The organism is Bacillus coreaensis (assembly GCF_050586445.1).
Classification (GTDB): Bacteria; Bacillota; Bacilli; order Bacillales; family Cytobacillaceae; genus Robertmurraya_A; species Robertmurraya_A coreaensis.
The window spans coordinates 57,672-115,342 of record NZ_JBOCCY010000012.1; the positions used below are offsets into that span (position 1 = coordinate 57,672).

Here is a 57,671-nt window from a genome sequence, read left to right on the forward strand (position 1 = left end):
AAAACTGGGCGAATACCTTTGCATCCCCATCTTTTTCACCAGTAGACCTATTTACAACAATGAAACTTATACTGGCAGGATTTTCTTTTAACTTTACATCAACATAAGCTCCATTTTCATCTACCTGTGTATTGGAAAAAGGAGTAGCACCTGTTGGCCAGGCACCTGCTTCAGCTGAAGGAATCGCGACATCATTCCATAACCAAAGGCCCCAATCATCATAATTCTGGTCCGCTCTTTTGTAATGAATTCTAATTGTCTGATCAGGGATCGTACTAGAATCTACTTGCTTCTTGGACAAACTATCAGCTGCAACATGATTGGAAACAGAAAAACCACCAGTAAAGACTACCATAGCTATAATCATCATTAGAGTACAAGCAATATTTATGGACCTCTTCAACTGAATCTCTCCCTTTTTTAAGATTTCTAGATTAATATAGACACTGGGACGGACCTCTAGTTGTTAATGTTCCATTACAAATGGAACTTTAATAAGAGTTGACTCCGATTCTTTAATTACCTCATTTGGTGTTATTCCATTCACTTTTATTGTCATACCGGAGTTTAATCCGTGAATGACAAACATTGCTTTTTCCCAATCTGGTTTGAACTGATCATGTTCAACATTAATAACGATATCAAGATTTTTATCATCCATTTTTGTTTCAATCTTACATTCGAAATATTGACCATAATTATAAGCAAATGTTTTCCCATCGTCTTCATAATAAGTAAACGTAGAAACCTCATCTTTTGTTGGATATAAATGAATGGTCATTTCACTTTCTTTCATTTTAGTTGATCGTTTTACAGTTCCATGAGTAAGAATTGCTCCTTTTTTAACAAAGATAGGCAATGTTTCAAGGTCAGCTTGGATAAGATGGTGCTTTCCACCTTCAAGAATTTCTTCTGTCCAATAATTCCCCCAGTTTCCTTTAGGTAAATAAACAACCCGATGAGTGGTATCTGGTGTTAATATCGGTGCTACAATCACATTTGAACCAATCATAAACTGGTCAGATAGGTTAAAAGTATGTTTATCATCGGGATATTCAAGTACTAATGGACGCATTACAGGTACTCCAGTAACACTTGCTTCTCTAAATAAAGTATATAAATAGGGAAGCCATACATAGCGCTCTTGGATGTATTTTTTAATAACCTTTTCATAGTCTTCACCAAATGACCACGGCTCCTGGCGAATGGAATCTAGGACACTATGATTTCTAAAATAGGGAGTAAATGTACCAACTTGGGTCCACCTTAAAAGTAATTGCCCTGTTGTGTCATGTGCAAACCCTCCAACATCTGGCCCACAGAATGGAATTCCAGAAATACCAAGATTCATACACATGGGAATAGACATTTGTAAGTGTTCCCAAAAGCTTCTATTATCCCCCGTCCAGACAGTGCCATATCGTTGAACACCAGCAAATCCCGCACGAGTCAGTAAAAATGGACGGTTCCCGTTTAACTGTTCTTTCATCCCTTCGTAGGTTGCTTCACCCATTAACAGTCCGTACAAGTTATGCATTTCCCGATGTGTTTTTGGATCACCATCATTATCATGAATAACCTTTAAGTCCATGGTTTTTGTCTCATTGAAGACAGCTGGTTCATTCATATCATTCCAAACACCTTCTATACCTATATGGGTATAGAATTCATACTTTTCACCCCACCATTTACGTACATCACTGTTCGTAAAATCAGGAAACGCACTCTTGCCTGGCCAAACATCGCCAAAGTATATATTTCCTTCAATGTATTTGCAAAATCTATCTCCTCTAACCCCTTCTTGGTAAACCAAATATTCAGGGTCTTCTTTCACACCAGGGTCTACGATTGGGACAACATGAATACCAGCATCCTTTAGGTCTTGAACTAAGGCCGCTGGATTCGGAAACCTCTCTTCATCGAATGTAAATACGCGATACCCATCCATATAATGGATGTCTAAATAAATCGCATCCAGTGGAATATCTTTCTCTAGAAAATTACTTGCTAGTTCTCTTACTTCCTTCTCAGATTCATAGCTATAGCGAGATTGATGGTATCCTAATGCCCATTTTGGAGGAATTGGCATTCTCCCTGTTATTTCTGAATACTGTTCTAATACTGCCTTTGGAGTTGGACCTGCAAAGACATAATAGTCTAGTTGACCACCTTCAGCAGAAAACGAATAGATATCATTAGATGTTTTCATATCAAATACTGTTTTAAAGGTATTATCAAGAAGATCCCATGGGCATCTCCATTACGAATCGTCATAAAATAAGGTATGGATTGATAAAGCGCATCAATCTCGGGATTATGTGGAGCAAACACGTCGGAATTCCACATAGTCATTTTCTCACCACGCTTATCTAAAAAACTTGTTTTTTCACCAAACCCATAAAAGTGGTCATCTTTATGCATCTCTTTAAAACAGATCACCTCTTTTTTCTCATTAAAACCCATACCTGTTTCGTTTTCACGCACAAGCAAGCGTCCTTGATTATCAAAAATAGAAATCCTTATTGGTGTTGTGTTAATAACGAGTGAGAGCTTGTTACTTGAAACATGTATCTCACCATTATCTTCGCTAACAACCACCTCAACATCCTCCTGCTTTTTAATAACAGCAAAACTCGTATTCAAAGAAGGTGTCTTTTTTGGATTCATAATAACTCGAACAATATCATCTCGATAAAAACATATCGAAACATATCCATTTTCACATTTTATATTCAGTACCTTTTCTTGGAAGTTATAATTAACAAGAGAACCTATACTTTGGTAGGAAGTTCCTCTTATATTAACCTTCTTTCCGGGGTGTATAGCAAAACTAGTATCTTGCATACAAATTCCTCCTTATAGTTTTTGGATTCCCCTTTGTTACATTTTCAAGATAACTTGTCAGCAAAGGGCATATACTTTCTATCACCCTTTAACAGAACCGAGCGTAATACCTTTGACAAAATATTTTTGGAAGAATGGGTAGATCACTAAAAGTGGAAGCATTGAAATAAATATTTTCGCTGCATTTAATGTTTGATTGGATGTCGATGTAAGGAGTTTCGCTGATTCCGCATCCATACTTGAAAGATCCGTTACGACCGTAAGGGAACGAATGTAAGTTTGTAATGGATATTGGTCATTTTTTGTCATTAACACCATTGCCTGAAAAAATTCATTCCAATGATACACGATTGTAAAGACTAAAATAGTAGCCAATACAGGTTTAGACAACGGTAAAAAGATGTTTAACAGTATTCTCCATGGTCCTGCTCCGTCCATAATTGCTGATTCTTCCAATTCCTTTGGTAAATTTCTAAAAAAGTTCATAACCAAAATCACATTAAAAACAGGTAATCCTCCTCCAAGAACAAGACCCCAAATATTATTGGTCAATCCCAGTGCCTTCATAGTCATATACCATGGAACTAAACCGCCGTTAAAGAGCATGGCAAATATCAAAATCCACATAATAATATTTCTTGGTTTGAATTCCCTTGACGTTTTTGAAAGTGGATAAGCCATTAAAACCACCACTACAAAGGTAGTTATCGTTCCTAAAATGACACGGGTAACTGATATACCAAAGGATTTGAAAAATTGAATATCATCCAGGATCAGCCTATAAGCTGCTATTGTAAAATCTTTGGGCCAAAGGAACACTTGCCCCGCAGCCACTGCAGATTTATCACTAAAAGAAACAACTAACATATACCAAACTGGATAGATACATAGAAGGGTTATTAAAATAAGTAAAAACACATTAAATCCATTGAAAAACTTGGATATGACAGATCGTTCTTCTACCATATTCCATCCCTCCTTACTTTAGAAAATTCTATAATTTGCAAACCGGTAAGCTAACCCATAAGAAATAGCAATTAATATTAAGCTGACAATAGATTTAAGAAGTCCTACTGCTGTAGCTAATCCATATTGCATATCTATTAGACCTGCCCGATAAACCCACGTGTCAATGATATCCCCAGTAGAATAGACAAGCGGATTGTATAGGTTGAATATTTGATCAAACCCCGCATTCAAGATATTACCTAGGCTTAATGTACCTAGTAATATGGCTACTGGAAGTATGCTAGGCAACGTAATACTTATTAAGCGTCTAAACTGGGAAGCACCATCTATTGCCGCTGCTTCGTATAATTCAGGACTAATAGAAGTTAGTGCTGCAAAATAGATAATTGCACCAAAACCAAACTCCTTCCAAACGTCACTACCAATTACAATTGCCGGAAAGATATCTGGATTGGAGAAGAATAAAATCGGTTCAATTCCCAAGACAGTAAGCAACTGATTGACTGGGCCTGAAAGCGAGAAAAGGTCTAGTAAAATACCTGCCACAATAACCCAAGAAAGAAAATGCGGTAAATATACAATTGTCTGAACCGATCGAGAAAACAACCTATTTTTCACTTCATTTAACATAAGAGCAAATATTAAAGGAACAATTAATTGTAAAATCATTTTTGCAATTGCGATGACTATTGTATTCTTGAAAACTTGAATACTGTCTGGAAGCTCAAACATATATTTAAAGTTTTCTAGACCTACCCATGCAGACTTAAGAATCCCTACTCCTGGATTAAAATCCTTAAATGCCATTAATGTTCCGTACATGGGAAACAAATTAAAAAAGAACATCCAAAGCAGTCCAGGAAGAAGCATTAAATAGTAATGGGTATAATTCGAACGAAAAACTTTTGATAGAGTTATAGCCGGTTTACGTTCTAAAACAGATCTGGTGAGCGGGGCCTGATTGTGTACCACTCTGTTTTTCATTTCATTTTCCTCCTTGAAAGAATCTCAAGACGAGTGCTTCACCCGTCTTGAGTTCATTTTTTTATTGCTCGTTTACTTCTGTAGTAATTTGATCTCCACCCTGTTCTTTCCATTGTTCAACAAATGTATCAAAATCACTTAACGGTGCATTGCCAAAAATGATTTTTAAGAACGTTTCATCTTCTAGTTTTTTAAGATTTGTCCAACGGGTTTGCATTGTTTGTGTTTTGGCAGTTGCTAGGCTACGAACATAATTAATGTCAGCATCAACAAATGTAGAACCACCATTCAGATGAGAGTAAACATGAGTAAAGAATTCGTCATCTTTATTCCAATATTGTATATCGTAATTGTCGTAAGGCTCTTTTTTCGTGTTCTTAGCATGTGATACGAGTTCATACGTAAACCCATAGTTTACTTTATCCACTTCTTCCAGGCTAATTTCACCCGCAAGAAACTTTCGAGTTGTATCTACAGCGTATTTCAGCTGGTCCCCATGCCCCATGATTGTAAACAACGGAATTTCCTGTGAAGTCATTTCCTTACCTACTGCTTCTTTATAACTAGCGTCTTTCTCATTTACATGGATATTTAAGAGTTCTACAATTGCTTCTGGATGTTCATATTCTTTACTAACTACGATATACTGACTTCCTGTCGTTTCATTGGAATTAAGTACACCTGCTTCATCTACTGGTGCAGCATATGGACGCCAATTTGCATTCGGATCATTCTTTATTGAATCTTCTATATTATAAGGAGTCCACCAAGCTCCAAAGTAAATACCAGTTTTACCACTTGCAATTACCTCTTGTGAACTTTTCCTTAAACCAAGTTCCTTGTCCAAAATTCCTTCCTTATACCATTCATTCAACAAGGCTAATGTAGCCTTTGTTTCTGGAAGGGTTGAACCATAAACGGCTTTCCCATCTTCATCTTTGACCCAAATTCCTGGGTAAGCATTGTTAGCAAAGAATACCGGTGCTAAATTAAAGGAGTGATCCCCTGATGTTAAAAAAGTAGGATATAGTGCACCACCTTGTGCAGTTCCTACAATACCAATTGTGTCCTGTCCACCCATATTGTTATCAATAAACGCTTGTGCGATGTTTTCTACGTCCTGTAAATTTTTAGGTGGCTGAAGTCCCAATTTATCAAGCCAGTCCTTACGAATCCATGTCATCGGCGCGGATGGAAGCGTGGTCTCTGGAAATGCATACAATTTTCCATCAACCGTTACATTATCTAATAAACCAGGATTTGATTGATAAATATCCTTAAGTCTTTCTGAACCATATTCTTCATAAACTTCCGATAAATCAGCCAATTGATCCGCTTTAATCATTTGCTTTAACTGCGACTCATTGACTAACATAGCATCTGGAAGATCGTTGCTTGCAATGGTCAAACTTACTTTTTGTTCATAATCTCCCGCCGATGCTTCCCATTCATGCTTAATATCAATGTTATAACGATCTTTTAACCAACGGGTATAGGCATTGTTTTCGGCTGTATCATTTCCTTCGAACTTATAGTTAGCATCAATTCCTTTACCAATAGACACTTCAACTGGTTCCGTATACTTCCCATTGGAATCAACTTTCAGTACATTATCCGCGTTGTTACTACTTTCCGTTTTACCGGTACATGCACTTAAACTAGCGGTAATCAATAAACCTGCCAATCCAGCCTTTACTACCTTTTTCATAATCTTCCCCCTCTTATGAAGAATCTAATTTCTAATTTCAATATATCACTGTAGAAGGATTTACCGAGATAGAAAGCGGTTACAAGATAGGTTAACTATTTATTAAAATAAAAAAAAACGTATGAAAAATGTCTACCCCTTTTTCGTACGTTTTCTAACCATCTTTATATGTTACCCTTTTGTCTATACTCACTTGGTAAAACACCTACATGCTCTCGAAATAGTCGGCTAAAATATTTTTCATCAGTATACCCAACCTGTTCAGCAATCCAATGAATTGTTTTTGTTGTGTTTCTTAAGTAATCTTTTGCTTGTTCCATCCGTATGTCTCTCAAATAATCTGTATATGTTTTACCAACAATCTCTTTAAAACACTGGCTGAAATAGCTACTACTCATATTGACTCTCTTGGCCATATTTCCTGCTGTAATATGTTTATTCAACATTTGCTGTGCTAAGCTCATTGCTTGTAGGATACTATTTTGAATTTCTAAAGAATAGGGAGACTTCATTTTTATCATTTTTATTTTTTTTCTTGTTTCCCTTAACCAAGTCTCAAATTGAACCCAATTGGTTAAAAAATCTTCGATAGAAATTGGCTCAGAAAGGATTGGCTGGTATAGGCGGTTCCATTCATCTGTAATAGAGAAGAACATCCGTGTTAAACGGATCGGCGGCAGCCTAAATGATTTAAGTTCATTTTGCATATGTTCAAACAATTGATCGTTATGAATCCATTCCCCAGATATCCACTTTTCTTTGATTTCTCTCATATCATATCCAGTTTCTTTTTTTCCTTTATTAAGAATATCTTCACTGTGTACAATTTTGTAAGGCTGTAATGGATCATAATCATAAAATAAATCACCCTTTTGATAGCCCCTTAGAAGTTGCAAAATCGATTTTCGATCCATATGTTTAAGTCCCTGGAAACGAATAAGTACAAATTCCGAATTTGATGAAAAAACGTTGGTTACCCAATCCTGAAGTGACTTTCTCTCTTGTTCTTCTATAGATGGCCAGTACCAGATACCAAGATCCGCTTCTAAGGCTCCAACTGATAAGTAGGTATCCAATTTCACCTCATCACTTTGTGGGTTTAAAGCGAATAATACCAAGATTTCTTCAACTTCGACTAATTCATCTTGAGGAAATGGATTTCCTTTTAATAAATCTTTCTGTTCCATTAAGGAAGCAATTCTACCTAAAACATCTTCAAATTGTTCTTTATCTAATTGCGTTTTGGCAATATAGTCAATCGCTCCGAGTCGAAGTGCCTCCTGAACATATTCAAAATCTTGATGTAGAGTTAGAACCACTATTTGAATGTGAGGATATTTTTTTCTAACTTCTCTCATTAATTCAATTCCAGACATGACTGGCATGGATAAATCCGTTAATAACAAATCGACCTTGTTTTTCTCAATAATCTGGAGTGCATTCTCACCATTATTGGCTTCTCCTACAACCTTCATCCCAAAATCTTCCCAGGGCATAAAGGAAATTAAACCCTTACGAACAATTTTTTCATCGTCTACTATTAATACTCGAATCATTCTGATCTTTCACCTCCAGAGACGGGGATTCGTAAAGAAACGATTGTCCCTTTTCCCATTTCACTTTTAATTTCTAAATTAGCTTCTTCACCATAATTCGCTTCAAGAATACGTTTTACATAGCTCATGCCGATGCCCATTCCAACCTTTTGACTATTTTTTGACTCATCAAGAAGTAAGCTGTTTATTTCTTCTTTTGACATACCAGAACCATTATCTTGGATGGTAATCTCTAAATAATCGTACAATTTAACATTTACATGTATATAGCCGTCATCACTTACACCATGATAAAGAGCATTTTCTACCAATGGCTGAAGGAGGAAACGTGGAATCGATAATCCCATCGTGGTTTCATCTACTTCTATATCCACATCAAATTGAAAATCATAACGAATCTGTTGCAACTGTAAATATTCTTTTACTGCCTCTATTTCTTTCTTAACCGTTGTGGACTCACCCATTTTCCCAAGATTATAGCTAAGTAACTTATTTAAGGAGAGGACCACCTTATCTATTTTTTCATGACCACTAAAGACAGCCAACCAATGCACCGTATCCAGTGTATTCATTAAAAAATGTGGATTTATTTGATAGAGGAGTTTTTCTACTTCTAAGTCCGCTCGTCGCTTTTCTTTCTGTTCAATCTCAGCGTACAAATCCCAAATCTTCGTCTTCATACTTCTCACCTGATAAAGTAAATCATCAAATTCAGGTATCTTAGTTAATTCTGTTTGCTCGGTAGTAGATTGAGTTAAGGATTTTACCTCCTTGTTGAATTTCTTCAAGGGATTATAGACCATCTTCCACATTAACATAGCAAATAATAACGCAACGACTATGAAGAAAGTTAATATTAAAGCAGCTTGAAAGAGCCATTTGTCTCGTTCCTTGTTCAGCTCCTTAACCGGGGTAATGGAAACAATACTCCATCCTTGGTTACTTGTTTCTTTATTCCAAAAATAGTTTTTATAATATCCAGAGCTGGCTTCCGATTTGCTGTAATCTACAAACATACTATTCTCGGGGAAAGTCTTTTCATTTTCACTAAAGGTGATTTTTCCATTATTATCAAGTAAAAGTAAACGACGGGAGTCATCTTTCTTATTCTCAGGAGCAAATATAGTTTCCAAAGCATTGCGTCCCGTCTCTATATATAGATAAACATTTTGATTAGGCAAATTCACTTTACGCATCGTACTAAATACATATTGATTAATTAATCCGTTGTAACTTTTGTGGGGTCCATAGTATGTAATTTCCGAGTACTTAGCCATGATTGGAAGATCGTCTGGCAAAAATTCCCCGCGGAGTCTAAAACTTTCAAAATCATATTCTTGCTTCTCGGGATAGTAGTACATAATTAAACCTACATTGGGATTTGAAAAAGAAATTAAATTTATTTCACTTTTAATTTCACTTCGAATCTGAATACGATTATAGGGCTCACGTTCATTTTCCAATTCCTCAAAGAGATTATTTGCTCTTGCACCATATGCAAGCTGTTGAGAGACATGATTTAAATTATTTAATGTGTTTTCTAAAGTTATTAAATCTTGCTTCAAATTGCTTTGTAATGAACTTTCTACTTTATTACGAAGTATAGAATCTATTGTATAGAAGGAAAGAAATCCTAAACATATAAATGGAATTAAACTGCTACATAGAAAAATAAAGATAATCCTATTTTTAAAAGTTACTTGATTAAACTTTATCAAAGAATCCTTCACCTCTTTAAAGCGTTTTCATTCCTCGACAACATTCTACCATGAAACCCCTTTAATAACTAGATTCACTCATTCTTCATAAACGAATCTAGGCAAAACTAAAAGGCCTGAGCCCGGTACAATACCGAGTTCAGACCTTACAAGCTGCCTAAATTAATTATCTAGTATGAATCTCTTCCGTTCCGGCATTCAAAGCAGTCTTGTAATACAAACATTTATGCTCAATGAGTTTCATTGTTTTTTTCAATTCTTCCATCTGTGCTTCTACACAAGCCTTTCTTTCCAAAAACATATCATATCTTTGTTGCAACGTGGAGTCCCCATCAGAACACCATTCAATGAAGTTCTTAATCTCCTTAATAGGCATTCCGGTGGATTTTAGACATTCAATTATTTTTAAAGCTTCGATATCGGATTCTTTAAACAAACGTATTCCGCTGGCTGTCCTTTCTACAAAAGGCATAAGCCCCTCTTTGTCGTAGTAGCGCAAGGTATATACTGTAACATTCAATTCTTTTGCAACTTCGCTAATAGAAAATGTCTTCAACATTTATCTCCCTTTCTGAATGATATAGACCTCGAGTTAACTCTAGTGTTACGAGGGAGTTTATCACCGTATTTGTTGAATGTCAAAGTTTTAGAGGAAAGTAAAAATAAACTAGATTGATAGATAGTTTGATACATGTATGGCCAGAGAGAGCCTTTTTTAAAAAAATATCATTTAATTACTTGACCTAGAGTTAACTCTAGGGATTAACATGATTTTGCAAGAGATAAAAGGTGGGATAGAAAAAATTGAACCTTAATGATTCATTTTACCTAAACAACATATTCTCTTGAAAAGTATAAATTTTAGGAGGTTTTATTAATGGTAATTGCTAAAGCAAGAGCTGTCGACGGTCCAGACAAACCGTTTCGAGCAGCTGAAATTAAACGACGCGATCTTGATTTACATGATGTTCTAATAGAAATTAAATATGCAGGAATATGCCATTCTGATATCCATACTGCACATGGAGAATGGGGTCCAGTGAACTATCCACTCGTACCTGGACACGAGATTGCGGGAATTGTCACGGAAGTAGGAGCTGAGGTCACAAAGTACAAGGTCGGTGACCGAGTAGGGGTCGGATGTATGGTTGATTCCTGTGGTGAATGTGAGAACTGCCGTAAAGGAGAAGAACAATACTGTCTCAAAGGAAATGTCCCTACCTATGCTGGTGTTGATAAATACGGTGAGTCAACTCAGGGTGGCTACTCTACTCACATAGTGGTAACGGAGGATTTTGTAGTCAGAATTCCTGATGGTATTGAGCTTGATGCTGCAGCACCATTACTTTGCGCAGGTATTACGACATATTCACCACTAAATCATTGGGGTGCTGGTCCGGATAAGAAAGTAGCGGTTGTTGGTCTGGGCGGTCTTGGTCATATGGCTGTTAAGATTGCACACGCCATGGGTGCAGAAGTTACCGTTCTGTCACAAACTTTGAGTAAAAAGGAAGATGGTTTGCAATTCGGTGCCGACAGCTACTATGCCACAAGTGATCCTGAGACATTTAATAAACTTGCCGGAACTTTTGACCTGATCATTAACACGGTAAGTGCAAAAATTGACATTAGTGCTTACCTCTCACTGTTAACGCTGGATGGTACTTTAGTAAATGTTGGCGCACCTGCAGAGCCATTGGCAGTAAATGTGTTCTCTCTGATCGGTCATCGCCGTTCATTTGCAGGTTCAATGATTGGAGGCATCCGTGAGACTCAGGAAATGTTAGACTTCTGTGCAGAACATAATATTGTTCCTAGCATTGAAGTGATTTCAGCGGACAAAATTGATGAAGCCTACGAACGCGTATTAGCCTCAGATGTGAAGTATCGATTCGTGATTGACACCAGCACTATATAAGAACATGATTAATTTTTAATAGTAATTGTGAGGGTGTCCAAAAAAAGTCTAGCTTTTGGGCATCCTCTTCTCGTCCTACTTTAGAATCTTGCGGAAACGACCCTTAGAGGTGAAAAAATGATTAAAAAAAAGTTTATTATTACAAAGAACACTGGATTTGCACGACCTGCAACCCTGTTAGTAAGTTTAGCTTATAAATTTAAATCCGATATTTCCCTTGAGTATCAGGGTGATACTGTTAAGCTAAAACACTCAACCAAATCAATAATGGAAATTTTATCTCTAGGAATTAAACCAGGTACTAAATTATATATAAAGGCTATCGGAAGTGACGAGGTACGGGCCATACAATCAATTAAGGAGTATTTTAATAAAAAAGGATTGATCAATGATTGACGTGTACCTTTTCCATAACAATGACAGGTTTCGATCATAACAGGCTGACTTTCTAAATACATTTTCCATTTCTTGCATAAAAATAGGCTATGCCTTTTACTCAAGCATAGCCCACTATTACTCCTATTCATTTTAAGCATAGTTTTCTCTCATTCTTCTTATATCTACTCGAGGTGAATGGCCAAACATTCGGGAATATTCTCGACTGAATTGCGATTGGCTTTCATAGCCCACCTTAAATGCAACATCTGCTACATCTGTTGGATCTGCCAATAACATGCGCCTAGCTTCTTGTAATCTCAATTGTTTTTGGAACTGAATAGGACTCATAGCTGTTACTTCTTTAAAATGTCGATGTAGAGATGACACACTTATATTTGCGATTTCGGCAAGCTCTTCGATTCGAAAGGGTTCATCAAAATTCTTGATAATATGGTTGATCACTTCTCGTATTCTAGAGGCATTGCTACCCTCTAATGCTATTTGTTCTAATGCTTCTCCATGTGGACCTTGTAAGATCCAATAGATAATTTCTTTTCTAAATAATCGACTAAGGATAGGAATGTGCTTTGGATTTTCTAATAAATTAGCTAGTCTTAGTACGGCATCCAACAAACATGGTTCTACTTCGCTAACAAACATCGCCCGCTTCGAGTTCTTTCCCTGATTAAATGGAAGATTGGTTTCATTTATAACTTCTAAAATATCAGTTGATGTCAATTCAAGTTTGAGCGCTAAATAGGGCGATTCTGTTGAGGCTTTGATCACTTGCCCTGTTACTGGCAAATCAACAGAGGCCACAATATAATGCCCAGGACCATACAAGAATCGTTCCTCTCCTAATAACACTTCCTTCTCACCTTGGAGGATCATGCAAAAAGACGGCTCATTCACTCTAGATAAAGGTTCCGTAATAATGGATTCACGAATGAGAAATACAGAGGGAATTAATGTAGAATGGACACCATCCTGTTTGGAAAAGTTCTCTATGAGATTAGCAAGTTCTAGTTGCTGTTTGTAGGTTTTCTCAGACATCATTTATTCTCCTTTTTCTCCATCTTCAGTCATTATATCTGATATTCGTTCGTAGGGTAAGAGTGGTTGATAGGATTAGGCAAAAACTTGATAGGAATGGGTTAAGGGTTATTTATTATTTATGGCATAATTATTTCCAAAGAGGTCACGATAAACGTGGCCATTAAACAAAAGAGAGGGAACAATCAATGGAGTATGTGAAACTTGGTAATACTGGCTTAGATGTATCTCGACTTTGTCTTGGATGTATGGGTTTTGGAGACGCAAATAAATGGGTTCACCAATGGGTACTTAACGAGCAGGACTCTCGCCCCGTGATAAAGAAAGCGCTTGAATTAGGGATTAACTTTTTTGATACTGCCAATGTATACTCACTTGGCACAAGTGAGGAATATCTTGGACGGGCTCTGAAAGATTACGCTAATCGTGACGAAGTAGTAATAGCAACCAAAGTACACGGGCAAATGCACAAAGGTCCAAATGGTTCGGGACTTTCTCGAAAAGCCATAATGAGTGAAATTGATCAAAGCCTTAAGCGATTGGAAACAGATTACGTAGATCTTTATATCATCCATCGCTGGGACTATACTACTCCTATTGAAGAAACAATGGAAGCCATGCATGATGTAGTGAAGTCAGGAAAAGCAAGATACATTGGTGCTTCTGCCATGTTTGCTTGGCAATTCCAAAAAGCTTTACACGTGGCTGAAAAAAATGGTTGGACGAAATTTGTCTCTATGCAGAACCATCTCAACCTCATCTACCGTGAAGAGGAAAGAGAAATGCTACCTCTTTGTAGGGAAGAGAAAATTGGTGTTACTCCATATAGCCCACTTGCTTCTGGTAGATTAACTCGCGACTGGTCCGAAACCACACTTCGTTCTGAAACCGATCAAGTCCAAAAGTCTAAATACGATGCGACTGCCGATGGCGACCGATTAGTGGTGGAGCGAGTAGCATCTATTGCAGAAAAACACGGTGTTCCACGTACACATATTGCACTTGCTTGGTTATTACAAAAAGAGACAGTAAAAGCTCCAATCATCGGGGCAACAAAAATATCACATCTTGAGGATGCTGTAGGTGCTTTATCAGTAAAGCTTTCACCTGAAGAGATTGCATTCCTTGAAGAGCCGTATGTACCGCATCGTATAGTGGGTCATAATTAATTTCAAATATACTTGGAACAAAAGCCGATTTCCCATTTTTATATCATGGGATATTCGGCCTTTTCATTTAGTTAGCTAAAGAAGATTCATTTTCCTTAACTACAATACGTTCCTTCGCAAAAGCAAATGAAATGGTTGACCGATCCCTTCCAAATTCATTTTCAAAAGGAACGATGAACACTCCTGATGAGGAACGTATGATAATAATAAAATAACCCAACTATAATGAATACATCCCAACCCTTCACCCTTGGTTTATCGAAAAATTACCTTATTCTTGAATTGTACTTAATCCCCAATGTTTATCTCGGCTACTGAATATAAAACGGCACTTCCAGCCATTTTCACTCGTGTACCCTCATGTTTACAATAAAGTGTTCCACCTCTTTTTGATAATTGTCTAGCCACCATTTCCTTTTTTCCCAGTCTATTGGCCCAAAACGGGATTAATCCACAATGTAAGGAACCTGTTACGGGATCTTCATTTATTTTTAGCTTAGGGAAAAATCCTCGAGAGACAAAATCATATGTGCTACCTTTGGCCGTAACACAAACACCCAATCCTTCTGGTAGTGTCTCTAATTTGGCAAAGTCAGGGCTTACGTTTCTCACTTCTTCCTCGGACTCCAGTATGAATACAAGATCTCTATTTAAGTAGGTTTCTTTTGGCACAATTCCCAAAGCGCTGATCATTTGATCCGTAACAGAAATTTCTTCTAAAGGAACGGAAGGGAAATCTAATTCATATAAATCATCTTGTTTATTTACAGTTAAATCTCCACTAATTGTTTGAAACTTGACACGATCCAATTGCTTCTCATAATAATTTAGAATGATAAATGCCGTTGCTAACGTGGCGTGCCCACAAAGATTAATCTCTCCTCCAGGTGTAAACCATCTTAGCCGATAGGGACCTGCTTCTTCTTTTACTGCAAAAGCTGTTTCTGATAAATTATTTTCAATAGCTATTTTCTGCATGAGTTCATCTGAAATCCAATCATTTATGATACAGACTCCTGCTGGATTTCCTTCAAAAACCTTTTCTGCAAAAGCATCAACTACAAAATATTTCATCTCATTTCCTCCAGTTAATCTGTTTAATTAGTTATTGGTAGTTTACATCTGTTTGTGTATAACACTCAACTCTTTAATGAAACTTAGAAATCTACCACTAAACAAAAGGAGTAAAATGACTTCGGCTGGGTAGTATATGTTTAGGATAGTACACCAAATTTTTCACTTATAAACAAGGAAGTGAGTAGATGAATCAGAGTAACGAACGCAATAACTTCGAGGATGAAAATGTGGAAGAAAAGGTCAACAATCAAGGTGTCAATGACTATAGTGAAGCAGCAGGAACTTTAAATGGAGCCGTTGCGGGTGCAATGATCGGTTCTCCATTTGGACTAGTTGGTGCTGTGATAGGCGGTGTTTCAGGCGGTGCGATTGGTAACCAAATGGGTGAGGGTGTTGAAGAAAATAGCCATTCAGCTTCCGAAAATCGTGATGTGAGAAATAATATTGACTCACTAAAGAGTAGCCGTTTTCATAGAATTGATTAATCCGAATCCGGGGGGGATTCGGACAGGAATTGACTGGATTTCACACTTGGGTGTCCGAATCCAACGCGTATTCGGACAGGGCTTGACTGGAATTCGCACTTGGGTGTCCGAATCCGGGGGGGGTATTCGGACAGGGCTTGACTGGAATTCACACTTGTGTGTCCGAATCCAACACGTATTCGGACAGGGTTTGACTAGAATTCGCACTTGGGTGTCCGAATCCGGGGGGGGATTCGGACAGGGCTTAACTGGATTTCGCACTTGGGTGTCCGAATCCAAGGGATATTCGGACAGGACTTGACTGGATTTCACACTTGGGTGTCCGAATCAAAGGGGTATTCGGACAGGGTTTGACTGGATTTGACACTTGGGTGTCCGAATCCAAGGGGTATTCGGACAGGGTTTGAAGGAAATCGAATGCCAATTAAACTTGATTACATTTATATTCCTTTGTTTAAAAGAAAAATAGCGTGAGTCAAATTCTCACGCTATTTTATGTGTCATTATATAGTTGCTACCTACGTCATTAACTCATGACTACAGGAGAAGCAATTTCTTTAAACATTTCAATCACTTCTTCTTTTGTTGGTTGGAATGGATTACCTGGTGCACAAGCATCTGCTAAGGCATTTGTTGCTAGTTTATCTAAATCCACATCCGTCACACCCAACTCAGCAAGGGTGCTTGGAATTCCTACTTCCTTACAAAGAGCTTTAATCGCTTCGATCACTTCATCCGCGCATTGTTCATCTGTTTTTCCATCCACTTGAATACCTGCTGCTTTGGCAATTAAACGGAATTTCTTTGGATCACGTTTCGCATTTTCTCTCTCCACAATCGGTAGAAGCATCGCGTTACATACTCCGTGTGGAAGATCATACACACCGCCAAGCTGGTGCGCCATCGCATGAACAAAACCTAGTCCTGCATTGTTAAAGGCAATACCCGCTAAGAACATCACATATGTCATCTGTTCACGAGCTTCAATATCATGACCATCTTTTACGGCACGAGGCAAGTAGTTGAAGATGATTTCCACAGCAGCTAATGCCGTTGCATCTGTAACAGGGAAGGCTCCTGGAGTAACGATCGCTTCAATTGCGTGGGTAAGTGCATCCACACCTGTTGCAGCAGTCAAATCTGCTGGTTTATCAACCATAAGTTCCGGGTCATTTACAGAGATGGTCACTAAGCTGTTTTTATCTACCATCACCATTTTCACTTCTCGTTCCGTATCTGTAATCACGTAGTTAATGGTAAATTCACTGGATGTGCCAGCGGTCGTGTTGACAGCAACAATCGGTACCGATTTATTCTTTGTTTTTCCAACACCTTCATAGTCTCGTAAATCTCCTCCATTTGTTAAAAAAAGACCAATCGCTTTAGCTGCATCCTGAGGAGATCCTCCACCAATTGATACGATGAAGTCACAAGCATTTTCCTTAAATACCTCAACCCCTTCATACACATTTTGGACCGTAGGATTTGGTTTGACAGCATCAAAGATGACGAATTCTAGATCAATCGTATCTAGTTCCGCAAGAACTTTTCCTGCTAGACCGGATTGATTCAAGAACTTATCCGTTACAACTAATGCCTTTTTTTGTCCGAGTTCTTTTACAAGTGCTGGCAGTTCTTTTAAACAGCCTCTGCCCATTAGGTTTGTACTTGGTACATAATACACACGTGCATTGCTCATCTTTTCTTCCTCCTTCAACATTTGTTCACTTCTTCACAAATGATTTTTTTGAAAAACGAAAGGGTTTTCAAAACACCTCTCCTTCATACTTGCTATACTCTTATCTTACTCCCCTACCTTCATATAATCAACATAAATACAGGTAAATACTTTTGTTTATTTTTGATTTTTAACATTTTGGACACAAAGGTACTTTGTTTAATTCTGTTACCATAATAAAAAACAGACCTAGCTTGGTCTGTTTCCCTTTTATATATTTACAAATATTAATTTAACTTCCTTTTCTTCAAGCCTCTCTCTTGTCCGATCATCCATGTTTGAATCGGTAATAATGCTATGCACTGCTGATAATGAGTTTATTTGAGAGAAGGCTCTTTTTCCAAACTTGCTGGAATCCGCCATTAAGATCACGTTATCAGCAATCTGAATCATATCCTTTTTTAATAACGCTTGTAATTCATTCGTATCACTAAGTCCCCCATCTGGGTGAATCGCCTTACAAGAAAAGAACATTTTGTTCACATGGTACATGTTCAATGATCGTTCTGCAAGAGGACCCACATAGGATAGAGAAATCGGCATCAGGTTTCCACCTGTTGAGATGACGCGGATTTGTTCCTTTTTACTAAGCTCTAGGGCCACTTTAATGGAGTTTGTTAATACCGTTAAGGGCATGTCTGGGAGCTCTTTCGCCATATACCAAGCAGTTGTGCTCGCATCAAGAACGATTTGATCCCCCGGCTCCACCATTTTTACCGCTTCTAAAGCAATCGCACGCTTTTCTGCAGCTCTCGTAATTTCTCTTTCTATATAAGAAACTTCATTATCTTCCTTTTCAATACTTACGGCACCACCATGACTTCTTTCCAAAAAGCCATCTTTTTCTAATTTTTCAAGATCTCTACGAATGGTTTCTTCCGTCACTGAAAAAATTTTGCTCAGTTCGGACACTCTTATACTTAAACGTTCATTAACTAGATCAACAATTTTCCTTTGCCTTTCAGCTACAAGCACGAACGTACACCCTTCCCCTATTTGAACGTTGATTTATATTTGATTATTTTTATTTACATGTTAATTTCTTAATAAATTATAACATGTTCTTTGAAAAACAAAAAGATAGTAGACCCTCACGAGAGAAGATCTACTTATCTTTTTTGTTATCGTTTTGATAATACTTCTTTTTCGTATGCCTTTACTTCTTCTAACCAAGCTTCTTTTACAGGTACATCCATTTGTTCACAGTAATAATCCCAAATGGCTCCGAACGGATATGTCTTAAATTCCTCCATTAATGCCAATCTTTCAGTAAAATTGCCTTCTTCTTGAAGTTGCTTTAACTTTTCGTTTGGTACAAGCATTGCGTATAACAGTGCCTTCACCATGTTTCTTGTTCCGATTGTCCAAGCAGCTACACGGTTGATACTAGCATCAAAGAAATCAAGTCCAATAATCACTCGATTCAGTGCATCGTTACGAACAATTTCAAGGGCAATTTCTTTTAGTTCATCATCTAAAATCACGACATGGTCACTATCCCAGCGGACTGGTCTTGATACGTGAAGAGCTACCTTGTCACTATATAGAAGCATAGAAGAGATTTTGTTTGATACGGTTTCTGTTGGGTGGTAATGTCCTGTATCAAGCAAGCAGATTTTATCATTCTTTAATGCATAGCCTAAGTAAAATTCATGAGACCCAACTACATATGATTCAGAGCCAATGCCAAATACTTTGCTTTCTACTGCATCAAGATTGTATGCCTCATCAACTGGAGTAGCGAAAATTTTATCCAAAGAATCTTTTAAACGTTGTCTTGGTGTCAGTCTGTCACTAGGGATATCTTTGTAACCGTCTGGAATCCAAATATTTGTTAACGCTGGAGTTCCTAGCTCTTTTCCGAAATACTCCCCGATTTTTCTACTTCCAATACAATGGTTAATCCAAAACTCCCGAATCTCTTCATCAGGATGGGAAAGTGTTAATCCATCTGATGCTTTTGGATGGGAGAAAAGAGTTGGGTTATAATCAAGCCCTAATCCGTGCTCCTTCGCCCAAGCGACCCAATTTTTAAAATGCTTCGGCTCTAGCTGATCACGTTCTACTACTTCTCCGTTCGTTTCTGCGTAAATCGCATGAAGGTTTACACGATGCTTACCAGGAATAAGGGACAGTGCTTTTTCAAGGTCGCTACGTAATTGCTCAGGAGTCGTTGCCTTTCCTGGATAATTCCCCGTTACATCAATTCCTCCAGAAAGCTCACTAGGGTTCACTTCAAATCCCGCCACATCATCCCCTTGCCAGCAGTGGATGGAAATCGGTACTTCCTTTAGTTTTTGTATTACATCTTCCACATCAATTCCCCATTTGGAGTATGCTTGTTTTGCAAGTTCATAATTTTCTTTAATCGTCATGATATTCTTCCTCTCTTTTTATGAATTCGTTACTGTTTTAGTAGGTTCGTATTTTTTCACTTCAAAGGATTGTTTAATCACGGAACGTGCTTCCTGTAAGTCTGCAAATTCACCTAATGCCATCAGTTGCGCTACGATATTGCCAATAGCCGTTGCTTCAATTGGACCAGCGAGCACTTCCTTATTGGTCACGTCCGCCACAAGCTGATTCAGCATTTCATTTTGACAGCCACCACCGATGACATTGATTTTATCGAAAGATTTTTCAAAAATGCTTTCAATCTCTGCGACGGTTTCTTTATAGCTAGCTGCTAAACTATCATAGACACATTTCGCTACTTCTCCTGGTGTACTAGGAACACTTTGTCCCGTCTCTAGCAAATAGTTCATGATTTCTTGTATCATATTGTCCGGTTTTAAGAATCGGTCATCATTTACGTTGACGAATGCCTGAAAGTCTCCTGCTTCTTCTGCCAGTTCTACCAATCTAGCAAATGAATACTCATGATTGTAGTTTCTCTTCACCTCTTGAATCATCCAAAGCCCCATAATATTTTTTAAAAAGCGGAAGCGATAATCGATACCGCCTTCATTGGTAAAATTGTAATCTAGCGCTTTCGTGACACAGATAGGGAAATGATTCTCCGTCCCCATTAACGACCAGGTTCCAGAACTAATATATATGGTACTCTCTTCTTCTGGTACAGAGATGACCGCCGATCCGGTATCATGTGTGGCAGGGAGAATCACGTTCATATCAAAGCCAAGTTCTGAAACAAGCTCTTCTTTTAAGCTTCCTAAAATGGTTTTTGGAAGCTGGATTTCATGGAACATCTCTTTGTTGATTCCTAAAAGATCTAGTAGCTCGTAATCCCACTTTTTCGTAAAAGCATTGACCAGCTGTGTGGAAGTCGCATTTGTATATTCGTTCGATTTTTTTCCGGTTAGTAAAAAGTTCAGATAATCAGGAATCATTAAAAAGGATTTTGCTTTTGCTAAGATGTCTGGATGGTTCTTTTTCAGTGAGTAGAGCTGGTAGATCGTGTTGAACTTTTGAAATTGGATACCTGTTTCTAGATAAAGGCGCTCCTTTGAGATTAGTTCAAACACCTCTTCCATCATCCCGTCCGTTCGTGGATCACGGTAAGACACAGCCTCTGTCATTGGCTGATCATTTTCATCTAGAAGGACAAAATCAACCGCCCACGTGTCAATCCCGATGCTATCTGGTTGGATCCCAAGTTCATTACACTTTTTTAATCCTGTTTTGATTTCATCAAACAGTCGTTCAATTTCCCAGCAAAAGTGATTCCCTTTTTGCACAATCTTATTTTCAAATCGATATAATTCACGTAACTGTAAATATCCATTTTCTCTATGACCTAACATTAATCTTCCGCTTGAAGCACCAATATCAACAGCAATACTGTACTTGTTCATCCTCAACGCCCCTTTTTCTGTAACCGCTTACGATATTACTATCATACTAGATTCAGAGAAATATCCTATATCGGGATTTATTTAATTTATTGACCTTATTTGCAAGAAAAGCGGAGCCGACTGTTCTGACCCGACAAGCATAAGCTTAAATTAAATAGAAAGGCCAATTTTTCATGAAACACATAAAAGCACTGGCAGATATTCATTCGGCCAGTGCTTTTTTGTTGCTCTAGAGGGTTATTTTAAAGAAATTCGAACAAAACTTTTACCCATCAAGCTCCATTTCTAGTGCTTATTTGCGATTTTTAGGATATATTTGCGATTCTGAAATTTTATTTGCGATTCTAGAATTTTATTTGCGATTCTGAAATTTTACTTGCGATTCTAGAAATTTATTTGCGATCCTACAAATTCACTTGCGATTCTGAAATTTTACTTGCGATTCTAGAAATTTATTTGCGATCCTACAAATTCACTTGCGATTCTAGAAATTTATTTGCGATTCTGAAATTTTACTTGCGATTCTAAAAATTTATTTGCGATCCTACAAATTTATTTGCGATCCCGACCTTTATTACCCTTTTCCTCAATCTCCAAATCCCATAACCCAATAAAAAAAACAGCTGAACACAAAGTTCATCTGCCCTTCAGCTCCACTCGATAGTCCTTGGGAGTTTTTCCATATTTGCTTTTAAAAATCCGGTAGAAGTAGCTCATGTTATCATAGCCAACTTCATCAATGATTTTTGTAATCGGCATTTCGGTTCTCTCTAGAAACTCTCTCGCTTTCGTAAGTCTCTTTTCTTGTAAAAGCTCCTTAAAAGTATACTTCGTCACTTTCTTGATTTGCTTGCTGACCGCGTAGTGAGGCTGATTTAATTGCTCAGCTAACTCATAAAGAGAAGCATTTTGATAATGTTCATCAATATACTTCATCGTCTCTACAAGAATATAGTGATGTTCGGAGCTTAGTTCATTTTGCTTTAGTTTATCTGTGTGCTTTAAAAGCTCTATCATTAAAAGTCCCATATAAAGCTTTAAGGTCGACTCTGAAAATAACGAGGGTTCCATGATTTCGTCCATCATCTTCTTAATTAACTCTTGAATGGCCTCCACATGTGTAACTGCAAAGTACAAGTATTGTCCGTTCTGCGTGTGATTATAGAGACTGTTTATAATAAAGTTACTCATTAAATTGGTGGAGGATAAATAAGAAAAAATGAAATCAAAGAATTTTGGCTGAATAATAAAATTAATGATAATATCCTCTTTTGCACAAGCTTCAATCTCATGTTCAATATGCTGGTTCAAAAATAAAAGCTCGCCCTGCTTTAAGTGGACATTCTCTGTTCCAACCTTCTGCTTTAACTGACCATGAAACACGTAATTAATTTCGATATAATTGTGGCGATGCTTGGGAAAATCAATAAATCGTGTATGCTTTCTTAGCATAATCATCTCGTTTGGATTTAAGAACTTTTCACTTTCAATAATAAAAGACGTTTGATTCGTATAAAGGTCTTTTTTGATTTCACTACTTTGCTCGAGAATCATCTGTTCTTCTTCTTCTGTCATTTCCATCAAAGTTGCAAGAAGATCGTTTCCCATATTACACCTCATGAACGTGAATTGTGTTGTCTTTAGTGTAATATAAAAGCTTGCAGGGATAAACATAAAGGGTTCCGGTTTGAGGTGCTTTACTAAAAAAAATGCACCTTAATGACTGTCATTTTGACATCAGATTTGGCATATAAAAAAGCAAAACTCGAACCATCTAGAAAAAAACACTCTTTAGTCTGTCCTCCTATTGTCTCTTTTGTGTAGAATGAAAATGAAGAATATATTTTTTGTTAAGAGGAGTTTATTCATGAACAAAAAAAACAAGACATTCCGCATGGTCCTATTAGGGATGCTTTCTGCCATCATCATTATTCAAACGACCATCCCGTTTTTAGGATATATCCCGATGGGACCGCTTAGCTTGACGATTATTCAGGTAACGGTCATTACTGCAGCAATCGTCCTTGGAACCAAGGAAGGAGCCATTGTAGGCGGCATATGGGGAATCATCACGTTCATCAGGGCATTTGTCGCCCCGACAAGCGTAATTGCACCCATTGTTTTCACGAATCCGCTTGTATCCGTTTTGCCTCGGATTTTAATTGGTGTGGTTGCTGCATATGTGTTCCATCGATTACTCAGTGGAAAGCTCAATGAAACAGTAAGAATGAGTGTTGCCGGTGTGCTGGGATCTTTAACAAATACGGTTTTAGTTCTTGGATTCATTTATTTATTTTATGGGGAGCCCTATGCGAACTTTTTGAAGTTGGATATGGAGCAGCTCTTGCCTGCACTCCTGACTATAGTCGCCACTAATGGAATTACTGAAGCGATTCTTTCAGGTGTATTAACGCCGATTATCTCAAAACCGTTATTAAGATGGAGAAAAAAATAGCAGCCTCGGCTGCTTAAGCTGTCGACAAACTTATATGTTTTAAGTTTGTCGGCAGTCTTTTATTTTCGGTTGGTCAGGAAGAGGGAAAAACAGCTCCACTAATAAAAACGGGAGATGTGGTGAATATCTCACCGAATCCTCCTTCTCCATTTGAATGTAGCTGTCTGCGCAAAATTTAAACCCTAAGCGAGCCGCGAAATCCTCTGGCAGCATAGTAAGATTCGGCACCGTTATGATACACAAAGACATGTCCAAAGCGACAGTCACAAAAAAGGGCCCCACCGAGTTCTCTAATAGCAGAGGGTGTTTGTACCCAGCTCGATGTTTTCAAATCAAAATTCCCAAGCTTCTGCAACTCTCGATATTGTTCCTCTGTTAATAGTTCGATGCCCATGGCAGACGACAAATCGATTGCACTATTTTCGGGCTTATGATTTTTCCTTGACTCTAACGCTTCACGGTCGTAACAAACACTTCTGCGACCTTTAGGACTTTCCGCTGAACAATCATAAAAAATGTATTCGTCCTTCTCCTGATCATAACCAACCACATCGGGTTCACCGCCGGTTCTTTCCATTTCATGAAGCGACCACAGTTTTTCCATGTTCATTTCCAGCTTTGCCTGGATTTTTTCCCATTCAAGACCTTCGTGGCGGGTTATATTTTTTTCAAAACGGGCTTTCAATACTTTTAGTAATTCTTCACGTTGTTCTAGTGACAATTCCTTATTATTACTGATGGCATTTCCACTTGTCATATTCATTCCCCCTTATTTTTATACTTTATCATGGTTTAAGGTATATAAATATTAGTTAAATTTGTTTCTCTTTAAGTTAATATTTCAACACTAAGAAAGATCGCCTTAGCGTTATCTATCATTAACTCAAGCACCATTCATTTAGGCTAGTGATTTACTCCATTTTTGTAGTAAATATAATGACAGATGAGAAAGAAATCTTACAGGAAAAACAAATGCCCAATAATTACCTTTCATTTTTAAATACTTCCACTTTATTAAAAATGCGTCCATTATTAATATACTAAGGATCGGAATGATCTTTAATCGATTGTTTTTTTGTTCTGAAAAAAACATCGTTAAAAATGTCTCAAATGTAATGTAAACCTTGATAAAAGAGTAGTGATGATACCAAGGCTGAATGGTAAACCTTACAGGCTTAAATCTGAACTTTTTTAATACGGAAAGTAAAAATAACAAATTCATATAAATGACGTGGAAGGTATTGTATTGAGTCATTTTTAAAATGAACTTGTTTCCTTTTTTCAACTCTTTATACCAAACATCACTTATGAAGAAAAAAGTAAAAATGGAGAGCGTAGTGTATATGGTATGCCACCATCTATTCTGAAAAATATTTATCTTAATAAAAAGTCTTTCAATCAACATAAAATACATTGAAAATAAAAATTTAATCTTCCACCCTAGCTGAAAAGAAGAAATTAGTATGGCAACCGTTGGAACAAACAATCCTTGAGACAAAACAGATCCAAACGAGTTATCTTTTTCTTTATTTTTAAGTAGATTCGTTTTATATTTATATGCTTTAAATATATATAACGGATATTCGAAATAATAGGCTAAACCCACTATAGACAAAAATGTGAAGAAAATCGTTTTTCTTTCTTTCTTTTTATAAAGAACATAAAGCAGAAGAAAAATATGAGAAACAATAAGTAACATATAATATTTAGAGTTTTGTTTTTTCTTCATCTTCACATGTCCTCTCTTCAATGTGGGAATTTCTACTTTATTATCTTTCTCAAATGAATAATACCCCATCCACAAGCATGCTTTTTAATTTTCATCCAATAGGAATTTTTTCTCCTTTTCCACATTCCTTTGGTATAGTAAAAGGTGGAGGGTTGATAAAATGTTTTCCTTGGAACTATTCGAAAAATTGCCCGTAAGGATTATTATAGTGGCAGTACTGATTATTCTTACCGTTTATTTAATTCGTAAATCCATCAAACTTTTCTTTGATAAAACGAGCTTTTTGGATGAAAATCGTGAAGAGACCTTGATGCATTTCGCGTATCAGGTGACAAAGTTAATGGGACTGGTGTTTTTCTTTATTTATGTGCTCAGCCATTTCTTTGACCTGACTAGGCTTGTTACTGGTTCGGTCGTAGTAGCCGGTGCCCTGGCACTGATTTTCCAGCATATTATCCGGGATTATATCATGGGGCTAACGTACTTGTTTGAACGTCAAATTCATCACGGAGATTATGTGATTATCAATGGAAATCATCAGGGGAAAATCGAGGAAATCAGCATGCGCCACCTGAAGATTCGCCAGTTTGATGGTTACCTCTATTCGGTTTCCTATAGCAACATCAATGAACTACATAACGGGAGCAGGGGAAGGCGCCGGGTGAATGAAAGCCTTGTTCTCAGCTACAGACAAAATCCGGACGACGCTTTTAAGGTCATGGAAGAAGTCGCTCAAATTTGCAACGAGAAATACGGAGAATTCTTGTTGAAGGATGAGCATGGTGTTCCCGTAGAGATCTTCAAATTTAACCAAATCACTGAGTTAAACATTGATTTCAGGGGTCACAGGTACTCCATATCCGGACTTGTGAAGGAAGCCGACCTCGTTGAAGCAAGCAAAAAGGTAAGGTATGAATTGGCCATGGCTGCCTATATGAACAACTTGGAGATGGCAGAGAATCTTCACACTGGCCATTAAAACGTAAATAAAAAATAGGACGTATGCCAATACATACGTCCCTTGTATTATTTGTTCATAAAATGATACACCGCACCAATCAGCCCTGCATCATTTCTATGTTTACATGGAGCAATTTCCACTTTTAAAAACTTCCACCACTCAAGTTCTTCTAGCTTTTCTTGGATTTGTTCAATCAACCCTTCTCTTGCACTTACTCCCCCACCAATTAGGATCTTCTGTGGATTTAGAGTCACTGCTAAATTAAAGAGTCCGAAACTAATATGCTCCAACCAGTCATGAATTAATTGGTCCACCTCTTGATTTTCAGCAGCCTCGGAAAAAATGGACTCTCCCTCAACTTTTACATCCTTTTCCAAGCCCTTATACTCTCTATACCTTTTGATCAGACTAGTGGTAGAAGAGTTGGTATGAAGCATTTCCTTCCCCTTTACATCTGCTTGTGTTAGCATAAAGCCAAATTCACCACCGCGGAACGTGTGGCCATGGACGATCTTACCATTCACCATGATCCCCCCGCCAATTCCTGTGCCGATCGTATAGCAAATGAAGTCATCGCAGCCAACGGCATTTCCGCTCCATCTTTCTGCTAACGCTGAGCAATTTCCATCATTCTCAATCTCCACTCGTAAAGGAACCCTAGCTTCAAGGAGCTCCTTTAGATTTATTCCGTCCAAAGCGATAATCGCTCCTGCTCTCTCAGCGAAACCGGTGCTTGGGTTAATGAAGCCCGGAAGGCTAATAGCAACACCTTCCACTTCATGAGCTTCTTTATATTCTGTAATCTTTTTGACCATATCGGCCAAAAATACCTCTAGGTTATCACAAGTAGTTGAGTAGCTTCCTTTTGTTACAATCGTTCCGTCCTCAAGGACGATACCGTGCTTTACCTTTGTTCCACCCACGTCAAAAGAAATATACTTTTTCATCTTCTTCTCCTTTTAGCCAAAGGCTCTTTTCTTAATCTTTGTTGCTTTTGGGATATAAATTTGTTAATTGTGCTAAGTTTCCGGAGAAAACATCATAAATTTAATAAGAAAAGAGCCTACAAACTAAGTTCTTAAGCGCAAAATAACTATTTCCACGTTAAAATCGACTTTAAGATTTTAACAACAATCTTTACGAAAACAGCCTATCCAAAAGCAACTTATAGATGATATTTACGAATCAAATACGTTGGAGTGCAGCTCCAAGCATGGCAATAACTGTTGATTAGATGACTTCCGTATGGGGAAAACTCTTTTTCTTTCGGGTCATATAGCTCCCAAAATGTATCTGCACCATCTTCAATCATTCCACCCCAATAGGTTTTCATCTCAGAAATGGCTAGCTCTTTTTCTCCCGCAATCAGTAATGCCTCAATGAAGTGATGATACATATATGGAGTGGCGATTCCTATCTCTGGTTTCTCCACCAACAAATGCTTCATCAAATGCTTACTTTCTTCTTCTGTTACGACACCAGCTAATACCATCCAGATTTGACTTGCCCATGATACTTGTCGATCTGCCCCACTCACAAAAAACTGTAATTCCGCGTCCCATAAATATTTCTTCGTCGCCTCCACAATTTCCTGTAAGCGCACAGCAAGAATCTCTTTTTCTGGTAATTTCAATTCCTCTGCTAAAAATATCGCTTGCTTTATTGTATAGATTAAAATCGCTTGAGAAGGAGTTTGCTTATTTAACCCCTGCTGCCAATCAATAAAGGACCACCACTCTGCAGAATCTTCTAAGATATGATTTTTATCTAATCTTTCAAGAGCCAGTTCCACTTGACGGTAAGCAGTAGGCCATAATTCTGTTAATGTTTCTTTGTCTCTTGTGGCCAGATAGTAATCATGCAATGTTGATAAAAAGAAAAGTGAGTAGTCAAATAAAAAGGTATCATCTGCAATCAACTGTGGTTCTATAAATACATTGGCTGACACCTTTCCTTGATCATTCGGTACACCGGCAAAAAGATATAAACATCTTTTGACTAAATCATTCGTCCCAAACGTTTCATAGTTAGCTAGAGCCTGCAAACGTAAATCCCCTAACCAAAGACGGCGGTCACGCTTCGGTCCATCTTCAAACACGTCCTGCATACAATCCGCTAATGTTTTAATACTGACTTCATCGATTTTTTGTAGCATAGCGTCTGGATGTCCTAAGGCTTCAATCGCTTTCAGATCAGCCGACGTGACGACCCTACATTCAATATCCTCGAACATAACTTGGTATTTTTGCGAAGTGGCTAGGACCTCAAACTTCACGTATCTAAAAGCATATCTGTGTGGAAGAGCAAGTGTTGCAGGCAAGACATCTACAAAAATGGTCTCCTCCTGTAGCCAAGCACTGCTTAACCAGCCATCATAATTCTCAAAGGGCTCTCCCATTTCTACTGGCATTTCTCCAATCGTTAGCTTTAGTTTCAAAGGGGCATCTGGAGGACTTCCAACCGGACGAACCCGAAAGTTTAGGTAACCCACTTGGTGGTCCCCAAAATCAACGATAAACGAATCACCTTTCTTGTATGCTTGCTTTTGCAATTCATCAACAGAAGAGGCATGCTCCACCTTCCAGCCATGCATCACATCAGGATCTGGAAGCACATGAACGAGTGCTGTTGGCTTTACCACACTGCTTTTTAAAACGGGCTTCAACCGGTGAGCTTCTTCAATAAAGGCTTCATTTTTTACAACAACATGATTCTTAAGCTTTTGTGTACTCATAATTACTCTCCTTTTTTCCAGCTACTATAGCTTCATTGATTTCTTGAATAATGGAATCTACCTCATTTAGTTGAATCGTTGGTTCCTTGGCGAAACGAGTTAGAGTATAAGCCTTCATATGTGAAAAAGGCCCGATTTTTTCTGATATTCCAGGAGAGTGCTTCTCTAATACTTCCATTGCTACAGAAGAGGAAAGAAGGTCTAGCACTCTCGAATTCTTCGTAAATAGGTCCAATCTTCCCATTTGGTTCGGATACGTAAAGGTATATACGCCAGAACGGACTTCGATTCGAACCTCTCCGTCATGATTTTCCACCTGTACGACTCCCTCCGCCTGGACGACTTCTATGTTATTTTCCGTTAGATCCTCCCTATGAACATTCGGTAACACAATGGTCGCCGTCGTATTGGCAGGAATTTCAACCCGTACATTGATTTCATCCTTCTTCCATTCCCATGCCGAGACAATTTTTCCATATAAGGACTGGTGCTCCGCTCTAGCATGTGTCAACTTCCCACCAGCAAATTGAGGACGAATCAGAATCTTTTTATAGGCCACATCACTTTCATCCATATCAAGTCCGGCTACTCTACGGTACATCCAATCACCAATGGCTCCATATGCATAGTGATTAAAAGAGTTCATATCATCACTCCAAAAGCTACCATCTGGCTTGATGCTATCCCAGTGCTCCCAAATGGTGGTCGCCCCTTTTTTCACTGAATACAGCCATGATGGATAACTATCTTGAAGTAATAGTTTCATAGCGGTATCATGGTACCCATTTTCGGATAGAGCAAAGCATAGATATGGCGTGCCAACAAACCCTGTTGTTAAATGGTAGTCATTTTCGATGACTAGTGTATTTAAATCGAAAGCCACTCGTTTCTTCGTTTCACCTTCTACTAAGTCAAAGGCGAGAGCGAGTACATGCGCGGTTTGAGTAGGAGAAGCGAGTCGTCCAGTTGGAGAGATAAACTCTCGAACAAACGTCTCTTTGATCTTTTTTAATAGACTGCTATATTCTGCTGCGTCCTCATACCTTTCCAGTACAATCGCACTGTTTCTTAAAATTCTTGTCGAGTAAGCATAAAAAGCGGTTGCGATGAAGTCTCTCGGAGTGGCTCCGACATAGCTGTTTTCCTTTGCATCCAAACCAAGCCAGTCTCCAAAGTGAAAGCCCGTATTCCATAAGAATTCGTTCTCTCCTTGTTTCCGAATGTATTCAACCCATGCTTTCATGCTGTCATATTGATCTTTAAGCACGCTCTTATCGCCGTACACCATATAAACTGTCCAAGGACAAACAGTTGCCGCATCTCCCCAAGCAGCAGAAGAGGAGTTGCCCCCCATTAAGTTTGGCAAATCGGGAATAACAAACGGAACGCCTCCATCCTCTAGCTGATCTGCCTTCAGATCTCTTAACCACTTTTTGAAAAATGGAGCCCCTTGGTAGTTATAAAGTGCCGTTCGTATAAAGACTTGAGCATCCCCCGTCCAGCCAAGCCTCTCATCTCTTTGCGGACAATCAGTTGGAACATCCACAAAATTCCCTCTTTGTCCCCAGACAATGTTTTTCTGAAGTTGATTCACGAAAGGGTCTGAACAAGTAAATTCACCCGTTGCTGGCATATCTGAGTGAATGACCTCTCCAGTAAATTGACTAAGATCTAGACCGTTTTCTTGATTTGGATAACCCTGAACTTTTACATATCGAAAGCCTTGGAAAGTGAAGTGTGGCGCATAAGTTTCCACTCCTTCTCCATTCGTAATATAGGTCACCCGTTGCTTTGCTTTTCGTAAATTCCCGAAATAGATATTGCCGTCCTTATCCAAAACCTCTGCATGCTCTAAAGTTATGATGGTTCCCTTAGGTGCTTCCACATGAAAGCGCATGCGCCCGACCATGTTTTGGCCCATATCTAGGACGGTGTCACCTGCAGGTGTGACAAACACATCCACTGGACGAAGCGTTTCAGTTACTCGAGTGGGCCAGTTTTCTTGAGACACCAGGTTCGAAAAAGGTAACTCGATACTTACGCAGGTAGCCCAATTGGTATCATCAAACTCAAACTGGCTCCAGCCTGCCTGTTCAAAGCGTGCATCATAGGCTTCTCCATGGTATAACTCGGAAGATAAAATCGCGCCTGTTGAAGCCTTCCAGGATGGATCGGTATTGATGACTTCTTCTGTACCATCAACATACTTGACGTGAAGCTGCATTAGGAAGGCTCGCTGGTCACCAAAAATATCTCTTTTATTACTCCATCCTAAATTCCCTTTATACCAGCCATCTGCTAGCAGTACACCTACCGCATTTTCTCCTGCAGACAAGAGCTCAGTTACATCATACGTTTGATACTGCAGTCGAGTTTTGTAACTCGTCCAGCCCGGTGTGAGTAGATTTTCAGTTATTTTCTTTCCATTGATATACGCCTCATATAATCCAGCTGCTGTCGCATACACTCGAGCGGAAGCAATCTCTTTTTCCAAGGTAAATGCTTTCCTTAGTTGAAAAATCTCCTCTGATTGAGGGTCCAGCTTCGTTTCGTCTGGAGTAATCCAGCTAGCTTCCCACTCCTGATGATCAAGGAATGCTGTTTCCCAACTAGAGACCTCACTCCAATCTGATCCCCGATTGTAGTTATCCCATACTTTAACTCGAGTAAAGTATAGGGTTCGAGACTGAATCGGACCGGAATACATAAGTTGAATGGATTGATCAGATTCTATTTTTCCTGTATCCCAAATAAAATTTTCAAAGTTTTTAGAGGTTGATACTTGCACCTGATAGGCCGTCTGAAACGTAGCACGCCGATCAGATTCCAGCTGCCAGCTGACGGATGGATTTTTTACATCGATCCCAATAGGATTTTTCCGATACTCGCAAGTCAGATTCGTTACTATAAGTCCTGACATTCTTTTTCCTCCTCTTTATAAAAAAACAAACCCCACTAATCCTTCACCTTCTGTTGGACAAGTAAGATTTGTTTTTCAGCATCCTTTCTACTTCACAGCTCCTGCGGTCATACCTGCTACAATTTTCTTATTGAAGAAAATAAACAAGATAAGTGGTGGAATCGAGATTAATAGAATATTTGTAAATAACAAGTTCCATTGTGTATTGTACATACTTGAGAAGTTATAGAGCGTTAACTGTAACGTAGCGTTTTCAGCACCTGGGAAGAAATATAACGGGTTAACAAAGTCGTTATACACTCCAACAGCTGTAAGTACGATGACGGTTGCTGAAACTGGTTTTAACAATGGCAAAATAATGCTAAAGAACAAGCGCATTCTTCCACAGCCATCAATCAGTGCCGCTTCATCCAGTTCTTTCGGAAGTGTTGCCATAAATCCTTTATAAAGCAAAATGGTGAATGGTAGGTTTAACGCTACCTCTACTAAAATAATGCCCGGCATCGTTTTAAATAGTCCGATTCCATCAAGAACCCAGATCGTTGGTACGATCGCTGGTGGAATAATAAGTCCAGCCAAAATCAAAAAGTTGAAAAATGGTGACATTTTGCTCGTACGACGTTGGAGCACATATCCAGCCATGGCCCCGACTAAGATGAGAATGGCAATTGAAAAACCAGTGATCATCATACTATTGAAAAAGGCTCTTACGATCATTCCGTTTTGAGCGGCCATAACCGCTTGAATATTTTCGATTAGTTGAAACGAGCTTGGAAGGTCCATATTTAAGAGAGAGGACTCTTTTGTATCCTTACTCGCATTCACAATAACAAAGTAAAACGGAACTCCGAATATAACTAAAGACAGGATAATCGCTAATATTTCACTGAACAACTTCCTTACTGATTTTCTCTTCCTGGTATTTGTCCGAAATGGAGTATCGGCTTTTACTGCGATCTGTGTTTCACTCATTATAAGTCCACCTCTTTCTTATTCAAGAATGCATATAATGGGAAAGCAAGAGCTGAAACAACAACAAACAAAATCACGTTTCCTGCTGTGGAGAGGCCATAGAAACCACCTTGATATTGCTTATAGATAATAGAAGCAATCAAGTCGGTACTAAATCCTGGGCCTCCCTTAGTCATTGCCCACACTAAATCAAATGAACGTAATCCACCGATAAAAGCTAGAATAATAACAGAGTTCATGGCTGGTCTGCTTAATGGCACAATGATATTCCAGAACTTATGGAACGAGTTCCCACCATCAATGGCTAGAGCTTCATAGTAATCCTCTGGAATAGACATGATTCCTGCGATAAAGATGACGGTTGCCATCCCTACCCCTTTCCAAACATCTACCAATGCAACAGATAATAGAGCAATCGTCGTGTCTCCTAACCAATCCGGCCCTGTAATTCCTACAATCTTCAATGCCGTATTAATCAGTCCTTGAGTTGGATGCATCATCATCGCAAATGCCATCCCAACTGCAATCGTACTTAATAGGGTTGGAAAGAATACCATAGACCGTACAAAGCCGATCGTTTTTAGCTTTTGGCTTAGGAAGACACCTAGTAAAAGTCCTAAGATTACCTTTAACGTACAGGTGACAATCGCGTATATGATGGTATTTTTAAAACCTATATTCAGTGAAGGTTCTGTTAAAAAAGTGATGAAGTTTTCAAATCCGATAAATTTCCAATCTGTGAGGGTCCACCATGTCATACTAAAGAAAAACGACATAATAGTTGGCAGTAGGAAAAACACGAAGTATATAATTCCTGCGGGCAATAAGAAGTAATACGTGTACGAGCGATTGGTAAGCTTTGTCATAATGTATTCCCCTTTTCTAGTCTGGTTAGATTAGAAGCCCTGTCGGGAATGACAGGGCCTCATCTCATTTAACCAGCTGATTACCAGCCTTCAAGGCCAAGTTGTTTTGCTTGTTTTTCAACGTCTTTATCGTATAGTTCAGCTCCAGCTTTTGCATCAGAAATACCGCTTCCTACTTCAACAGCAATCTGTGGAAGGTTTGGACCCTTTACTGGGCTTAAGAATTCAAGAGCAGGTGCTGTTTTTCCAGATTCGAAGAATGGAATCATATCTTTTACTGCACCATACACATCATCGGAAAGCTCCACTCCTTTGACTGCTGGAGGTCCTTGTGGCTTAATTTTTTCGTTGTAGAGATCAATTCCTTCTTGCGATACAAAGAATTCCATCCATTTCTTTGCTTCTTCTGGATGCTCAGTGTTTTTATTAATATAAACACCACCTGGTACCCAGACTGTTAATCCGTTCTCATCTGCACTATCACCTGGTTGAGGAAAGAATCCAATATTATCTAATTCCTCTGCGTAATTCGCTGATAACATAGGTAGAGCAAAACTTAACATTGGATAGTGTGCCCCTTCCCCTTCAGCTAACTTCTGTAATCCTGCTTCATAACCAGTAGCAAGGAAATCCTCATTTAAGTACCCTGCATCAAATAATTCAGCTAACTTTTCAAAGCTACGAAGTGCTCCCGGTGTCCCTGCAATTTTTGCCTTATTTGCTGTGAAATCCTCTGCAAACGTCGGGTGTTGTTGAAGCACATTGTAATTATCTGCAAGTACGACAACTTGTGCTGTCCAAGAGTCTTTGTAAGATCCGATAACTGCTGTTTTTCCAGCTTCTTTTATCTTTTCATTATTAGCCATTAGCTCATCCCATGTTTTCGGAACAGATAGGCCTAGCTCTTCATAAATCTTTTTATTGTAGAACCAGCCCCCTGCCATAAAGCTAGTCGATGGAATACCGTAAACTTTTCCGTTTGAAGACAATGCGTCCTTTGCATCATCCATAATGCTTTCTACAAAAGGTTCTTCTGAAATATCTAAAAAGTTCTGCTCAGGGTTCAATGCTTGGAAAAGAGAACCTGAGTTATACGCCATTAAGTCAGTCATGTCTCCTGTTGCTAATCGTGTCTTAACGAGGTTGTCTCCTTCTCCCCCACCCGGACGTAATTCATATTCGGTTTTAATGTCATATTTTTCTTCGATCGTATCTGTTACCGCTTTCATTCCATCCAAGTTTGTTTGGTTATCCACGAGGATGGTTAGCGTCACTTGTCCTGAATCTTCTTCTTTTTCTCCTGAAGCACTGTCGTTGTTGCTGCTGCAGCCTGCCATAATTCCTGCGAATAACGCAGCACTTGATAGGACGGCAAAAATTTTCTTTTTAGCCTTCATCTTTTAACTTCCCCCTTATAAATAATGATGACTTATCCAATGACAGCATTCTCGCTTCCATTAAAGGAAGATCAGATTCTATTTTTATGTTTTCCTAGGTTGATGTCCTTGGATCTACCTTTATTGTAAGTGCTTTCATTGAGTTTTTTAATTGTCTCATTTTTTTGATTACGTCCGTATTTTTTGTTTATGTATGAATTTTTCGTACAAAAAATAGTCCTGTTCCATGGAACAAGACTATTTTATTTCCTTAAATTGACCTGGCTTGATCCCGACATGCTTTTTAAAAAGCTCGGAGAAATGTCTATAGCTGTGATAACCAACTAACTCACTTACCTCAGCAACCTTTTTCCCCTCCGTCAAGAGCTGCTTCGCTTTTTCCATTCGTAAATGAGTTAAGTATTTGATATACGACTCACCCATCTCTTCTTTAAATAAGAGGCTAAGATAGGTGGCGTTCATACCTACATGCTCGGAAACCTCTTGTAGCGTGACATCTCTTGTGTAGTTGTCTTTAATAAATGTACAAGCACGTTCGATTGCCTCATGCTTATATGTAGAACGAATGTTAATAGAGGCATGAATAATTTTTTCTAGTTGATTGTAAAGCCATGAATACATTTCTTCCTTTGTTTGTAGCTTACGAATTTCATGATGTGGCATGTAGTCTGGCCAGGTTTGATTGGGATCGCAGCCTGTTTCCTTTAAGACTTCAAGACCGAGATAGACAAGCTTTAGCACATCTCGTTCGATCACATCAGGGTGAAGCTTCTTTCGGTCCAATTGGGTGATTAATGACTTCAACTGTTCGAACAATCCTTCCTTATCACCCGTCCGGATATGAAAGATAACCGCTTGTTCGTGCTTGGACAGATCGGTGCTATGACTAGGACTTTCACCAATATCCTCAAAGCGATACCACTCGAACTCATTCATAAACTGGGTATATCGAAGGGCGTGAAGGGCCTCGTGATAACTTTTATGAATATCTAATATATTTGTATACGTCTTTCCCGAGCCAACAGCCACTCCCGTATGCTCTGACCAGTTCAACATATGGTCCCATATATTCTTTAAATCCTTCACCAAGTGAAAGACCACTAATAAGTTCTCTGTACCATTTTGAATGGCAACAATCCGATGATCTTCGTTTGTGTCTGGTGGTGGGACGACCGATGAAAGAGCAAGAACGGTCACACCCTTAAGCATTTCGGCGTCTTTCCCAAACCGATCCTTCCACTGTAACTCATTGCCTTTGCCTAACAAGAACTGTAGGGTCTCTTTTTCTAATCTTTCTTTTTGATTATAATCCTTTAGTGTATTCACCGTTTCATGATGGTTTATTCGACTAATTGTTTTTTCTAACGCTTCTTTGATCATCGAGATTGTAATTGGCTTCTCCAGATAATCAACGACACCTAGCTTTAATGCTTTTTTCACATAGTCAAACTCATTGAATCCACTAAACACGATACATTGCGTGTCAGGATCATCTTTTAAGATTTCTTCAATCACTTGTAAGCCATCTCTCCCAGGCATTCGTATATCAGTGAAAACGATGTCCGGCCGATGATTGCGGAAAATCTCTAGGGCCTCTTCTCCATCAGCAGCGGTCCCCACTAACTCGACACCATATTCAGACCAGTCAATCATTCGTTCAAGACCTTTTAGCACGATGTACTCATCATCAAATATTACTGCCTTCCGCAAGAGTTTGACCCCCTTTATTTTCTCTAAAACGAATTTCTACACAAGTTCCCTCATTCACCTTACTATGCACTGTTAACTCACTATCTTCCCCGTAGCATAAATATAAACGCTCGCGAACATTTTGCATGCCATAACCATTTCTCGTCAATTCCAAATCAGCTATTCCTACACCATCATCCCGAACGGTAAAAACAACCCATCCGTCCTCTAATCGGCCCGTTAACGTGATGGTTCCTTTCCCTACCTTTGGCTCAAGACCATGATAGATGGCATTTTCCACTAATGGTTGAAGAAGCAATTTAAGAATCTCTTTATCTAGTAACTGAGGATCAACTTCCTCCACATACAAAAAACGATGATTAAAGCGTAAATTTTGAATCGTTAAATAATGCTTAATATGTTCAAGTTCCTTTGAAACAGGAAGCATATCTTTTCCATTATTTAAACTGAGCTTAAAGGTTTCTGAGAGAGCAACGGCCATTTTCGCCACTTCATGATTATTTTCTAGTGACGCCATCCAGTACATCGAATCTAGCGTGTTATACAGAAAATGCGGCTTAATTTGAGCTTGTAATGCTCGTAGCTCCGCTTCTCTTTCCTTAAGTTGCGACCTGATTAACTCCTCATTTAGCACTTTATTTTCACCCGTTATTTTTTGAAACGTCTGACCGATGGCTCCGATTTCATCTGTTGGTGCATCTGTTTCCGAAGGGTGCAAGAGACCACTTGTCCACTCTGCTGCCATTTTCCTTAACCGAACCATAGGATTGGATAGTGTTTCCGATAATAAAAACGAGAAGACAAATGCAACAATGGCGATAACTGATGCAATCGAAATCGTCACATTCCGTATTTGATTGGATTGCTTTAACAACTCTTTTTCGTTAATCACATTTGAAAAAGTCCAACCAGTGATTCTGTTTTTATAATCTGTAACGATGTATCCTTGATTTTTCAACTCGTCCAATGGAGAAACCTCTCTATTGGACAACTCCTCTACCTGAAAAGAACTGGGGTATCGGTACACATTCCTGTAAATTCCCTGTGAATCGTCTAAAATCAGAAAGGCACTATTGTCACTCTTTTTAAACACTCTCGAAAATATCGATTGATTAATATTCACAACTAGTAATCCTGTCGTAGTGGGATCATAGAATTCCCCTGGGTCTTTCAGTAGCTTTACAGATGAAAAAGTCTTACTTGATTTATTTCCTTGTAACACATTATATCCGTAAAAAATGGTTTTCCCATCCTTTTGGACCGCTTCCTTATACCACTCTGTATCTCCAATGTATTCATGAAAGCCACCATTTCCATATCTACCATAGCTTTCGGACTTTCCATAACACATTCCTTGAAAATTCACATTGAATATACATACCGAGTCGATATCTTGCGTATCTATTAAACTACTAGCCAAGTGATCCTGCAGCCTTCGCAGCGATCCGTTGTCGACCAATCTTCCCCCTGCCACATCAAGGGTAACACTTTCCTTTAAGTCTTTTTGGACGTCCTTATTCCATGTAATAATTCGTTCCATATTAATGATGTTACGAAATAATAAGTCCGCCACCTCACTCGACGTCTCTAAATGGTTTTGTATCGTTTCCGTCTGGTTTCGAATCAATAAATCCTTTGTAATATTAAAAGAGACAAAACCTAGACCCATTAATGGACCAATGGAAAGAGCCAATATTAAGATAAAATTTCTATACCGATATTTTTCGTTTTTAACTTTTCTAATAAGCGCTTTCATTTTTATCATCACCTTTTGAGCGAAGAAGTTGTCGAATCTTTTTAAGTAACTATAATACATAGATTTCGGGAATGCTATCGTTTTTTTAATAAAAAAACTGGTCGAAATTACATTCGACCAGTACTTTTGGAGGCTCTAGAGAGTCATTTAACGTTGTTAAATCCCTTTTGGAACTAAATTGTGTTCCTGAGAACTTCTTATCAGATGTTTATTTGCGATTCCTGAAACTTATTTGCTTTCTCGACCATTTACTTGCTATTTACAACGCATTTTTCAGCATACTCAATCTGGTGGATTCCACTTCCAACAGCAAACTTTACTTTTCCTTCGCTTGTATAGGTCTTGACTTCTCTACTACCTGTAATATCCACATTTTGAGGAAGGATGACGGTTGCTGTTGTGTTTGCTGGTACCTCAATTTCTAATTGAACCGTATGATTGTTTTTGGACCAAGACGATGAAAGGATCCCATAACCTGTTTTAAGTTTTGCTTTAGCAAAAGATAATCCACAATCGGTATAAGGTTCGATGATGCTCGTTTTATATCCAGGTTGATCATGCTTGATCCCAGCAATATGTCTATATAGCCAAGCACCAATACATCCAAACGCATAATGATTAAATGACATATGACCAACCGTTCCGTCGGGTGCGATCGCTGACCATGATTCCCAAATCGTAGTTGCCCCATTTTCAACTTCATAAAGCCAAGAAGGACATTCTGTTTGATAGAGTAGTCGATAGGCGAGATCGGCATGACCTTCTTTACACAACACATCCATTAAATAGGGGATCGATAGGAATCCCGTATCAAGCTTATACCCATTCTCCTTGATTAATTCAACTAATTGGTTGACCACCAGCGAACGTTTTTGCTCTGACACCATATTCATTTGCAGAGCTAAAATATAAATCCCTTGAAAATGCGAGCTTATTCTCCCTTTATCATCCACATACTCTTCCTCAAAAGCTTTTCTAATTTGGCTATTCAAGTTTTTGTACATAGACTCCAGTTCGGATTTCCCGAGTACTTTTGAAATTTCGGCTAAAAGGAGAGTTGAATTTGCGTAAAAGCAAGTTGCCACGAGTTCTTTTGTCCGAATGGCACTTTCCATCGGATTTTTTATGCTCGGAATTAGCCAATCTCCAAAATGGAATCCTGTGTTCCATAAGTATTTTTGCCTTTCTAAACGAACAGGATCTTTGTCTTCTAGATGGTCTGGAATCTCCGTCTCTGCTTTTTTACGAACATAACTTATCCATTTTGTCATGGCATCAAAATTTTCTTCTAAAATTCGCTTATCCCCATATCTTTCGTACAATACCCAAGGAACGATAAGGATGGCATCGCCCCACCCGGCACTCGAAAGCTGTCCCCCATTTGCAGTACATTCTGGCTCATAATATTTTCCAGTTGGTACGAAATTGGCGATTTGACCATCAGGAAATTGCTCTAAACGGACATCAACCAACCACCTAGTTAGGAAGGAATTAACATCCATATTAAAAGTAGCTGTTGGTGCAAACACCTGAAGATCCCCCGTCCAACCTGCTTTTTCTCGTTGAGGACAGTCAGTCGGAATCGATAACATATTCGTCTTTTGACTCCATTGGATGTTTTGCTGCAATTGATTAATTCTGCCGTCAGAACATTCAAAATGGCCCGTTGTTTCCATTTCACTATATAATACGATCGCTTTTACATCTGTTTTTTGAATGTCATGTGGATGACCGGTCACACGCACATATCGGAAACCGTGGTAGGTAAAGCTTGGTTCATAGGTTTCCTTTCCATTTCCTTTTGCGATATAAAGATCTATTTGGTCTTTATTTCGACCCATAATATTCATAAAAAATTCCCCGTCTTGGTCCAATACCTCGCTATGTTCCATACAAATGGTCGTGCCCCGCGGAACATCCATGCTTAGACGAATACGTCCCGCAATAATTTGACCAAAGTCAATAATTTGCGCTCCATCCTCTTCACGGTGGATATTAAATGGTAGTAATTCCTCCATGGCTTTTACACTTGGTCCATATTGAGCCGAAAGATTATCGAATGAGTATGTCACACAATTGACCTTAGACCAACCAGAAGCATCAAAATTAGAACAACTCCAATCATCCTGCTCGAGTCTTGCGTCATATTTTTCACCAATAAATAAGTCAGAATATTGCCAAGGTCCAGGACTTGAGACGAAGTTTTCATCAGAGGTTACCATTTCTGTTGTTCCATCTTCGTATTCCATTTCTAATTGGAGTAATATTCCTAGTTTGTTTCCATATTGACAGCTATGACCCGTTAATTGAATTCGTCCGATATACCAGCCATCTGCCCCTTTTACACCGATTACATTGTCACCATTTTGAATAAACTTTGTGACATCATAGGTTTGATATTGCAGATGTACATTGTAAGCTGTGAAATCTGGTGCAAATTCTATGTCTCCTACCCTTTGTCCATTCAGTTCCAATTGATAGATTCCATGGCTGGTTACATATACTCTTGCCTTTTTGACTTTTTTTTCAGCCGTAAAAGGACGTCGAAACAACTGAGGAGGTCGAAGATTCTTCACTCTTTCCTCGAGACTTTCTGCCTTTAGACCACCAGAAAAGATTTCTTTAATCGTGATAAAATCTTCCTCAACGGCTTCTTGTTGCTCGGGCTCCATCCAGCTTGCAAACCAATCTCCCTGGTTTAACAATCCCATTTCCCATGATGCAGGGTGACTCCAATCGGATTCTCTTCCTTGGTTATCCCACACTTTCACTTTCCAATCATATCGTTTTCGTGAATGTAAGGGAGTTCCTTGATATTCAATCCAAAGTGACTGGTCACTCTTTACTTTTTCCGTATTCCATACCACGGTTCCGTCTTCATCCGTTACTATTACGTGGTAAGCTGTTTGCAAAATTGGATGTTGCTCCGTTTGAATCCACCAACTCAATCGAGGGGTAACAACATCTATTCCTAACGGGTGTTTTTGACTTTCTACCGTAAGATTTTCAACCCTTAAATCCCTATCCATTAATAACACCGCTTTCAACTGTTTGACTCTTTGATGGTTTCGTTTTATAGAAAAGCATCAACAAGGTAAATAAAAGTGCACAAGCTGCTGGAATTAAAGCGGAGGTAACGAGAATTCCTTCTAAACTTTGAGGGGTTGGCGCGCTGCCTGCTTGATATCCATAAGCTGCTAAAACAAAACCGGCAAGTCCACCGGAAAGCGATGAACCAAGCTTTTGAATAAAGTTATAAAGAGAATAATAGACCCCTTCAATATGCAACCCATTCTGTCTGACAGAGTAAGAGATGGCATCAGGTAGTGCTCCCCAAGCAGCAAACATGACTAATCCCGTTAATGCTCCAGCCAAAATATTAAGAACTAACACCATTGGTGCCATATTTACAGGGGTGAAATAAATGAAAAGGAAGTCAATAACCGATAGAGCACCTATTAAAATATAAAAGTTTCTTATTCCTATGCGAATAGCTATAGCTGGTAACACGAGAGTTAGAACTAAGCCAATGATTCCTCCAAGACCTGATACGACACTAAACAAATTCGGATTGCCTACATTGTAAATAAAATAGTAGATACCAGAAGCTCCTCGAATACCTAGACTCAATTGAGCTAACAAGAAGGAAGCAGATAAGATTAAAAATGGGATATTGGTCCCCACGGTTTTGATTGCTAACTTAAATGGAATTTGTTCTCTTTTTTCATTCTCTATTACTTTCTCAGCTGTCCCTTTAAAACAGAGAAGAATCAAGATAATAGATAAGACTCCAATAAAGGCTCCCAGATAGAAATATCCAGTTTTTGGACTTGGAAATAACCCTACGATTGGTACGGCAATCGTACCTGCAATGGCTGCCGATAAACCTGAAAACAAAACGAGATACTTCGTCAAGTGGGCTCTTTCTTGAACATTTTCCGTCATAACCGTGTTCAATGCGGCATGAGGAATACTGACAATGCTATACAAGATACTGATTAACAAATATAAAGTGAAAGCGTAAAATACCTTACCTGTTTCAGTAAAATTCGGTGCATAAAACAAAAGCGCTGTGACGATTCCGTAAGGGACTGCACCAAACAGTAGGTAAGGCCTCATCTTCCCCCACTTCGATTTGGTTTTATCCACTAAAAATCCAAACGGTAGGTCAAATCCTGCATCAATGAGGCGTACTACTAACAAAATGGTCCCTGCAGTTGCTGCTGGGATTTTAAGTACATCCGTATAAAAGTACATAATGTACATCGATATGAAAATATACACGATATCCTTCCCAAAAGCACCTGAACCAAAAGCTAATTTTTCTTTTAAAGATATACTGCCAGCTTCTTTCCCCTTCATCTCCTTAACCCCCTATGATTTTATTTCGCTTACCTTGAACAATATGGCAAATGTTAACTATTAAACGAGTCACCTGTCATATGCTCACTTCTTTTTAAAAAACCTTTGCTTTTATTATGTAAGCGATGTCATACTTATCTTATATAAAATTATCTAAATTTTTAATATCAAATCATATCTTGTTTTATAACAAATCTTAACTTTTAAAGAAAGGGGGAGTGAAATCTATGCTCGTTGCCGAGTTGGAAGAGTATTTAAAAACCTATGACATAATCGAAACCGTTGCCATTAATGCAGGAATAACCCAGATCCATGAAATATTGCCTTTAATCCATTCGCCGGGAACAGGAAATAAGATGTTTTCTGAAGAGGTTCTCTCAGGGGATATATTCATGAAAAATACGGAAAAAATGACTTTTAAGAAGCATCCCCGTTTTGTGGAGGTGCTCCCCCATAAACATGATTTTTTAGAAATTAGCTACGCCTACAGGGGAGGTTTCACCCAGGTAATTAATGAACAGGTGGTGAGAATGGAGGAAGGTGACCTAACCATATTGGATACCGATGTGGTTCACACCATCAATAAAGTAGCAGAAGAATCAATTATCATTAATATTCTGATTAGAAAGGATTATTTTAATCAAAGTATTTTAGCTCGTTTAACAGAAAATGACCTCATTTCGGAATTCGTTATCGATGCCATCTATAAACCGAATATGAATGGACGTTACCTATACTTTCCCTCACGTGGAAATGAGAAAATCAAATATTATATCGCTACAGCCATGTGCGAATCCTTGGACCCTGATGTGGCCAGCATTGAAGTGGTTAATTGTAACGTCATCCTGCTTTTTACGGAGCTTCTGAGGTTGTCTAAGAAAAGCAATCTGGAAGTGAACGATGTAACAAAGGGAAAGAGATCCCTTGTAGAAATTCTAAATTATTTGGAGGAACATTATTTAACGGTCACCCTCAGCGAGGTTGCTGAACACTTTCACTTTCATCCTAACTATTTTAGTAGGTTTTTTAAGGAAAATCTCAGTAAGACCTTCAGTGAAATGATTCAAGAACTTCGACTTCGCCAGGCAAAACTATTACTTGAAAATACAACCTTCCAAATCAATCATATTGCGGATGAAGTAGGCTACACCAATTTCAATCATTTCTATAAAAAGTTTAAGGAGCATTATCACGTTACTCCTGCCGAATACCGAAAGCAATTTATCGAACAGAGGGATAAGAAGGCTTGAGTGTTCGTCTAGTGCTCATAAGGACAAAAAAATGACTTACAGCCGATAAGGTCTGTAAGTCATTTTTATTCTTAATACACTTCTTTCCACTCCGCAATATTGCTTGCATCAAATTTGAACGGATCGCCAAGCATGATTTGCGTGCCATCTCCGTCTTCAACGATTTCCTTCTCACCAAGGTCGCCCGCAGTGAATTTGTCGCCCACTTTTCCAGTAATCGTTTCGTTCACAAGAGCATCTGCAGCGTATCCTGCTAAGTATCCTACATCAATTGGATTCCATAGGTACATCCAATCACAGACACCGCTTTCAATATACTCGGCCATTTCACTTGGTAATCCAAGACCGGTTAAGTGAACCTTATCCTTTAATCCTTTGTCTGTTAACACTTTCCCAGCAGCCGCAATTCCAACGGTTGTTGGTGCGATAATTCCTTTTAATTCTGGGTAAGACTTTAATAGAGCTTCTGTTTCAGATACGCTCTTGTCGCGTAAGTCATCACCGTAAGCTACTTTTACAAGTTCAATATCTTTATATTTTGGATCCTTTAATGTTTCCTTCATTTGCTCAATCCAAGCATTTTGGTTAGTAGCTTGAGAGGTTGCACTAAGTACGGCAATTTGCCCTTTTCCACCAATCATTTCAGAAATAGCTTCAATTTGTACACGTCCAATCGCAACAGGGTCCGCTTGGTTCACGTGAACCATACGACTTTTCGCGTTAACAGCCGAGTCAAGAGAAAGAACTTTAATGCCTTGGTCCATTGCTTTTTTCAACGCCGGTTGAAGTGCATCAGGATCATTTCCTACGATCGCAATGCTATCCACTTTTTGCGAGATCAGCTCTTCAATCATTTGAATTTGCGCTTCAGCAGTTGGCTGGTCTGGAGCTTTTAAAATCGCTTCATGTCCAAGTGCCTCAATCGCTTGCTTAAATCCATCCATTTGTTTTTCTCCATAAGGGTTACCGGTGTTTTTAAAGACGATGGCAAAACGCTTCTTCCCATCCTTACTTCCTGAATCGTTAGATCCTTCGTTAGAGGATGTTTGCGAGCATGCCGCAAGCATTGAGAATACTAGAAAAATTGACAAAAATCCTAGGAACAGCTTTTTCATTTTGTTCTCCCCTTTTTTGTATTGATTTATTTATCTACAAACAGTCGTTGACTGCATTGTACTTATCCAGCGATCTGTTGACCTTGACTCTTCGATGGCTTTCCTTTTGCCTTCGCTTTTGGTTTCAAGTTAGGAACCATGACTGCTACAATGAGCAACAGTCCAATGATGATCATCAGCACTTGTGCGGGCATATTGATCAGTCCTAATCCATATCGTAAAAATCCGATTAGGAAAACAGCGATAATGGCACCAATCATTTTTCCTTTTCCACCAGCTGTACTAATTCCACCTAACACCACCATCGCAATCACATCTAACTCGTAGCCGAGCGCCACATTGGGTCTTGTACTTCCCATTCTTGATGTTAAAAAGAGGGCCGTAATAGCTGCCATCACCCCAGCAAGTGTAAATACGATTATTTTGATTTTATCCACTTGCACACCAGAGAAACGACTGGCTGTTGGATTGCTTCCGATAGCGTATATTCGTCTCCCAAAGGTCGTTTTGTGCAGCAATAACCCAAACAGCACCGCCATCACGACAAAGGCAATCAAGATAAACGGAACGCCGCCAATATATCCCCATCCTAGGAATCCAAACCATTCCGGGAAAGAACCGGCTGATTGATCTTCTAAAATGATATAAGCAATTCCGCGATAGATAATCATCGTTGATAGCGTAACAATAACGGCTGAAAGCTCCTTAAACCTTACAATCAGCAGTCCGTTAATCAAGCCGCAAACAGCTCCCACCGCTAGGCAAATCACAACTGCTAACTCCATTGGAACACCTAAGGTATACAAATGAGCCATGACGACAGAAGCCAAAGCCACTGTAGATGAAACGGAAATATCAATATCACGCAAAATCATAATCATCACCATCGGAAAGACCATAAATGCCTTATCCAGGAACGTCATGGTTGCATCCCGTAGACCAACACTATCTAAATAGAAGGGTGATAGATTCGTATTAATGACATTCACCACTAAAAACAATAGGATGAGCATCCATTCCCACTGCAGGAAGAAGCCCTTCCACGAAAACGGTTTTTTGTTTACCTGATCCATTGTTAGATTCTCCTCCTCATGAGAGCATTCATATCTACTCCTCGTTTCACAAGCGCATTTAATACAACAGCGATGAGGATAATGGACCCTTGTATTCCTGTCTGCCAGAAAGGAGAAACATTGATTAAAGGAAGGGCATTATTCATAATCCCAATTAACACCGAGCCTAAAATAATTCCTGATATTTTCCCCGACCCTCCTGCAATATTGACTCCACCAAGTACACATGCAGCAATGACTGTTAACTCATAACCAGATGCTGTATCTCCTTGAGCAGAAGCGAATTTCGATACCCATAACACCCCCGCTAAACCAGACAGACCACCCATGATCGTGTACACAAGCCAAATAATCTTGTCATGGTTAATGCCACTGATCTTTGCTGAATCAGGGTTGCTTCCTACCGCATAAATTTGTCTGCCTGTTCTTGTATGGTTAATAAAGTAGTAGAATGCTACATATATGAGTACAGCTATCAAAATAAGATGATTGATTCCTAAAAACGAACCCGTTGCGATCCCTTTAAAGCTATCTGGCATTTGATGAGCACTCACCCACTGTCCACCGCTCACCATAAAGGTAAGTCCCCGGAAGATATACATCATCCCCAGAGTCGCGATAATAGGAAGAACGCCTCCCTTGGCAATAATCGCTCCTAAGATAAGCCCACTCACCAACCCAACAAAAGTTCCTAATAAAATGGCCAAAATTGGGCTCAAATTCGGAATAGCTCCAACCGTTAAGGCCGCAATCATTCCTGATAATGCAAGAGTTGCCCCGATTGATAAATCAATTCCTCTTGTGATAATAACGAGCATCATCCCCACAGCAAGAATGCTTAAGATTGCCGTATTCGTAATCATGTCATTTATGTTTTCCAACGTTAAAAAGCTAGAGTTTCTCCATTGAATAACGATCGATAGGATGATAATGAAGCCGAGTAATCCAACCTCACGGAACTTGGCGATATTTTCTATGAGCGTTCCTTTTTGTCCATTATTTGCAGTCATTCTTCTCCCCCCTTATAAGCCAGATGCCTCAAGCGATTGACCGTCTGTTGGTTCCTTACTCGCCATCGCTGCTTCAAGAATCGCTTCTTGTGTCGCCTGCTTTGCTTGAATTTCTGCCGTAATTCTTCCCTCTCTCATCACGAAAATTCGGTCACTCATACTAATCACTTCTGGCATCTCCGACGAAACCATAATAACTCCGTATCCTTGTGCAGCCAGATTGCTTATAATTTCATAGATGGCAGACTTGGCTCCAACATCGACACCCTTTGTTGGCTCATCAAGTATGATAATGTCCAAACCCGTCATCAGTAGCTTTGCCACTGCCACCTTTTGCTGATTTCCCCCTGAAAGAGAGCTAACCAAATTGGCCACATTCGGTGTTTTCACATTCACTTTTTTTGATAGATCATTAGCATACTCGTCTTCCTTCTTCCGATTCACCCACCCTTTTTTGGATATTAAAGATAAGGAGGATAAGGTAATATTTTTATCAATTCCCCATGAAAGAATGAGTCCTTGCTGTTGCCGATCCTCAGGCAAGTATCCGATTCCTTTGTTCATCGCCTGAAGCGGAGTTTTAATGGGTGTTTCTACCCCATTTACAAAAATCTTTCCTTTGTCTGCAGGCTCTACACCGAAGATTGCTTGACATACCTCGCTTCTCCCCGCTCCTACTAATCCGGTGATGCCAAGAATTTCACCCTTCCGAAGCGAAAAGGAGATATCTGCAAATAAACCTGTTTTCCCTAATCCCTCGACTCGCAGTACTTCTGGTCCAATCGTAGCTTCCACTTTGGGAAACAGCTGCTTAATTTCTCTTCCGACCATCGCGACAATTAATTCTTCATTGGAAATATCATGAACACCCCAAGAGCCGATATATTTGGAGTCTCTAAAAACGGTTACCTTGCTTGCCAACCGGTACATATCCTCAAACCGGTGCGAAATGAAAATGATTGATGCGCCACTATCTCTTAACTTCTCCGTTATTCGATAAAGATCTTCACTTTCGTTTCGGCTCAAGGCTGCCGTTGGTTCATCCATAATGATGATTTTCGCATTCGTGGACAAGGCTTTTGCAATCTCAACCATCTGCTGCTGTGCGACACTGAGCGTTCCCATAATGGTTTTGGCATCAAAGCTAGCACCTAATTCTTTTAACAATCGATTGGCTTCTTCATGCATTTCCTTCCAGCGAATTCTCCTTGTCCCTTTTTGTATTTTTTCATGACCCATAAAAATATTTTCCGTCACACTTAAGTCAGGGTAACAAGTTACATGCTGATAGATGGCAGCAATTCCAACCTTTTGCGCTTCTGTTGGATTTTTAAAATTCACCTCAACCCCATTAAGGAACATTTGCCCTTCATCTGGCTGATGAACTCCTGTAATGACCTTGATAAAAGTCGATTTTCCCGCTCCATTTTCCCCCATTAATGCATGAATCTCTCCCGGCCCTAACTGAAACTGAACATGATCAAGTGCTTTTACACCTGGAAAAGTTTTCGTGATACCTCTCAGTTCAAGAACAAAATCAGACATATCTTTCACTCCTAACCCCTTTTCGTTCTCTACGAACAATCGCCTTCTGTATACGCTTACATATAGCTTACTTGGTCCCCTCTTAAGCGAAAAGGAGAGATTCTTCGGGTAGGGGGGAGATTCTTCGGGAGTTTTTGTAAAAATGAAAAAACCTCCTGGATAGGAGGTTTAATGTGACTCTGTTTTTACTTTTTCTTTAAATTTCGATGGAACTTCTCCATAATACTTTTTAAATAACTTACTAAAATACTTCGTATCTGCGTACCCAACTATTTGAGCGATATCATAGATTTTAAGGTCCGTTGTTACAAGGAGCTCCTTCGCTTTTTCTATCCTCGTTTTTGTAACATAATCTAGAATGGTCTCTCCGGTCTGACTTTTAAAATACTCACAAAAATACGTAGGATTCATCGGGATCTCACGAGCAATCTTTTCGATGGTGAGATTTACACCCAAATGCAATTTGATCCACTTTTTCGCGATATGAATGGGATCCACCTCATTTTGCTGAATACTATTTTTTCTTATTTGAAAGATTCTTGTTAGCCATCTAGACAGTTCATCTCGTAAACTTGAAAAGCTTGTTGCCTTCCTAGTGAATTGAATGGCTTCCTGGATCAGGCTAATATCACCTTTATTACTGGAATCCTGTAAGAGAACGTTGACCAGTTGAACGGAAAGAGATTGTATATACATTTCTATATCTTGAGGAGACGAAAGATTTTTCAGCTCAAGGAAGTACTTCTGTAATAAATCATTGGCCTCCTCCTCCCTTTCTCCTTCCAAGGAATGAACCATTTTACTGATAACAGAATCCAAGCCCTTGATTTCTTTGCCCTTTACAGCTGTTAATTGCTGCAGTTGAGAAAACGTAAAGACTTTATTTCCACCATATAATAGCCGAAGTTGCATGAGCGTTTGTAAATGGTTCTTCATAGAAGAGATAAGGGAAACCTCCTGAAATTCATCACTTACGGCCAAGGTATGTGTTAAGGATCCAGACTGCTTTAACTGGATTTGTAGCTCTCTTGCCACTTCCTGTCCCCTTTCTTCACCCTCCGTAAGAATCCAATACGTTGCCTTTTCTCCTTTCCAAAACCAATATGTGCATTTCTTTTTAAATAACCGGTGAATCGTATGCTCCACAGCCTTTTTCCAGTCCTCAAAGGATCCTTTTTCAAGCGATTGATCCAAGGCTAGATAATAAAGATGGTACGTTCCATACATGAACTTCTTCGTCCACTCAAGCTCCGATAAATCGATTTCCCTTTCTTTTGTCAGATCACTAAGTTGCTGGCTTTGCTTCAGAAAGAGCAACTCAGCATCGGTTTCTACATTCTTCTCTTCTTCCAGCCATTTTTGTTTAATCTTTGCTTTTACCTTCCCGAGTTGCTCTTTAAAATCTTCCCTAACAATCGGTTTTACCAAATAATCAATGGCTCCGGCACGAATCGCTGTTTGTAAGTATTTAAAATCATTGTACCCACTGATAACAACGGCTTCAAAGGAAGCTTGTTTTCTTAAGGTCTCAATTAAATCCAGTCCATCCATTCCTGGCATCTTAATGTCTGTAATTAATAAATCAAAGGCAAACGTCTCTTTTTCATAGGCGTTCAGCAACTCTAGCGCACTTGAAAAGCTTCCAACCACGTGAAAATCATCTTCATTCCCTTGAACTAATCGTTCGATTCCCCTGCGAATTCGATTTTCATCATCCACTACAATCGTACGTATCTTTCTAATCTGCCCTCTCCCCCTCATTAAGCAAATCGATTGGAAACAAAGGAATACGGATCGTTACCTCGGTCCCAATATCACCGTTACTCTTTATACGAAGACCATATTGTTCTCCAAACATCATCGTGATTCGTCCATGAACATTGATCAGTCCAAACTTCGAATCTCTACGCCCCATTGGATCCATTTGTAAATACTTATTCAACTCCCGCATGACCTCTTCATTGATTCCGGGACCATTATCTTTTACAGTAAAATGAACCTCTTGCTCTTCTATTTCTATTAAAATATCCACCTTAAAATGATGACTATGATCGAGTCCATGCTTCATACAATTTTCAACAATCGGCTGAAGAATGAATTTCGGAGTGACAAACCTCTTCGTATCCATATGATCTTGAATAGAAAACTCAATTCGATCCTCGAAGCGAATTTTCTGTATCGTCAAGTAATCTTTCATATGTTGTACTTCTTGGTCAATGGACACCATTTTCTCTTTATTGCTAATGGAAAAACGAAGCATGCGACCAAGAATCGATACCATGTCAACAACCGTGTCGTTTTCCCCTTCCTCTACCGCCATTCCAATCGTCTCTAAGGTGTTATACATAAAATGTGGGTTGATTTGCGATTGCAGCGCATATAGCTCCGCTTCCTTCTGCTGGAGCTTGATTTGGTAATTCAACCTTATCAGGTCTTTAATTTTTGCTACCATGGAATGAAAGCTTTTAGCTAACATTCCAATTTCATCCGTGCTATTACTCGTTACGTCCACCTCGAAATTTCCTTTTTCGACTTCCTTCATCTGATGAGTTAGTCGATGAATAGGACGTGACACCGTCCATGCTAAAAAAACAGAAATGAGTGTCCCGAGAAGAATAATGGCAATAAAAACAATGATGGTCGCATTTCGAACAAGGTCCGTTCGTTCGGTTAGATTTTTCAATTTGACACTATGTAGTAACACCCAGCCATCCGGCCCACCGCGACTAATGCTGATCAGTCGATTTTCCTCTTCTCCTGTCGTTCGAAAACTCCCATTAATCTCAGGATATTTCAGAAACTCTTCATCCATTAAACCAATTTTTTCCGAATCGGTATGGTAGATCATTTGACCTTCTTCACTTAAAAGAGATAAATCAGCGTTGTTCACCGTCTCTAGATTTTCCACCACATTGCTCATAAAACTAAGGTCGACAGCAATAAACATGGTTCCGAGGTTCATCCGATTCTCTGTATCTGTTATTTGCCTCATTAATAGAATGTACGGAGGATTTCCTTCGAACGATAATGGCAATTGACTTGGCAATAGAAAGGATTGCTTTCCTTTTAGCTCCAGATCCTGTCCGAACGGAAGCATATCCTCTGCAAAGCCCGAGTAGGGAATCTTCGAACTTTCAAACAGTCGATTTTTGGATAAAATGAACGCGCCTAACACATCCGCCTCTCCGTTGATATAGGTGCGTGTTAAATAACTATTTACGATAAAGCGATCTTTTAGCAGTGATGATTTATTTTGATAGGAATCTTTTCTTAGCACTTCGATGACCTGGCTGGAGTTATAAAGAAGTTCTGGGAGTTGTTTTACGTCAGCTAAATAATAATCAATGCTCTCATTTGCTTGATCAAGGACCTTCGGGATATACTCACCCACCTGCTCCTCAATCGATTTCGTATATTGAGAGTAGGCAACATATCCAATGAGACTCATAGGAAGAACCGTTAGTAGCATGTACGTAAAGATTAGTTTGGTCATTAAGCGATAGTTCTTAAAGCTTCTCCACTTAAAAATCATATTGATCCACATTTTCCTTTGTAAAATCGATCGGTTCTCCCATAATCACCGTATCCTCTATCACGTGAATTCTCCCTACCTGAGGTACATCTTGTTGATTAGAGGGGTGGACACCATCAACTAGATTCGTAGCCAGGGCGACTGTTAAATATCCTAACTTTTTCGGACTCCAAAGGGTTACCACTTGGGCGGCGCCCACCTTTAAGTATTCGTTCATTGGGTTTGGTGACGACAAGCCGACAACGGCCACTTCTCCCATCTTTCCTTCTTCTTTCACAGCCTGAGCGGCTGCAGGTGGACCAACGGAAGAATTCCCGATAATCCCCTTGAGATTCGGATACTGTGCTAGCAGTTCTTTGGCTAGCATATACGCTTTATGTGGATCATCATCAGAGGCAACCACTTCAACCAGCTTCATATTCGGGTAATAATCTCTTTGCTGAACCTTAATCCAGTTGAGCCAAACATTTAAATTGGCAGCCGATTTTGAACCTGTAATAATTGCATATTCCCCTTTTTCATCCACATTCCATGCAAGTGTGTCCATAAGATGCCGACCCAACGTTTCCGGGTTCACCATATTGATAAAAAATTCTCTGGAATCAGAGTGTGTGTCCGAGTCCCATGTGATTACCTTAATATCCTTTCTTTGGGCCCTTTTTAATACCGGAACCAGTTTGTCTGGATCATTGGCAGAAACGGCGATTACATCCACTTGTTGATGAATAAGCTCTTCAATTACCTTGATTTGCTGGGTAGAATCAGCCACAGTCGGGCCTTTATAAATGACCTTCACACCAAGCTCTTCCCCTGCCTCTAGCGCCCCTTCTTCCACTGCATTAAAATAGGGAATATTCACAAGCTTAGGTACAACAGCGATCGTATATTGGCGTTCCTCCGTATTTTCTGTTTCTCCTTTTACATCCCCTTTCGAATAAACCACCTCAAATTCACCTTTGTTGTTCGTGTTGTTGGTGGTGATTGTGCAACCGCTTACAAAGACAAGAATAAACAAACCAACAAGCGTCATCGTCCTTCTTGCCATTCTCTCTTCCCCCTTAGAGATTTATATATTCTAAATTTTCTTTTATTTTAGCACAGCCTATCCTTGTTTACACTACTAAGAAAAAGGTGTTCACTATTTTGAACACCTTTTTCTTTGTTGTTGGAATCGGATCCGCTTTCGGACTCAATTCTTACTCGCATGAGCTTTCCAGTCTGAATCAGACCCACTTTCGGACTCAAATCCTGCTCGCATGAACTTTTCTGTCCGAATCGACCACTCATTCGGACTCAAAATCTATTCGCATGAACTTTCCTGTCCGAATCGACCACTCATTCGGACTCAAAATCTATTCGCATGAACTTTCCTGTCCGAATCAGACCTTCTTTCGGACTCAAATCTTGTTCGCATAAGCTTTACTGGCCCAATCGACCACCTATTCAGACTCAGTGATCACCGGTGGGGGCCTTTACTATACGAATCAACTCGTGATCGGGACTTTGAATTTTTTGACTACTTTAAATAAAATACTTCTCGTAAAGGTTGTATCGGTTCAGCTTCTTTAAAATCGAAAGATCCTTTGACCATTTTTGAAGTAATCGCATTCCAACGATTACACGCTTCACTCTTTGCGATATAAGCAAAGGCAGCATCTACATCATCACATTCGAAGCAATAAAAAAATTGTGTTCCGTTTTTAAAAATGGAGTAGTTTCTTATTCCTGCCTTGCTATGCTCTTCGAGAATTTCATTCCATGGTTCTAAGTGCATGTTCACATACTCTTCCAGACAGTCCTCTTTAATCTCCCATGTCCATGCAAATTTATTACTAGATTCCATGATTCATAACCTCCTTTATAGTACGACTGTATGACAAGCCAATAACTCCCCGACTTTTTTAAATAAGGAAGCATTTTCTCCAATCGACATCGCACAGTGGTGTGTTGGGGCTTCCTGAAACCATCTCTCCAGGTGGACGTCTGGATGCTCCTTAAATTTTACTGGTGTTTGCGTATTCCCAATTCGCATGATAGGGCCATTTGTAGACATTCCTTCGCTGACAATCATCTTTAGCTTTCCGTCCCCAGTTTGCGTAACATTTAGTGTGGTAATCGCTCCCGTTTTCACCTTTGCTTCCACACTAACTCCCGATCCCTGCTTTCCATGGTACAGCCCCATTCCACGAAGGATCGGTTTTCCCTCTGAAATAGCTAAATGGAATGGCCCATCATGTCCGAGTAGAATCGTTTCATCCACATAATCCACTACGACAATTTCAGAAAAGCTTCCACCTGCCCCAAGAATATCGCATATTTTCATAGCTATGGCTGTTTTTAAGTCCCCCTCACCTGAACAAGGGATCCCTTTCGCCGTTAACAATGAGTGACCGACGATAAAACCTGACTGAAGCCTCTCGTATTCACTATTAGGTGCTCCATGATAATAATAGGTGAGCGCATCAAGGTCGAATTCTTTCACTAACTTTTCTTGAGCAACTGCTACCTTGCATGACCACTCTAGCTGTTCTTGAGTTGGTTTTTTCGCAATGGGATCGGACGGTGAATCTCCACTGATTTCAAAGAAAGTAGTTACCTCATGAATTTTCTGTTTTACTTCTTTAGCTGTTACATCCTGAAGAATGCGGTGCAAATCGCACATTTCTAACACTTCTACATGAAGGCCGGTTTGTGCTTGAATCATCGTAAAATCACTATACATATCTAGCATCCCGCTATATGTGTTTCCTAAAAAACCGAAACGACTATGTCGCAATGTGCGAGGGACGGCAGCCGCTCGAACCCATTCGGTAATTTGCTTCCAAGCAGCCACCGCTTCTTTTCGTTCACTCGTGTTCTCATTCGTCAAAGAAATCGCTGGTGTATAATCAAGTCCAAGTAAACCATTCACCACTCGAAAGGGAATTCCACTACGGTTGAACGCATTGGCGATTTCAGGAGTCGGGCAGGCACCACAATGGGCAAGCCATTCTCCAGTAGTGGTCGACTCATAATTGATTCGTTCGGTTGGTTGTAAATTCAGAATCACGGCTGGTGCCTTACAGATTTGGTGAACTGGAAGAATGGCAGAACTTGTTGAGTATGTACCTGAATGACAGAATACAAGATCAACATTTTTCTCGTTGAACCACTCACCCGCACGTCTTGCTGCTCCCTCCGAGTCTACCAATCCAAAATTATAGACTTCGCCGTACACGCTCATCTTTTTCTCAATAAAGCTACCGTATTCAATCAATCTTTCTTTCAATCCTTCAAACTGTCCCCAATACGCTTTCAAACCAATCGTATATAAACCGATTCTTGCTTTTTTTGTCGCTTTAATAGGCGATAAAAAATCCATATTAATGCCCCCTTTAGCCCTTAAAATACTATACACTCCATTGTATTCGCTTACAAACAGTAATAAACAAAAATAATAGCATAGAATTTTGTCTTTGTTTGGGAACGTTTGTCGATTCTATTTCAAAATGATTAAAATCTAGTATAATTATTTTAAAGAATTACTAAATTTCTTAACTAGGAGTTTACTTACCATGGACAATATATCTCTTGAATTATTACTTTTAAATCAAATAGATAAAAAGAAGAAGAAAATGGTTGAAGTTGCTTCTATCACAGGTATTGGTAGCTACCAAACTCTAAAATGTAGCCAGGAGTTAGACGAGTTATTAAATCTGCATATGAAACACTTTTCTCAAAAGGGAAGTAATGCGTTATTCAGTGCTTCTTGACTTCAACAAATCGATCAGGATTAATCCTGATTTTTTTCTGATATAAATCGACAATTTTTTAGTAAATGTTCTTTTAAAAAAGATAGTAGGGATATTCCATCCTTACTATCTTTTTTCATATCATTCAGTTATCTTGTAAATGCAGCTGGTACTCCGCCATCTACCGTAATCATACATCCTGTTGTCTTATCTGATTTAGATGAGGCGAAGAAGCAAATAGATTCAGCAATATCTTTCGGATAAATATTCACTAGTAATGTCGTACGCTTGCGGTAGTGTTCCTCTAATTGATCTGGCTCAATACCGTAAGCGGCTGCACGCTCTTCACGCCATCTAGATCCCCAAATAGCAGATCCTTGTAAAACCGCATCTGGAAGAACAGAGTTCACACGAATGCCATACTCTCCACCTTCTGCTGCGATACAACGAGCAAGATGTGTTTCAAGCGCTTTTACGGAGCTATAAGCTGCTGCGTTTTTCCCTGCATACACAGAGTTTTTCGAACCAACAAACACCATGCTTCCACCAATCGCTTGCTCTTTCATTTGCTTGAATGCTTCACGAGCAACTAGGAAATAACCAGTTCCAAGGACATTCATGTTTAAATTCCACTCTTGAAGAGTTGTTTCATCAATTGGGCTAGAAGTAGCAAGTCCTGCATTGTTCACGATAATGTCCACGCCACCAAATGCTAATGCGGTTTGATTGAAAGCCGCTTGAACCGCCTCTTCATTAGTTACATCCATTTTCACAGCAAGTGCACGGTTTGCCCCGTATGTCTCATTGATTTCGGCTGCTACTTTTTCTGCTCCTTCAAGGTTTAAGTCAGCCACAACGACATGTGCCCCTTCGGAAACAAAGCGACGGCATGTTTCACTTCCTATTCCACCTGCTCCACCTGTTACAAACGCTACCTTTCTAGAAAACTCTGCTTCTGCTGGTGCAAGAGAAAGTTTGTATAATTCTAATGGCCAGTACTCAACATTGTATGATTCATTTTCACTTAATGAAACGAACTGTCCAAGTGTGGTAGATCCTTTCATAACAGAAATGGCACGGTGGTATAACGCTCCACTTACACGAGAGTTAGCCACATCTTTCCCTGTATTTACCATACCTA

The 57,671-nt window shown here is 39.1% G+C and carries 45 protein-coding genes and 1 pseudogene (2 of these 46 cut by a window edge); 8 read left to right on the forward strand and 38 right to left on the reverse strand.

The genetic code is table 11. From position 1 onward, the window contains the following. The 8 genes and pseudogenes from ACQ5H4_RS16985 to ACQ5H4_RS17020 form a co-directional block, all read right to left on the reverse strand. A protein-coding gene (locus ACQ5H4_RS16985) for an alpha-amylase family glycosyl hydrolase (RefSeq protein ID WP_430776187.1) crosses the window boundary here: on the reverse strand, nucleotides 1-403 show its 5' end (the start). It extends 1,355 nt beyond the left edge of the window; only the first 403 of its 1,758 coding nucleotides appear in the window; it begins with the start codon at nucleotides 401-403; the stop codon falls past the left edge of the window. Between the two features lie 63 nt (nucleotides 404-466). Next, nucleotides 467-2,844: pseudogene (locus tag ACQ5H4_RS16990) on the reverse strand (glycoside hydrolase family 31 protein). An 81-nt stretch (nucleotides 2,845-2,925) separates the two neighbouring features. After that, on the reverse strand, nucleotides 2,926-3,810 hold the full coding sequence (locus ACQ5H4_RS16995; RefSeq protein ID WP_391559834.1) for a carbohydrate ABC transporter permease: 885 nt from the start codon (nucleotides 3,808-3,810) through the stop codon (nucleotides 2,926-2,928). Between the two features lie 18 nt (nucleotides 3,811-3,828). Next, entirely contained in the window at nucleotides 3,829-4,683 is an 855-nt protein-coding gene (locus tag ACQ5H4_RS17000; protein ID WP_430776246.1) for an ABC transporter permease, read from the reverse strand. A 175-nt stretch (nucleotides 4,684-4,858) separates the two neighbouring features. Next, nucleotides 4,859-6,505: an extracellular solute-binding protein gene (locus ACQ5H4_RS17005; protein ID WP_430776188.1), complete on the reverse strand. Its 1,647-nt coding sequence runs from the start codon at nucleotides 6,503-6,505 to the stop codon at nucleotides 4,859-4,861. A gap of 164 nt (nucleotides 6,506-6,669) precedes the next feature. Then, nucleotides 6,670-8,061 (reverse strand): response regulator transcription factor, encoded by a 1,392-nt coding sequence (locus ACQ5H4_RS17010; RefSeq protein WP_430776189.1) that lies wholly within the window; start codon nucleotides 8,059-8,061, stop codon nucleotides 6,670-6,672. Next, the gene (locus ACQ5H4_RS17015) at nucleotides 8,058-9,779 is read right to left on the reverse strand and encodes a sensor histidine kinase (protein WP_430776190.1); all 1,722 of its coding nucleotides are present in this window, start codon (nucleotides 9,777-9,779) and stop codon (nucleotides 8,058-8,060) included. The genes ACQ5H4_RS17010 and ACQ5H4_RS17015 overlap by 4 nt, the downstream gene beginning before the upstream one ends. A gap of 166 nt (nucleotides 9,780-9,945) precedes the next feature. After that, nucleotides 9,946-10,335, reverse strand: coding sequence for a MerR family transcriptional regulator (locus ACQ5H4_RS17020; protein ID WP_430776191.1), 390 nt, complete (start codon nucleotides 10,333-10,335; stop codon nucleotides 9,946-9,948). 321 nt (nucleotides 10,336-10,656) lie between these two features. On the opposite strand from ACQ5H4_RS17020, the gene ACQ5H4_RS17025 reads away from it, so the two are divergent. Both ACQ5H4_RS17025 and ACQ5H4_RS17030 read left to right on the forward strand, forming a co-directional pair. Then, the gene (locus tag ACQ5H4_RS17025) at nucleotides 10,657-11,697 is read left to right on the forward strand and encodes an NAD(P)-dependent alcohol dehydrogenase (protein ID WP_430776192.1); all 1,041 of its coding nucleotides are present in this window, start codon (nucleotides 10,657-10,659) and stop codon (nucleotides 11,695-11,697) included. Nucleotides 11,698-11,814: 117 nt separating this feature from the next. Further along, nucleotides 11,815-12,093 (forward strand): HPr family phosphocarrier protein, encoded by a 279-nt coding sequence (locus tag ACQ5H4_RS17030; RefSeq protein WP_430776193.1) that lies wholly within the window; start codon nucleotides 11,815-11,817, stop codon nucleotides 12,091-12,093. Nucleotides 12,094-12,225: 132 nt separating this feature from the next. Here the strand turns inward: ACQ5H4_RS17030 and ACQ5H4_RS17035 are convergent, their stop codons facing one another. Next, on the reverse strand, nucleotides 12,226-13,128 hold the full coding sequence (locus tag ACQ5H4_RS17035; protein ID WP_430776194.1) for an AraC family transcriptional regulator: 903 nt from the start codon (nucleotides 13,126-13,128) through the stop codon (nucleotides 12,226-12,228). A gap of 188 nt (nucleotides 13,129-13,316) precedes the next feature. Here ACQ5H4_RS17035 and ACQ5H4_RS17040 point away from each other — a divergent pair, with 188 nt between their 5' ends. Continuing rightward, on the forward strand, nucleotides 13,317-14,297 hold the full coding sequence (locus tag ACQ5H4_RS17040; protein WP_430776195.1) for an aldo/keto reductase: 981 nt from the start codon (nucleotides 13,317-13,319) through the stop codon (nucleotides 14,295-14,297). Between the two features lie 67 nt (nucleotides 14,298-14,364). On the opposite strand, the gene ACQ5H4_RS17045 is transcribed toward ACQ5H4_RS17040, so the two are convergent. Both ACQ5H4_RS17045 and ACQ5H4_RS17050 read right to left on the reverse strand, forming a co-directional pair. Then, nucleotides 14,365-14,517 carry a hypothetical protein gene (locus ACQ5H4_RS17045; RefSeq protein ID WP_430776196.1) on the reverse strand — a complete coding sequence of 51 codons (153 nt, stop codon included), beginning with the start codon at nucleotides 14,515-14,517 and terminating at the stop codon, nucleotides 14,365-14,367. 68 nt (nucleotides 14,518-14,585) lie between these two features. Then, a complete protein-coding gene (locus ACQ5H4_RS17050) occupies nucleotides 14,586-15,371 on the reverse strand; it encodes a PhzF family phenazine biosynthesis protein (protein WP_430776197.1) in 786 nt (261 codons plus the stop codon). 188 nt (nucleotides 15,372-15,559) lie between these two features. Between ACQ5H4_RS17050 and ACQ5H4_RS17055 the strand changes: the two genes are divergently transcribed. After that, nucleotides 15,560-15,859, forward strand: coding sequence for a hypothetical protein (locus ACQ5H4_RS17055; protein ID WP_430776198.1), 300 nt, complete (start codon nucleotides 15,560-15,562; stop codon nucleotides 15,857-15,859). Between the two features lie 526 nt (nucleotides 15,860-16,385). On the opposite strand, the gene ACQ5H4_RS17060 is transcribed toward ACQ5H4_RS17055, so the two are convergent. The 5 genes from ACQ5H4_RS17060 to ACQ5H4_RS17080 all read right to left on the reverse strand — a co-directional run bounded on the left by ACQ5H4_RS17060 (nucleotide 16,386) and on the right by ACQ5H4_RS17080 (nucleotide 23,020). Then, the gene (locus tag ACQ5H4_RS17060; RefSeq protein ID WP_430776199.1) at nucleotides 16,386-17,558 is read right to left on the reverse strand and encodes an iron-containing alcohol dehydrogenase; all 1,173 of its coding nucleotides are present in this window, start codon (nucleotides 17,556-17,558) and stop codon (nucleotides 16,386-16,388) included. A gap of 249 nt (nucleotides 17,559-17,807) precedes the next feature. Beyond that, the gene (locus tag ACQ5H4_RS17065; protein WP_430776200.1) at nucleotides 17,808-18,572 is read right to left on the reverse strand and encodes a DeoR/GlpR family DNA-binding transcription regulator; all 765 of its coding nucleotides are present in this window, start codon (nucleotides 18,570-18,572) and stop codon (nucleotides 17,808-17,810) included. A 146-nt stretch (nucleotides 18,573-18,718) separates the two neighbouring features. Further along, a complete protein-coding gene (gene rhaA, locus ACQ5H4_RS17070) occupies nucleotides 18,719-19,972 on the reverse strand; it encodes an L-rhamnose isomerase (RefSeq protein ID WP_430776201.1) in 1,254 nt (417 codons plus the stop codon). Between the two features lie 18 nt (nucleotides 19,973-19,990). Beyond that, nucleotides 19,991-21,412, reverse strand: a complete 1,422-nt coding sequence (gene rhaB, locus ACQ5H4_RS17075; protein WP_430776202.1) for a rhamnulokinase — start codon at nucleotides 21,410-21,412, stop codon at nucleotides 19,991-19,993. A gap of 636 nt (nucleotides 21,413-22,048) precedes the next feature. Continuing rightward, nucleotides 22,049-23,020, reverse strand: a complete 972-nt coding sequence (locus tag ACQ5H4_RS17080; RefSeq protein ID WP_430776203.1) for an AraC family transcriptional regulator — start codon at nucleotides 23,018-23,020, stop codon at nucleotides 22,049-22,051. A gap of 259 nt (nucleotides 23,021-23,279) precedes the next feature. Here ACQ5H4_RS17080 and ACQ5H4_RS17085 point away from each other — a divergent pair, with 259 nt between their 5' ends. Then, on the forward strand, nucleotides 23,280-23,867 hold the full coding sequence (locus ACQ5H4_RS17085) for an ECF transporter S component (protein WP_430776204.1): 588 nt from the start codon (nucleotides 23,280-23,282) through the stop codon (nucleotides 23,865-23,867). A 175-nt stretch (nucleotides 23,868-24,042) separates the two neighbouring features. Here ACQ5H4_RS17085 and ACQ5H4_RS17090 read toward each other — a convergent pair whose 3' ends face one another. After that, the gene (locus ACQ5H4_RS17090; RefSeq protein ID WP_430776205.1) at nucleotides 24,043-24,624 is read right to left on the reverse strand and encodes a DUF4256 domain-containing protein; all 582 of its coding nucleotides are present in this window, start codon (nucleotides 24,622-24,624) and stop codon (nucleotides 24,043-24,045) included. Nucleotides 24,625-24,765: 141 nt separating this feature from the next. After that, nucleotides 24,766-25,596: a hypothetical protein gene (locus ACQ5H4_RS17095; protein WP_430776206.1), complete on the reverse strand. Its 831-nt coding sequence runs from the start codon at nucleotides 25,594-25,596 to the stop codon at nucleotides 24,766-24,768. A gap of 208 nt (nucleotides 25,597-25,804) precedes the next feature. Between ACQ5H4_RS17095 and ACQ5H4_RS17100 the strand changes: the two genes are divergently transcribed. Next, nucleotides 25,805-26,575 (forward strand): mechanosensitive ion channel family protein, encoded by a 771-nt coding sequence (locus ACQ5H4_RS17100; RefSeq protein WP_430776207.1) that lies wholly within the window; start codon nucleotides 25,805-25,807, stop codon nucleotides 26,573-26,575. 47 nt (nucleotides 26,576-26,622) lie between these two features. Here ACQ5H4_RS17100 and ACQ5H4_RS17105 read toward each other — a convergent pair whose 3' ends face one another. The 10 genes from ACQ5H4_RS17105 to ACQ5H4_RS17150 form a co-directional block, all read right to left on the reverse strand. Continuing rightward, entirely contained in the window at nucleotides 26,623-27,504 is an 882-nt protein-coding gene (locus tag ACQ5H4_RS17105; protein ID WP_430776208.1) for an ROK family protein, read from the reverse strand. A 218-nt stretch (nucleotides 27,505-27,722) separates the two neighbouring features. Beyond that, nucleotides 27,723-29,291, reverse strand: coding sequence for an alpha-L-rhamnosidase-related protein (locus ACQ5H4_RS17110; RefSeq protein WP_430776209.1), 1,569 nt, complete (start codon nucleotides 29,289-29,291; stop codon nucleotides 27,723-27,725). After that, nucleotides 29,272-32,211: a family 78 glycoside hydrolase catalytic domain gene (locus ACQ5H4_RS17115; RefSeq protein ID WP_430776210.1), complete on the reverse strand. Its 2,940-nt coding sequence runs from the start codon at nucleotides 32,209-32,211 to the stop codon at nucleotides 29,272-29,274. The genes ACQ5H4_RS17110 and ACQ5H4_RS17115 overlap by 20 nt, the downstream gene beginning before the upstream one ends. 87 nt (nucleotides 32,212-32,298) lie before the next feature. Beyond that, nucleotides 32,299-33,183: a carbohydrate ABC transporter permease gene (locus ACQ5H4_RS17120; RefSeq protein ID WP_430776211.1), complete on the reverse strand. Its 885-nt coding sequence runs from the start codon at nucleotides 33,181-33,183 to the stop codon at nucleotides 32,299-32,301. Further along, nucleotides 33,183-34,049: a carbohydrate ABC transporter permease gene (locus tag ACQ5H4_RS17125; protein ID WP_430776212.1), complete on the reverse strand. Its 867-nt coding sequence runs from the start codon at nucleotides 34,047-34,049 to the stop codon at nucleotides 33,183-33,185. The genes ACQ5H4_RS17120 and ACQ5H4_RS17125 overlap by 1 nt, the downstream gene beginning before the upstream one ends. A gap of 80 nt (nucleotides 34,050-34,129) precedes the next feature. Continuing rightward, nucleotides 34,130-35,446: an ABC transporter substrate-binding protein gene (locus ACQ5H4_RS17130; RefSeq protein ID WP_430776213.1), complete on the reverse strand. Its 1,317-nt coding sequence runs from the start codon at nucleotides 35,444-35,446 to the stop codon at nucleotides 34,130-34,132. A gap of 237 nt (nucleotides 35,447-35,683) precedes the next feature. Next, on the reverse strand, nucleotides 35,684-37,156 hold the full coding sequence (locus tag ACQ5H4_RS17135; RefSeq protein WP_430776214.1) for a response regulator: 1,473 nt from the start codon (nucleotides 37,154-37,156) through the stop codon (nucleotides 35,684-35,686). Continuing rightward, on the reverse strand, nucleotides 37,134-38,912 hold the full coding sequence (locus ACQ5H4_RS17140; RefSeq protein ID WP_430776215.1) for a sensor histidine kinase: 1,779 nt from the start codon (nucleotides 38,910-38,912) through the stop codon (nucleotides 37,134-37,136). The genes ACQ5H4_RS17135 and ACQ5H4_RS17140 overlap by 23 nt, the downstream gene beginning before the upstream one ends. Before the next feature lie 248 nt (nucleotides 38,913-39,160). Further along, nucleotides 39,161-41,950 (reverse strand): alpha-L-rhamnosidase, encoded by a 2,790-nt coding sequence (locus tag ACQ5H4_RS17145; RefSeq protein ID WP_430776247.1) that lies wholly within the window; start codon nucleotides 41,948-41,950, stop codon nucleotides 39,161-39,163. After that, complete coding sequence (locus ACQ5H4_RS17150) at nucleotides 41,934-43,274, reverse strand: MFS transporter (protein WP_430776216.1); 1,341 nt, start codon at nucleotides 43,272-43,274, stop codon at nucleotides 41,934-41,936. The genes ACQ5H4_RS17145 and ACQ5H4_RS17150 overlap by 17 nt, the downstream gene beginning before the upstream one ends. A gap of 227 nt (nucleotides 43,275-43,501) precedes the next feature. Here ACQ5H4_RS17150 and ACQ5H4_RS17155 point away from each other — a divergent pair, with 227 nt between their 5' ends. Beyond that, nucleotides 43,502-44,524, forward strand: coding sequence for an AraC family transcriptional regulator (locus ACQ5H4_RS17155; protein ID WP_430776217.1), 1,023 nt, complete (start codon nucleotides 43,502-43,504; stop codon nucleotides 44,522-44,524). Between the two features lie 71 nt (nucleotides 44,525-44,595). On the opposite strand, the gene rhaS is transcribed toward ACQ5H4_RS17155, so the two are convergent. From rhaS to ACQ5H4_RS17200, 9 genes are all read right to left on the reverse strand, one after another. Then, complete coding sequence (rhaS, locus tag ACQ5H4_RS17160; protein ID WP_430776218.1) at nucleotides 44,596-45,639, reverse strand: rhamnose ABC transporter substrate-binding protein; 1,044 nt, start codon at nucleotides 45,637-45,639, stop codon at nucleotides 44,596-44,598. A gap of 62 nt (nucleotides 45,640-45,701) precedes the next feature. Further along, the gene (locus ACQ5H4_RS17165; protein WP_430776219.1) at nucleotides 45,702-46,712 is read right to left on the reverse strand and encodes an ABC transporter permease; all 1,011 of its coding nucleotides are present in this window, start codon (nucleotides 46,710-46,712) and stop codon (nucleotides 45,702-45,704) included. Between the two features lie 2 nt (nucleotides 46,713-46,714). After that, nucleotides 46,715-47,722 carry an ABC transporter permease gene (locus ACQ5H4_RS17170; protein WP_430776220.1) on the reverse strand — a complete coding sequence of 336 codons (1,008 nt, stop codon included), beginning with the start codon at nucleotides 47,720-47,722 and terminating at the stop codon, nucleotides 46,715-46,717. A 12-nt stretch (nucleotides 47,723-47,734) separates the two neighbouring features. Then, complete coding sequence (locus ACQ5H4_RS17175) at nucleotides 47,735-49,267, reverse strand: sugar ABC transporter ATP-binding protein (RefSeq protein ID WP_430776221.1); 1,533 nt, start codon at nucleotides 49,265-49,267, stop codon at nucleotides 47,735-47,737. Between the two features lie 168 nt (nucleotides 49,268-49,435). Then, complete coding sequence (locus ACQ5H4_RS17180; RefSeq protein WP_430776222.1) at nucleotides 49,436-51,028, reverse strand: response regulator transcription factor; 1,593 nt, start codon at nucleotides 51,026-51,028, stop codon at nucleotides 49,436-49,438. After that, nucleotides 51,006-52,799: a cache domain-containing sensor histidine kinase gene (locus tag ACQ5H4_RS17185; RefSeq protein ID WP_430776223.1), complete on the reverse strand. Its 1,794-nt coding sequence runs from the start codon at nucleotides 52,797-52,799 to the stop codon at nucleotides 51,006-51,008. Before ACQ5H4_RS17185 ends, ACQ5H4_RS17180 begins: the two co-directional genes overlap by 23 nt. Further along, on the reverse strand, nucleotides 52,789-53,844 hold the full coding sequence (locus ACQ5H4_RS17190) for an autoinducer 2 ABC transporter substrate-binding protein (protein ID WP_430776224.1): 1,056 nt from the start codon (nucleotides 53,842-53,844) through the stop codon (nucleotides 52,789-52,791). The genes ACQ5H4_RS17185 and ACQ5H4_RS17190 overlap by 11 nt, the downstream gene beginning before the upstream one ends. A 471-nt stretch (nucleotides 53,845-54,315) precedes the next feature. Further along, nucleotides 54,316-54,642: an L-rhamnose mutarotase gene (locus tag ACQ5H4_RS17195; RefSeq protein WP_430776225.1), complete on the reverse strand. Its 327-nt coding sequence runs from the start codon at nucleotides 54,640-54,642 to the stop codon at nucleotides 54,316-54,318. A 15-nt stretch (nucleotides 54,643-54,657) separates the two neighbouring features. Beyond that, on the reverse strand, nucleotides 54,658-56,160 hold the full coding sequence (locus ACQ5H4_RS17200) for an L-arabinose isomerase family protein (RefSeq protein ID WP_430776226.1): 1,503 nt from the start codon (nucleotides 56,158-56,160) through the stop codon (nucleotides 54,658-54,660). 193 nt (nucleotides 56,161-56,353) lie between these two features. Between ACQ5H4_RS17200 and ACQ5H4_RS17205 the strand changes: the two genes are divergently transcribed. Beyond that, nucleotides 56,354-56,551 carry an aspartyl-phosphate phosphatase Spo0E family protein gene (locus tag ACQ5H4_RS17205; RefSeq protein WP_430776227.1) on the forward strand — a complete coding sequence of 66 codons (198 nt, stop codon included), beginning with the start codon at nucleotides 56,354-56,356 and terminating at the stop codon, nucleotides 56,549-56,551. 128 nt (nucleotides 56,552-56,679) lie between these two features. On the opposite strand, the gene ACQ5H4_RS17210 is transcribed toward ACQ5H4_RS17205, so the two are convergent. Next, nucleotides 56,680-57,671: the final stretch of a bifunctional aldolase/short-chain dehydrogenase gene (locus ACQ5H4_RS17210; protein ID WP_430776228.1), read on the reverse strand. The gene runs 1,078 nt beyond the window's last position; only the last 992 of its 2,070 coding nucleotides appear in the window; its start codon lies off the right edge, out of view; its stop codon occupies nucleotides 56,680-56,682.

Coding starts and splice junctions, on each gene's coding strand:
- ACQ5H4_RS17030 (WP_430776193.1), top strand. CDS start 11,815: ATGATTAAAAAAAAGTTTATTATTACAAAGAACACTGGATTTGCACGA.
- ACQ5H4_RS17175 (WP_430776221.1), bottom strand. CDS start 49,267: ATGTCTGATTTTGTTCTTGAACTGAGAGGTATCACGAAAACTTTTCCA.
- ACQ5H4_RS17125 (WP_430776212.1), bottom strand. CDS start 34,049: ATGACAAAGCTTACCAATCGCTCGTACACGTATTACTTCTTATTGCCC.
- ACQ5H4_RS17095 (WP_430776206.1), bottom strand. CDS start 25,596: ATGAAGAAAAAACAAAACTCTAAATATTATATGTTACTTATTGTTTCT.
- ACQ5H4_RS16995 (WP_391559834.1), bottom strand. CDS start 3,810: ATGGTAGAAGAACGATCTGTCATATCCAAGTTTTTCAATGGATTTAAT.
- ACQ5H4_RS17130 (WP_430776213.1), bottom strand. CDS start 35,446: ATGAAGGCTAAAAAGAAAATTTTTGCCGTCCTATCAAGTGCTGCGTTA.
- rhaA (WP_430776201.1), bottom strand. CDS start 19,972: ATGACGATTAAAGAAAATTATGAACTTGCAAAACAAGCATACTCCAAA.
- ACQ5H4_RS17200 (WP_430776226.1), bottom strand. CDS start 56,160: ATGGATTTTTTATCGCCTATTAAAGCGACAAAAAAAGCAAGAATCGGT.
- ACQ5H4_RS17055 (WP_430776198.1), top strand. CDS start 15,560: ATGAATCAGAGTAACGAACGCAATAACTTCGAGGATGAAAATGTGGAA.
- ACQ5H4_RS17195 (WP_430776225.1), bottom strand. CDS start 54,642: ATGGAATCTAGTAATAAATTTGCATGGACATGGGAGATTAAAGAGGAC.
- ACQ5H4_RS17105 (WP_430776208.1), bottom strand. CDS start 27,504: ATGAAAAAGTATATTTCTTTTGACGTGGGTGGAACAAAGGTAAAGCAC.
- ACQ5H4_RS17120 (WP_430776211.1), bottom strand. CDS start 33,183: ATGAGTGAAACACAGATCGCAGTAAAAGCCGATACTCCATTTCGGACA.
- ACQ5H4_RS17190 (WP_430776224.1), bottom strand. CDS start 53,844: ATGGCAAGAAGGACGATGACGCTTGTTGGTTTGTTTATTCTTGTCTTT.
- ACQ5H4_RS17140 (WP_430776215.1), bottom strand. CDS start 38,912: ATGAAAGCGCTTATTAGAAAAGTTAAAAACGAAAAATATCGGTATAGA.
- ACQ5H4_RS17085 (WP_430776204.1), top strand. CDS start 23,280: ATGAACAAAAAAAACAAGACATTCCGCATGGTCCTATTAGGGATGCTT.
- ACQ5H4_RS17205 (WP_430776227.1), top strand. CDS start 56,354: ATGGACAATATATCTCTTGAATTATTACTTTTAAATCAAATAGATAAA.
- rhaB (WP_430776202.1), bottom strand. CDS start 21,412: ATGAACAAGTACAGTATTGCTGTTGATATTGGTGCTTCAAGCGGAAGA.
- ACQ5H4_RS17180 (WP_430776222.1), bottom strand. CDS start 51,028: ATGAGGGGGAGAGGGCAGATTAGAAAGATACGTACGATTGTAGTGGAT.
- ACQ5H4_RS17110 (WP_430776209.1), bottom strand. CDS start 29,291: ATGAGTACACAAAAGCTTAAGAATCATGTTGTTGTAAAAAATGAAGCC.
- ACQ5H4_RS17185 (WP_430776223.1), bottom strand. CDS start 52,799: ATGATTTTTAAGTGGAGAAGCTTTAAGAACTATCGCTTAATGACCAAA.
- ACQ5H4_RS17170 (WP_430776220.1), bottom strand. CDS start 47,722: ATGACTGCAAATAATGGACAAAAAGGAACGCTCATAGAAAATATCGCC.
- ACQ5H4_RS17010 (WP_430776189.1), bottom strand. CDS start 8,061: ATGATTCGAGTATTAATAGTAGACGATGAAAAAATTGTTCGTAAGGGT.
- rhaS (WP_430776218.1), bottom strand. CDS start 45,639: ATGAAAAAGCTGTTCCTAGGATTTTTGTCAATTTTTCTAGTATTCTCA.
- ACQ5H4_RS17060 (WP_430776199.1), bottom strand. CDS start 17,558: ATGAGCAATGCACGTGTGTATTATGTACCAAGTACAAACCTAATGGGC.
- ACQ5H4_RS17025 (WP_430776192.1), top strand. CDS start 10,657: ATGGTAATTGCTAAAGCAAGAGCTGTCGACGGTCCAGACAAACCGTTT.
- ACQ5H4_RS17155 (WP_430776217.1), top strand. CDS start 43,502: ATGCTCGTTGCCGAGTTGGAAGAGTATTTAAAAACCTATGACATAATC.
- ACQ5H4_RS17040 (WP_430776195.1), top strand. CDS start 13,317: ATGGAGTATGTGAAACTTGGTAATACTGGCTTAGATGTATCTCGACTT.
- ACQ5H4_RS17005 (WP_430776188.1), bottom strand. CDS start 6,505: ATGAAAAAGGTAGTAAAGGCTGGATTGGCAGGTTTATTGATTACCGCT.
- ACQ5H4_RS17080 (WP_430776203.1), bottom strand. CDS start 23,020: ATGGGAAACGATCTTCTTGCAACTTTGATGGAAATGACAGAAGAAGAA.
- ACQ5H4_RS17150 (WP_430776216.1), bottom strand. CDS start 43,274: ATGAAGGGGAAAGAAGCTGGCAGTATATCTTTAAAAGAAAAATTAGCT.
- ACQ5H4_RS17035 (WP_430776194.1), bottom strand. CDS start 13,128: ATGTCTGAGAAAACCTACAAACAGCAACTAGAACTTGCTAATCTCATA.
- ACQ5H4_RS17000 (WP_430776246.1), bottom strand. CDS start 4,683: ATGCTTCTTCCTGGACTGCTTTGGATGTTCTTTTTTAATTTGTTTCCC.
- ACQ5H4_RS17165 (WP_430776219.1), bottom strand. CDS start 46,712: ATGGATCAGGTAAACAAAAAACCGTTTTCGTGGAAGGGCTTCTTCCTG.
- ACQ5H4_RS17090 (WP_430776205.1), bottom strand. CDS start 24,624: ATGACAAGTGGAAATGCCATCAGTAATAATAAGGAATTGTCACTAGAA.
- ACQ5H4_RS17050 (WP_430776197.1), bottom strand. CDS start 15,371: ATGAAATATTTTGTAGTTGATGCTTTTGCAGAAAAGGTTTTTGAAGGA.
- ACQ5H4_RS17115 (WP_430776210.1), bottom strand. CDS start 32,211: ATGTCAGGACTTATAGTAACGAATCTGACTTGCGAGTATCGGAAAAAT.